At 64.1% G+C, this 57,083-nt stretch carries 50 protein-coding genes and 1 pseudogene (1 of these 51 running past the window's edge); 22 read left to right on the top strand and 29 right to left on the bottom strand.

Features of this window, described 5'->3' with window-relative positions; translation table 11 throughout:
* The first annotated feature begins 187 nt into the window (after positions 1-187).
* Positions 188-730 carry a cytochrome b gene (locus tag ACCD07_RS09490; protein WP_353403434.1) on the top strand — a complete coding sequence of 181 codons (543 nt, stop codon included), beginning with the start codon at positions 188-190 and terminating at the stop codon, positions 728-730.
* Positions 731-803: 73 nt separating this feature from the next.
* On the top strand, positions 804-1,601 hold the full coding sequence (locus ACCD07_RS09495) for a hypothetical protein (RefSeq protein WP_413447179.1): 798 nt from the start codon (positions 804-806) through the stop codon (positions 1,599-1,601).
* Between the two features lie 264 nt (positions 1,602-1,865).
* On the opposite strand, the gene ACCD07_RS09500 is transcribed toward ACCD07_RS09495, so the two are convergent.
* From ACCD07_RS09500 to ACCD07_RS09515, 4 genes are read right to left on the bottom strand one after another with little or no spacing between them, the layout of a single operon-like run.
* Positions 1,866-2,861, bottom strand: coding sequence for a YncE family protein (locus ACCD07_RS09500; RefSeq protein ID WP_413447180.1), 996 nt, complete (start codon positions 2,859-2,861; stop codon positions 1,866-1,868).
* Positions 2,862-2,887: 26 nt separating this feature from the next.
* Positions 2,888-5,494 (bottom strand): TonB-dependent receptor, encoded by a 2,607-nt coding sequence (locus tag ACCD07_RS09505; RefSeq protein ID WP_413447181.1) that lies wholly within the window; start codon positions 5,492-5,494, stop codon positions 2,888-2,890.
* A gap of 56 nt (positions 5,495-5,550) precedes the next feature.
* The gene (locus ACCD07_RS09510; protein ID WP_413447182.1) at positions 5,551-6,933 is read right to left on the bottom strand and encodes a sensor histidine kinase; all 1,383 of its coding nucleotides are present in this window, start codon (positions 6,931-6,933) and stop codon (positions 5,551-5,553) included.
* On the bottom strand, positions 6,930-7,583 hold the full coding sequence (locus ACCD07_RS09515) for a response regulator (protein ID WP_413447183.1): 654 nt from the start codon (positions 7,581-7,583) through the stop codon (positions 6,930-6,932). The genes ACCD07_RS09510 and ACCD07_RS09515 overlap by 4 nt, the downstream gene beginning before the upstream one ends.
* A 231-nt stretch (positions 7,584-7,814) precedes the next feature.
* Here ACCD07_RS09515 and ACCD07_RS09520 point away from each other — a divergent pair, with 231 nt between their 5' ends.
* From ACCD07_RS09520 to ACCD07_RS09530, 3 genes are read left to right on the top strand one after another with little or no spacing between them, the layout of a single operon-like run.
* Positions 7,815-9,176, top strand: a complete 1,362-nt coding sequence (locus tag ACCD07_RS09520; RefSeq protein WP_413447184.1) for a TolC family protein — start codon at positions 7,815-7,817, stop codon at positions 9,174-9,176.
* Entirely contained in the window at positions 9,173-10,246 is a 1,074-nt protein-coding gene (locus ACCD07_RS09525; protein ID WP_413447185.1) for an efflux RND transporter periplasmic adaptor subunit, read from the top strand. The genes ACCD07_RS09520 and ACCD07_RS09525 overlap by 4 nt, the downstream gene beginning before the upstream one ends.
* A complete protein-coding gene (locus ACCD07_RS09530; RefSeq protein WP_413447186.1) occupies positions 10,243-13,284 on the top strand; it encodes an efflux RND transporter permease subunit in 3,042 nt (1,013 codons plus the stop codon). Before ACCD07_RS09525 ends, ACCD07_RS09530 begins: the two co-directional genes overlap by 4 nt.
* 101 nt (positions 13,285-13,385) lie before the next feature.
* On the opposite strand, the gene ACCD07_RS09535 is transcribed toward ACCD07_RS09530, so the two are convergent.
* From ACCD07_RS09535 to ACCD07_RS09585, 11 genes are all read right to left on the bottom strand, one after another.
* Complete coding sequence (locus ACCD07_RS09535; RefSeq protein ID WP_413447187.1) at positions 13,386-14,120, bottom strand: hypothetical protein; 735 nt, start codon at positions 14,118-14,120, stop codon at positions 13,386-13,388.
* A 270-nt stretch (positions 14,121-14,390) separates the two neighbouring features.
* Complete coding sequence (locus tag ACCD07_RS09540) at positions 14,391-14,738, bottom strand: PepSY domain-containing protein (protein ID WP_413447188.1); 348 nt, start codon at positions 14,736-14,738, stop codon at positions 14,391-14,393.
* A 72-nt stretch (positions 14,739-14,810) separates the two neighbouring features.
* A complete protein-coding gene (locus tag ACCD07_RS09545) occupies positions 14,811-15,317 on the bottom strand; it encodes a hypothetical protein (RefSeq protein ID WP_413447189.1) in 507 nt (168 codons plus the stop codon).
* Between the two features lie 9 nt (positions 15,318-15,326).
* On the bottom strand, positions 15,327-16,181 hold the full coding sequence (locus ACCD07_RS09550; RefSeq protein WP_413447190.1) for a hypothetical protein: 855 nt from the start codon (positions 16,179-16,181) through the stop codon (positions 15,327-15,329).
* Between the two features lie 28 nt (positions 16,182-16,209).
* A complete protein-coding gene (locus tag ACCD07_RS09555) occupies positions 16,210-17,676 on the bottom strand; it encodes a substrate-binding domain-containing protein (protein WP_413447191.1) in 1,467 nt (488 codons plus the stop codon).
* Positions 17,677-17,736: 60 nt separating this feature from the next.
* Positions 17,737-18,264, bottom strand: a complete 528-nt coding sequence (locus tag ACCD07_RS09560) for a hypothetical protein (RefSeq protein ID WP_413447192.1) — start codon at positions 18,262-18,264, stop codon at positions 17,737-17,739.
* 81 nt (positions 18,265-18,345) lie between these two features.
* The gene (locus ACCD07_RS09565) at positions 18,346-19,224 is read right to left on the bottom strand and encodes an ABC transporter permease (protein WP_413447193.1); all 879 of its coding nucleotides are present in this window, start codon (positions 19,222-19,224) and stop codon (positions 18,346-18,348) included.
* Positions 19,225-19,234: 10 nt separating this feature from the next.
* Positions 19,235-20,050 carry an ABC transporter ATP-binding protein gene (locus tag ACCD07_RS09570; RefSeq protein ID WP_353403456.1) on the bottom strand — a complete coding sequence of 272 codons (816 nt, stop codon included), beginning with the start codon at positions 20,048-20,050 and terminating at the stop codon, positions 19,235-19,237.
* A 21-nt stretch (positions 20,051-20,071) separates the two neighbouring features.
* Complete coding sequence (locus tag ACCD07_RS09575; RefSeq protein WP_413447194.1) at positions 20,072-21,070, bottom strand: ABC transporter substrate-binding protein; 999 nt, start codon at positions 21,068-21,070, stop codon at positions 20,072-20,074.
* A gap of 85 nt (positions 21,071-21,155) precedes the next feature.
* On the bottom strand, positions 21,156-22,568 hold the full coding sequence (locus ACCD07_RS09580) for an ATP-binding protein (RefSeq protein WP_353403458.1): 1,413 nt from the start codon (positions 22,566-22,568) through the stop codon (positions 21,156-21,158).
* Positions 22,565-23,230: a response regulator transcription factor gene (locus ACCD07_RS09585; RefSeq protein ID WP_353403459.1), complete on the bottom strand. Its 666-nt coding sequence runs from the start codon at positions 23,228-23,230 to the stop codon at positions 22,565-22,567. Before ACCD07_RS09585 ends, ACCD07_RS09580 begins: the two co-directional genes overlap by 4 nt.
* A 187-nt stretch (positions 23,231-23,417) precedes the next feature.
* Here ACCD07_RS09585 and ACCD07_RS09590 point away from each other — a divergent pair, with 187 nt between their 5' ends.
* Together ACCD07_RS09590 and ACCD07_RS09595 are read left to right on the top strand one after the other, a co-directional pair.
* The gene (locus tag ACCD07_RS09590; protein WP_353403460.1) at positions 23,418-24,449 is read left to right on the top strand and encodes a YncE family protein; all 1,032 of its coding nucleotides are present in this window, start codon (positions 23,418-23,420) and stop codon (positions 24,447-24,449) included.
* Positions 24,450-24,551: 102 nt separating this feature from the next.
* A complete protein-coding gene (locus ACCD07_RS09595; RefSeq protein ID WP_413447195.1) occupies positions 24,552-25,319 on the top strand; it encodes a hypothetical protein in 768 nt (255 codons plus the stop codon).
* A gap of 27 nt (positions 25,320-25,346) precedes the next feature.
* Here ACCD07_RS09595 and ACCD07_RS09600 read toward each other — a convergent pair whose 3' ends face one another.
* From ACCD07_RS09600 to ACCD07_RS09615, 4 genes are read right to left on the bottom strand one after another with little or no spacing between them, the layout of a single operon-like run.
* Positions 25,347-26,435, bottom strand: a complete 1,089-nt coding sequence (locus ACCD07_RS09600; protein ID WP_413447196.1) for a PstS family phosphate ABC transporter substrate-binding protein — start codon at positions 26,433-26,435, stop codon at positions 25,347-25,349.
* On the bottom strand, positions 26,432-27,457 hold the full coding sequence (locus tag ACCD07_RS09605; RefSeq protein ID WP_413447197.1) for a PstS family phosphate ABC transporter substrate-binding protein: 1,026 nt from the start codon (positions 27,455-27,457) through the stop codon (positions 26,432-26,434). The genes ACCD07_RS09600 and ACCD07_RS09605 overlap by 4 nt, the downstream gene beginning before the upstream one ends.
* Positions 27,454-28,446 (bottom strand): PstS family phosphate ABC transporter substrate-binding protein, encoded by a 993-nt coding sequence (locus ACCD07_RS09610; RefSeq protein WP_413447198.1) that lies wholly within the window; start codon positions 28,444-28,446, stop codon positions 27,454-27,456. The genes ACCD07_RS09605 and ACCD07_RS09610 overlap by 4 nt, the downstream gene beginning before the upstream one ends.
* Positions 28,446-31,352 carry a TonB-dependent receptor plug domain-containing protein gene (locus ACCD07_RS09615; protein ID WP_353403465.1) on the bottom strand — a complete coding sequence of 969 codons (2,907 nt, stop codon included), beginning with the start codon at positions 31,350-31,352 and terminating at the stop codon, positions 28,446-28,448. Before ACCD07_RS09615 ends, ACCD07_RS09610 begins: the two co-directional genes overlap by 1 nt.
* Positions 31,353-31,580: 228 nt before the next feature.
* On the opposite strand from ACCD07_RS09615, the gene ACCD07_RS09620 reads away from it, so the two are divergent.
* Together ACCD07_RS09620 and ACCD07_RS09625 are read left to right on the top strand one after the other, a co-directional pair.
* Positions 31,581-32,348, top strand: coding sequence for a hypothetical protein (locus ACCD07_RS09620; RefSeq protein WP_413447199.1), 768 nt, complete (start codon positions 31,581-31,583; stop codon positions 32,346-32,348).
* 29 nt (positions 32,349-32,377) lie between these two features.
* Positions 32,378-32,782: a hypothetical protein gene (locus ACCD07_RS09625; protein WP_353403467.1), complete on the top strand. Its 405-nt coding sequence runs from the start codon at positions 32,378-32,380 to the stop codon at positions 32,780-32,782.
* 5 nt (positions 32,783-32,787) lie between these two features.
* Here ACCD07_RS09625 and ACCD07_RS09630 read toward each other — a convergent pair whose 3' ends face one another.
* From ACCD07_RS09630 to ACCD07_RS09640, 3 genes are read right to left on the bottom strand one after another with little or no spacing between them, the layout of a single operon-like run.
* Positions 32,788-34,143 (bottom strand): sensor histidine kinase, encoded by a 1,356-nt coding sequence (locus ACCD07_RS09630; protein WP_413447200.1) that lies wholly within the window; start codon positions 34,141-34,143, stop codon positions 32,788-32,790.
* On the bottom strand, positions 34,119-34,781 hold the full coding sequence (locus ACCD07_RS09635; protein WP_413447201.1) for a response regulator: 663 nt from the start codon (positions 34,779-34,781) through the stop codon (positions 34,119-34,121). The genes ACCD07_RS09630 and ACCD07_RS09635 overlap by 25 nt, the downstream gene beginning before the upstream one ends.
* A 3-nt stretch (positions 34,782-34,784) precedes the next feature.
* Positions 34,785-35,378: an undecaprenyl-diphosphatase gene (locus tag ACCD07_RS09640; RefSeq protein WP_353403470.1), complete on the bottom strand. Its 594-nt coding sequence runs from the start codon at positions 35,376-35,378 to the stop codon at positions 34,785-34,787.
* Between the two features lie 134 nt (positions 35,379-35,512).
* On the opposite strand from ACCD07_RS09640, the gene ACCD07_RS09645 reads away from it, so the two are divergent.
* The gene (locus tag ACCD07_RS09645; RefSeq protein ID WP_413447202.1) at positions 35,513-36,175 is read left to right on the top strand and encodes a response regulator; all 663 of its coding nucleotides are present in this window, start codon (positions 35,513-35,515) and stop codon (positions 36,173-36,175) included.
* Positions 36,172-37,473, top strand: a complete 1,302-nt coding sequence (locus tag ACCD07_RS09650; protein WP_413447203.1) for an ATP-binding protein — start codon at positions 36,172-36,174, stop codon at positions 37,471-37,473. Before ACCD07_RS09645 ends, ACCD07_RS09650 begins: the two co-directional genes overlap by 4 nt.
* Here ACCD07_RS09650 and ACCD07_RS09655 read toward each other — a convergent pair.
* Entirely contained in the window at positions 37,434-40,514 is a 3,081-nt protein-coding gene (locus ACCD07_RS09655; protein WP_413447204.1) for an efflux RND transporter permease subunit, read from the bottom strand. The two genes, ACCD07_RS09650 and ACCD07_RS09655, sit on opposite strands and share 40 nt — an antisense overlap.
* Positions 40,511-41,647 (bottom strand): efflux RND transporter periplasmic adaptor subunit, encoded by a 1,137-nt coding sequence (locus tag ACCD07_RS09660; RefSeq protein WP_353403474.1) that lies wholly within the window; start codon positions 41,645-41,647, stop codon positions 40,511-40,513. Before ACCD07_RS09660 ends, ACCD07_RS09655 begins: the two co-directional genes overlap by 4 nt.
* Positions 41,648-41,882: 235 nt before the next feature.
* On the opposite strand from ACCD07_RS09660, the gene ACCD07_RS09665 reads away from it, so the two are divergent.
* The 6 genes from ACCD07_RS09665 to ACCD07_RS09690 all read left to right on the top strand — a co-directional run bounded on the left by ACCD07_RS09665 (position 41,883) and on the right by ACCD07_RS09690 (position 48,879).
* Positions 41,883-44,105, top strand: a complete 2,223-nt coding sequence (locus ACCD07_RS09665; RefSeq protein WP_413447205.1) for a TonB-dependent receptor — start codon at positions 41,883-41,885, stop codon at positions 44,103-44,105.
* 9 nt (positions 44,106-44,114) lie between these two features.
* Positions 44,115-45,215 (top strand): metallophosphoesterase family protein, encoded by a 1,101-nt coding sequence (locus ACCD07_RS09670; RefSeq protein ID WP_413447206.1) that lies wholly within the window; start codon positions 44,115-44,117, stop codon positions 45,213-45,215.
* 81 nt (positions 45,216-45,296) lie between these two features.
* Positions 45,297-45,959, top strand: coding sequence for a response regulator (locus ACCD07_RS09675; RefSeq protein ID WP_413447207.1), 663 nt, complete (start codon positions 45,297-45,299; stop codon positions 45,957-45,959).
* Positions 45,956-47,266 (top strand): ATP-binding protein, encoded by a 1,311-nt coding sequence (locus tag ACCD07_RS09680; protein ID WP_413447208.1) that lies wholly within the window; start codon positions 45,956-45,958, stop codon positions 47,264-47,266. Before ACCD07_RS09675 ends, ACCD07_RS09680 begins: the two co-directional genes overlap by 4 nt.
* Positions 47,267-47,620: 354 nt before the next feature.
* On the top strand, positions 47,621-48,208 hold the full coding sequence (locus ACCD07_RS09685; protein ID WP_413447209.1) for an IS110 family transposase: 588 nt from the start codon (positions 47,621-47,623) through the stop codon (positions 48,206-48,208).
* Between the two features lie 440 nt (positions 48,209-48,648).
* Positions 48,649-48,879, top strand: coding sequence for a helix-turn-helix domain-containing protein (locus tag ACCD07_RS09690; protein WP_413447276.1), 231 nt, complete (start codon positions 48,649-48,651; stop codon positions 48,877-48,879).
* Positions 48,880-48,917: 38 nt separating this feature from the next.
* Here ACCD07_RS09690 and ACCD07_RS09695 read toward each other — a convergent pair.
* Positions 48,918-49,358 (bottom strand): annotated as a pseudogene (locus ACCD07_RS09695) (IS66 family transposase); the annotation flags it as partial.
* Positions 49,359-49,626: 268 nt separating this feature from the next.
* Between ACCD07_RS09695 and ACCD07_RS09700 the strand changes: the two are divergent.
* Positions 49,627-50,541, top strand: coding sequence for a YfdX family protein (locus tag ACCD07_RS09700; RefSeq protein WP_413447210.1), 915 nt, complete (start codon positions 49,627-49,629; stop codon positions 50,539-50,541).
* A 237-nt stretch (positions 50,542-50,778) separates the two neighbouring features.
* Here ACCD07_RS09700 and ACCD07_RS09705 read toward each other — a convergent pair whose 3' ends face one another.
* From ACCD07_RS09705 to ACCD07_RS09720, 4 genes are all read right to left on the bottom strand, one after another.
* Positions 50,779-51,225, bottom strand: a complete 447-nt coding sequence (locus ACCD07_RS09705) for a carboxypeptidase-like regulatory domain-containing protein (RefSeq protein ID WP_413447211.1) — start codon at positions 51,223-51,225, stop codon at positions 50,779-50,781.
* 314 nt (positions 51,226-51,539) lie between these two features.
* Positions 51,540-51,887 (bottom strand): IS66 family insertion sequence element accessory protein TnpB, encoded by a 348-nt coding sequence (gene tnpB / locus ACCD07_RS09710; RefSeq protein ID WP_413447212.1) that lies wholly within the window; start codon positions 51,885-51,887, stop codon positions 51,540-51,542.
* Positions 51,884-52,303 (bottom strand): IS66-like element accessory protein TnpA, encoded by a 420-nt coding sequence (gene tnpA, locus ACCD07_RS09715; RefSeq protein WP_413447213.1) that lies wholly within the window; start codon positions 52,301-52,303, stop codon positions 51,884-51,886. The genes tnpB and tnpA overlap by 4 nt, the downstream gene beginning before the upstream one ends.
* Before the next feature lie 627 nt (positions 52,304-52,930).
* Positions 52,931-53,944 carry an IS110 family transposase gene (locus ACCD07_RS09720; protein ID WP_413447214.1) on the bottom strand — a complete coding sequence of 338 codons (1,014 nt, stop codon included), beginning with the start codon at positions 53,942-53,944 and terminating at the stop codon, positions 52,931-52,933.
* Positions 53,945-54,220: 276 nt separating this feature from the next.
* Here ACCD07_RS09720 and ACCD07_RS09725 point away from each other — a divergent pair, with 276 nt between their 5' ends.
* The 4 genes in view from ACCD07_RS09725 to ACCD07_RS09740 are tightly spaced (at most 34 nt apart) and all read left to right on the top strand, a layout consistent with a single transcriptional unit that may run on beyond the window.
* Entirely contained in the window at positions 54,221-54,586 is a 366-nt protein-coding gene (locus tag ACCD07_RS09725; RefSeq protein ID WP_413447215.1) for a hypothetical protein, read from the top strand.
* A 34-nt stretch (positions 54,587-54,620) separates the two neighbouring features.
* On the top strand, positions 54,621-55,898 hold the full coding sequence (locus tag ACCD07_RS09730; RefSeq protein ID WP_413447216.1) for a TolC family protein: 1,278 nt from the start codon (positions 54,621-54,623) through the stop codon (positions 55,896-55,898).
* Positions 55,895-57,052 (top strand): efflux RND transporter periplasmic adaptor subunit, encoded by a 1,158-nt coding sequence (locus ACCD07_RS09735; protein ID WP_413447217.1) that lies wholly within the window; start codon positions 55,895-55,897, stop codon positions 57,050-57,052. Before ACCD07_RS09730 ends, ACCD07_RS09735 begins: the two co-directional genes overlap by 4 nt.
* Positions 57,042-57,083, top strand: partial view of an efflux RND transporter permease subunit gene (locus ACCD07_RS09740; RefSeq protein WP_413447218.1) — the 5' end (the start) only. Its footprint extends 3,048 nt past the window's final position; the window shows 42 of its 3,090 coding nt (coding positions 1-42); its start codon is at positions 57,042-57,044; its stop codon lies off the right edge, out of view. Before ACCD07_RS09735 ends, ACCD07_RS09740 begins: the two co-directional genes overlap by 11 nt.

The following is a 57,083-nucleotide window of genomic DNA, read 5'->3' on the forward strand; positions in this document are numbered from 1 at the left end:
GACCGAATATACGTGAGCAGTCGTACCTGAAAGTCAAAGACGGAATGTTTGCAAACGAGGAGGAGTCCATATACAGATGCCAGTATTTTCAAGTTTTTTTCAGGATTCATTCAGGTTCGCCGCGTATTCTTCGGATATGAAAATATTTGGCTGCCGACGCAATAGCAATAAGAGAGGGCTCCGATAAATGCCAACACGATATGACCCTAAGACCATCCGTCTGCATTGGCTGGTTGTCATTTTGCTTGCATTGGTGTGGGGATGCGCGCAGATTATCGATTTTTTTCCCAAAGGACCGCCGAAGATTACTGTGCGCAGTATTCACATGGGGGTGGGCTTATTGCTTGGTTTCGTGATGCTGTATCGGCTCTGGTGGCGCGCCAGACATGGCGAGCGCTTTTCTGCGACGGGGCTACTACCATTCATGTCCAGACTGGTTCATCTCAGTTTGTATGCACTGATCCTTGCAGAAGTGATCCTGGGCCTGGCGAATGTTTGGGGCCGCGGTGATGTCATCTTCAATTTGTACAAAATTCCTGCTTTCGATCCGGCTAACCGAGCGCTGAAAAACCAGATCGAATTCATTCACGCAACCGTGGCGGACGTCATTCTTGCCGTCGTCGGTCTGCACGCAGCAGCAGCGCTGGTTCATCACTTTATCCGGAAAGACGACGTGCTCAGGCGAATGCTTCCTGGCCGCATTGAGGACTCAAAAGTCATCGACGCATAAATTCCCGGCAACCCGGGACGCATACTCCTTTTTGGCTTGCTGCTACCACCACCACTACTTGGGGAAAAATAACATGAATACGTTGCGTCGCGCTTTCGCTTCCGCCTGCATCACACTCGGCATCGTGCTGCTTGGCCTATCTGGTTTTTCCTCTGCCGCGACGGTGGATCCAGCGGCCGCGCACGGCAAAAAAGTGCTCTATGTTTATAACCGGACCAAGCTGGAAAGAGTCAAGGCTACGGTGCCGCCACCGGCAGACCCCAAACGCATACCGGCATTGGAAGCTTGGCGCCGCAATGACAACAAGGTCATTGATTTTCTCAAGTCGTTAGGCTTCACGGTAACCGCTGCCGATGAAAGCACGCCGCTGGAAGCCGCTCAGAATCAGGATCTGATCATCATTTCCGAATCGGTCGATGCGCTTGATGTTGGTAGTAAATATCGCTATCTGGAGGTTCCGCTGATTACCTTTGAAAATGATCTGCTAGGTGAGCTTGGCATGACGGCGCTCAAAAATGGTCGTGACTATGGTACCGATGATAATCAACGTTTTCTCTGGTTAGTCAATGCGCCGCATCCGCTGGCGGCGGGCCTGACAGCTGGCATCCAAAATGTACTGAGCGATGAAAATCTGAAGATGAATTGGGGTAAGCCGGGTCTGGGCGCCATTACCATTGCATCCTTGCGCGGTGAGCCCGACAAGGCCGCAATCTTCGCGTACGAGAAGGGTGCGACGATGAACAGCGAGTTCCTGGCTCCGGCCCGGCGTATGAGCTTTTTCCTCTGGCAGGACACGTTTGAACAAATGCGCCCTGAAGGACTGGCCCTGTTTCGGGCCGCAGTACTTTGGACCGTGACGCGCCCCGACTGAGAACGAAAAATTTACGCGAAATTTCAACGACGCTCGACCCCTGACTCAAGGGTTCTGTCGCGTCTCAGTCGAGACACCTGAAGCTATTTTAAAATGACCACAGCGGGATGTTAACTTTTCTCATCGTGATTGACGGGGCGAGGAGATAGGGAAAGCAGATACAAGACGAGCTAGCGATTGGAGGCGAGAATCGCGCTAGTACGCGTTAGACGGGGCTACTGCCCGGGTGGTAGCGTATCAAGGATGATTGCCCGATCGCATGGGCTATTTGTCTGCGGGAGCGACCACCAGCACCTTCAATGTGCCGTCGATTGCCGCCGGCAAATAGGCGTACTTGGTCGAAGGATCGAATGCCATCGTCTTCGCGCCGGCAGCGGTCGGCACGTTGGCCAGTACGCGATAGCGATCAGGCGATAGCTGCTGGGCCACGGTCAGCGTGGCGCTGTCGCCGTTGGAGACATATATGCGGCCTGTCGCGGCGTCGTAGACGACGGCATCGGGATGGGCACCGATGGCAAAGTCGGCCACGTGTTTCCCGTCCCGCGCATCGACGACCATCGCCGTTTTGTTTTTGCAGATGGTAAACAACCGCGCATGGGCAATATCGAGCGCCAGTCCAGTCGGCTCTTCGCAGCCTGCCAGTGGCCAGTGCGCGACGACTTTGCCGGCCGCGATGTCGATCACCTCGATCGCATTTTTGTCCTCAATGTTGAGGTAAATGCGACCGGCGCCGTCGCTCACGGCAAATTCCGGTCGGCCGCCGACTTTGATGGTGGAGATGATCCGCATGTCAGGCACATCGAATACTGTTACGTTGGCGCTGCCGCCATTGAAGGTGTACAACTGATGGGCTTGCGGAACGTAAAGGATCGCGTCGGGATTTTTTCCGCTGACCTTGACTTGCTGCTTGACGGCCAGACTGTCGAGCGCAAAGACGGTGACGCTGTCCGAGCGTCCATTGCTGGTGAAGCCCAGGTTCCGTTCCGGTGCGAAGTCGACGCCGTGCACGCCTTCGGTGCCGGTGATGGCACCCGCCATTTTATGCGTAGCCAGCTCGACCACCTGGACCTGGTTGCCATGGGTGACGTACAGCCGGTGCTGGCTGGCGTCGATGCTGGCATAGTCCCATTTGCCGTCGCCGCTCAAGGCGATGCGGTCATGGACGGCATAATCCGGCGTGGCCGCCGTACTGCACGGCGTGAGGAAAGGAGCCAGCAGCAGGGCAAGCAGGGTGTGGGCAAAGCGCGTGGTGTGTTTCATGTCATGGTTCAAAATGGTGGGCAAGGTCAATAGGTGAGGTTGACGCCGGCCTGATAGGTGGCGCCGTAGTATTCCCGCTGGATGGTGCGATTCGTAGTGCCTTCGGCAAACTTGAGCGGCGTGTCGCTGAGGTTCTTGGCGTTAATATACAGCGACACGTGCTTGTTGAGTGCGTATGACCCGCCGAAATCGACCGAGGTACGGCGTTCGGCGTACACGTCGAGCGGCGCGCTGCTGCCGATTGCCCACAGGTTGCGCGACAAGGAGTACATTCCCAGACGCAGATTCCATGGGCCGGTTTCATAGAAGAGGGCTGCATTGACCGTGTTGCGTGAAGTCGATGGCAGGGTCGAGGTTTCGCCGGGACGGATTTCGAAACGCGAATCGACAAAAGTATAGTTGGCGCTGGCGCCAAGGCCGCCGAGCCAACCAGGCAAGGTGGTGAAGCGCTGCTCATAGTTCAGCTCCAGGCCGCGCGCGGTCGACTTCCCGACATTGGCAAACGAGTAGACGTGGGCGACGCCGACAAAACCGGCAAACAAGCCATTGTTGGGGAAGGTCTGGCTGGTCTGGCTGGCAGCGATGTAATGGCTGATCTCCTTGTCGAAGATGCCGATGGAGGCAATGCCGGCGTTGGGCAAATAACGTTCGAGCGACAGGTCGAACGAATTTGCCGTGGTCGGCTTCAGGTCGGGATTGCCGCGGGTGACGGTGTTGGCGCCCGGGTCGATATTGAGCGAAGCCGATACCTGGCTGAAGCCGGGCCTGGCGATGGTCGACGAGTAAGCCGCGCGCAATAACGTCGCCCCGCCAAGTTCATAGCGTGCCTGCACGCTGGGGAACCAGTTGACGTAGTTGCGGTCCCGGCTGTCCGGCTGGATCAGGGTATTCCCGTCGGCGTCGCTGCCCTTGGCATTGGCCGCGTAGTTGGCACGCGTCGTCTCCACCCGCAGGCCGGCGGTGATGCCCAGTGGGCCGGAACGCATCTGGTATTGGCCGTAGCCTGCGTAGACGTCTTCCTTGTCTTGCAAATACTGAAGCGCGGCGTTTTGGACGTCGGAGGCGGACACGAACTGCTTGCTGCCATACAGGCTTTGCAGCAGCCCGGGCATCAACTGCGGACCATTCTGATAGAGGCCGTCATAGAACACGATGCCGGGACCTCCCGCCGCCGCGGTCAGCGGCAATGGCGGAAGATTGGCGAACGAATAGGGCTGGCCGTTCACCACGCGCTTGCGCAGCCGGGCGCTGGCGCCTGCCTTGAAGCTCTCCTCGTCGTAGCCGCCTACGCGGGTATCCCATCTGAGATTGGCGGCCAGCGACCATTCGTGGTCCGATATGTCGGTTGTGCTGTTCTGGAACTTGACCAAGCCGTAATTGGCCGGATTCAGATAGTCCGCACCGTTCACGGTAAACGCCGGCACGTTGCCCGGTCCGCTATTGGCATAGCTGACGGTGGCCGTGGCAGAGGGCGTGTAGTTAAAATCGGAATTGTAGTCATGCAGCTTGTTGTAGGAACCGCGCGTATAGCCAAGGCGGTAGTCCAGCACCGCGTGTTCCAGTTGGTTTTTGCCGCCGGCCACGAAGATCTTGTTGTTGATGGTTTCTTGCTCGTCGCGTAAGGTCTTGTCGAAGCCATTGGCGCCCATGCCGTCGATGAAGCCGTTGGCGGCGGGCTGCGGGTTGCCGTCCGGCGTCACGGTCAGCCGCTGGCGCAGAACCGACTCGGTGTAGCCCGCGTCGAAGCCGCGGAGGTAATAGCTGTTGTGCGCATCCGGCTGGTAGCCCAGATCCAGGCCGACGCCATGGCGGCGACGGTGATACTGGTACCATCGCTGATCCCAGCCGGCGTAGGTCAAAGGGGAGTGGATACCATCGTCGAGAAACGCCGGTTCGACGTCGTCGATGCCGCGTTTGTCCTCATAGTAAGCCGCCGTGGCGACGATCGAGAAGGGATGGTCCGAATAGGCCGCTGCGCCGCCTTTGCCCGGTTCGCCGCCGCCGAAGCGGGTGCCGGCGGTGAGCGACAGATCGGCGATATTCGTGCCGCGCAGCGATTCGCGGCCGGTACCGATACGCGCTTCGAGGAAGGGTTTGCCGTTGCGCGGCGCGGTTTTCGGGGTGATTTCAATCGTGCCGCCCAGCGCTTCGGCATCCTGTTCAGGAAGATTGGATTTGGTAACCGTAATGGCGCCGACGAGGCCCGTGGGAATCGCGTCCAGCGCCACCGCACGACCGCCGCCGAACGGCGAGGCGTTGTTTGATGGCGGAAGCCGCAGGCCGCCGAAGGTCGTGCTGTTCAGATCGGCGTCCAGACCGCGGATATTGACGAAGCGTCCCTCGCCGGTGTCGGTCTCCAGCGAGATGCCGGGAATGCGCCGCATCGACTCGGCGATGTTCACATCCGGCAGCTTGCGCATCTCCGCCGCCGTCATCAAGTTGATCAGGTTGGGAGCCTGCTCCTGGGCTTGGCGGGCATTGGAGTTGGTCGCGCGCTGGGCATCCACCACTATCACCTGGATAGCGTCACCGGACGGTGCTGGATCGGCCGGGTCGGCCGCGTAGGCCGGCATCAGGAACAGTTGGCTGATGAGAGCGGGAAGGATGGCTTGCTGGAATGGTCTGGTTTGCATACGTGCTTTCGCTGAAAATGAAGTAGGTCCGTGGCTGGGGCGAGGAAGGGAAGGCGTCAGTGGGTGCGGCTTTGCTGATCTGATCGGGGCGAGCCGGAGCTTGCCGAAGGCGCGATGGGCAGGACAATGCGCACCGTCAAGCCGCTGCCATCGGGCAGGCTGGAACTCAGCGTGATCGTCCCCGCCATGCGCTGGACGATGTTGTGGACGATCGCCAGTCCCAGGCCGGAACCGGATTCGGTGACTGCCGCGCCGCGATAGAATGCCGACAGCACCTGCTCTCGTTCGTGCTCCAGCACGCCGGGTCCGTTGTCGCTGACGCTTATGTGCAGCGCCGCAGCGATGTATTCGATATGGATGTCCACCTGGCCCCCTGCCTGGGTGTAGCGGATGGCGTTGTCTATCAGGTTGCACAGCACGGCGTTCAAGTCCATGGCGTTGGACTGCACATTGCAAGCCATGTCCACGCTGGCGGTGAGAGCGATCTGCTTTTGGTCGGCCAGGGGCAGCAGGTCCTCCAGCACGTTCTGGCATACCGCGCCGATCGCGACGGTATCCCTGCTCAAGGGATCGCGGCCTTGCAGGCGGGCCAGCAGCAGCAACTGGGCGACCAGATGGCGGGCCCGCAAGATGCCGCGTTGCAGGGATTGCAACCTGGGCTGGGCCTGCTCGCTCAGATTCAGGCTGGCAAGTAGTTCCGCTTGTAGCGAAATGGCGGTCAGCGGTGTTCGCAATTCATGGGCCGCATCAGCGACAAAACGCCGCTGTTGTGCCATCGTCTGCTCGACGCGATGCAGCAAGCGGTTGATGGCGGCGGTGAATGGCAGGACTTCGCTGGGCACGTCGCGGTCGTCGAGCGCGGTCAATTGATCCTCGCCGCGCCGGTCCAGTTCGTGGGCCAGGCGCATGACCGGTGCAAGCATGTGCCGTATCAGAGCGATCGTTGCCAGCACCAGGACTGGAATCAGCACGGCGATGGGGACGATGGTGGTCTTGCCGGCGTTGTGCGCCACTTCATCGCGGACTGCGGTGCTCTGGCTGACCGCCACGCGATCGCCACCGGGCAGGGTGCGAATGAACAGGCGCAGCTGCCGGCCTTGCACCTCCAAGGTCTGCAAGCCGTCTGCAACGCCGACCGCCAGCGGGAGTGGAACCGCGCCGCCTTCCACTTCGCCCCAGACACCGTTGTGCAGCAGCTGGACTATGATGCGTGCGCCAACGTCCACCACGTGGTTGTCCAGGTCTTGCAGGCCGTAAGGCGTGGCCATGTGCCGCCGCTTCGCCAGCGCCGACATCTGGCGCAACTGGTCGTCCTGCAGCTCGTTGACTTCATGGAAGGCCGTGCGGTAGGACACGGTGCCGGCGATGCCGGCGGCGACCAGCATCACGCCGGTGAGGCACAACGCCAGTCTAGCTTGCAGTGACCGCAGGTGCCTCATTTGGCTACCGCCCAGCCCATGCCGCGCACGTTGCGGATGGTTGACTGGCCGAATTTACGGCGGATGGAGTAAATCAGGAATTCCAGCGCATTGCTCGACACTTCATCGTCGCCATGATACACCTCGCGCTCCAGCGCTTCGCGCGAGCGGATAGCTCCCGGCCTGGCGAGCAGGGCTTGCATCAGCGACGCTTCGCGCTGGGACAGCGGGGCCTCCAGTTCGCCCACGCACATGCACAGGGAGTCGAGGTTGAGCCGGATCGCGTCGGTGCCGATGTGGCGTTCGTTCTGCTTGCGGTAGCGGCGCTGCACGCTGCGCATGCGCGCCAGCAGTTCCGGCATGTCGAAAGGCTTCAGGATATAGTCGTCGGCGCCAAGGTCCAGTCCGCGCACCCGGTCGCCGAGCGCGTCGCGGGCGCTGACTATCATCACCGGCAACAACGGCGCATTCTTCTGCAACGCTTGCATGACGGTCAGGCCGTCGCAGCCCGGCAAGCCGAGATCGAGCAGCACCATATCGTAGTTGGCGAAGAGCGCCTCCAGCGCCTCCCTGCCGTCGCGGATCCAGTCCACCACGAAATGTGCCTGCCGCAGCGCCAACTGCATCGCCTCGCCCACCATGTCATCATCTTCCACCAGTAGTACGCGCACGCTGGACCATCCTTTGACTTGGCGAGCACCGGACGATCCGGCACCTTGAACAAGCGGCAAGTATGGCAAGCAAATATGTAGGCTTGATTACAGCAAACTTAGCTGAAAGACAGGTAGGGGCGAGAACATGGCATTGCATCGCCTGCCGCGGCGTTCGGTCGCGGCTTAACGTGCACTTAATTCTTCCGCAAGTAAGCTGCACTCATTGTTGGCTCTGCTTGGATCCCACCTATGTTACTGGCATTGAAAATTCCGCTGTTGCGGTGCGGCCCGCTGCTGGCTGGCGTATTGATGTCGGCTTGCTCCAGCTACCAGCCGCTGCCGTTACGGGAGGGCAAGCCGGCCGACCTGGTGGTGGATACGCGCAGCCTGCCGTTTCCGCCGATGGCGGCACACCGTTTTCATCCCGACGACGGCCTCGATATCGTCGAAGTGGCGATGCTGGCCGTGGTCAACAATCCTGATTTGAGGCTGGTGCGCGATGATGTGATGATCTCGCACGCGCAATCGTTCTCTGCCGGCTTGCTGCCCGACCCGCAGCTCTCCCTCAGCGGCGATCTGTCCAACAGCGGCGGGATCGGGGCGACCCGCGCGTTCAGCGCTGGTCTGAGCTATGACATCACCAGCCTGCTGACGCATGGCGCGCTCCACCGTGCGGCCGATCGTGATGCGGCCAAAACCGATCTCACGCTGCTGTGGCAGGAGTGGCAGGTGGCCTCGCAAGCACAACTGCTGTTCGTCAAGGTCGTGCAGGGCCGCAAGCAGATGGCCGTCTTGAACGATACCCGCCAGGTGTTCGCCGACCGTTATGCGCGCACTCGCCAGGCGCTCGATAGCGGCTTGCTCAACAGCGATGCGGTCACGCCGAATCTGGCGGCGCTGCAGGATGTCGACCGCCAATTGTTTGACCTGAAGAAATTGCAAAACCAAGCCGCCCATGAACTGAACGCCTTGCTCGGAATCGCGCCCGACACCGTGCTGGTACTGCAGCAAGGCAGCGAGGTCGGCATCGTGGATGCGACCTTGGTGCAGTCGGCGCTGGCCGATATTGCCCAGCGGCGTCCCGACCTGCGCGCGTTGCAAACTGCCTATCAGGCAGAAGACCAGCGTTATCGCGGCGCGCTACTCGCACAGTTCCCCGCGATAAACCTCGGTTTTACGCGCGCGCGCGACTCCAGTAACGTGTATTCGAGCGGTATCGGCATCAGCATGTCGCTGCCATTTCTGAACCGCAATCGTGGCAACATCGCGATCGAACAGGCCACCCGTCAAAAGGCTTACGACGAATACCAGGTGCGGGTGCAGGCTGCGCGCAACGATGTCCAGCGCATCCTGGATGAGCAGGCACTCAACCTCGCGCAGGCCGCCAGGCTGGACGCCGACTTGCAGGAACAGGTACATGTGCTGGCGCGCAGCGACAAGGCCCTGCGCGCCGGCGATGCCGATGTGCTGGCCTATGCTCTGGCGCGCTCGGCGCTGCTGGCCAAGCAGCTGGAGATAATTGGCCTTCAGCAAGCATTGCTGGAACAGCGGATCGGCTTACGCACCCTGCTCGGCATCGATATCACCAACCTTGAAAGTACTCAACCATGACCCGGAAGAATTTGATCGGTGCCGCGCTGTTGCTGGCCTTGGCCGCTGGCGGCGCCTGGTGGTACGCTCAGCCGGGCGGCGCGAACGCGGCGGCTGGCGGCGACGAGACCGGCGGTGGCAGTGTGCTGGTGCAGACAGTCAAAACCAGCATACAACCCATGCCTTTGACCATGAGCGCGTTCGGCGACATTGCTGCGGGCAAGGTCGAGTCGCAGAGCCAGCCCCAGGCCGGGCAGGTGGCACGGATGGCTGTTGCTCCCGGGCAAGCTGTGCGCCGCGGCGATCTGCTTGCCGTCCTGTCCAGCGATCCGAATGTACTGGTGGCGTATGAGCAGGCGGCCAGCGCATTGACATTCGCCCGGCGTGAGCTCGAACGCCAGCGGGAGCTGCTGGCTTTGCAGCTGTCCACGCAATCCCAGGTTGACGGCGCCGTCAAGGCGGAGGCAGATGCGAAAGCCATGTTGACGGCACAGGAGCACCTGAACGGCGCCCACGGCATGGTCAATCTGACATCGCAGTTCGACGGCGTTGTCGTCGCCGTCCCGGTGGCGCAGGGCGACCGCGTGGCGGCCGGCGCCACCATTGTGCAGGTCGGACGCACCGATACCATGAAAGTACTCCTTGCGGTCGAGCCTGCGCGCATCGCCGAACTGAAATCCGGCATGAAGATCACGCTTGTCCCGCTTCAGGACGGCGCGCCGGCGGTCGCTAGCACGATTGCCTCGATACAGAACATGGTCGATCCGAAGACACAGATGGCCGGCGCGATCGCCATGCTTCCCGCCGCGGCGCAAGCGCGGCTGCCGGTCGGCACCCACGTCCAGGCGCTGATCGAGCTGGGCACCCGTTCCGCCTGGTCGGTGCCGCGCCAAGCGGTGTTGGTTGACGATCAGGGCGCCTACCTGTTCCAGGTGGCGAAGGGCAGGGCCCGCCGCGTGGCCGTGCGCAAGCTGGTGGAGGCGGACCAGACGCTGGGTGTCGCAGGCGCGCTTGACGCGGCACTGCCGGTGGTGGTGCTGGGGAATTACGAACTGCAAGACGGCGATGTCGTGCGCGGGAGCACGCCATGAGCGTCGCGGCATGGGCCCAGTCACACCGCCGATCCATCTTGTTCCTGCTGCTGATGCTGGCCATGGCGGGGATGGTGGCGGCCTTCCACCTGCCGGTGTCACTGTTCCCGACCATCTCGTTCCCGCGCGCAGTGGTGTCGCTCGATGCGGGCGATCAACCGGCGGAGCAGATGGAAATGCTGGTGACGCGGCCGGTGGAGGAGGCGGTGCGGCGCGTACCGGGCGTGCGCAACCTGCGTTCGACCACCAGCCGCGGCTCGGCCGAAGTATCGATCAATTTCGATTGGGGCCGCGACATGGCCGGCGCCACGCTGGAAGTGAACGCCGCCATCGCCCAGATTCTCGGCCAACTGCCTGCGGGCACGCAGATGACGACGCGGCGCATGGATCCAACCGTGTTTCCGATCATCGCCTACAGTCTGGTGTCGAGCACGCTGTCGCCGGTGCAGTTGCGCGATCTGGCGGAATATCAGCTGCGGCCATTGCTGTCCAGCGTCAATGGCGTGTCCAGCGTGCAAACCATGGGCGGCGCGCTGGAGGAGTATCGGGTGACGGTCGATCCAGCCCGACTGCGCGCGCACGACCTGACGCTGGACGAGGTGGCGCGCACGCTGTCGGCGAGCAATGTGCTGTCGGCGGTTGGCCGGCTGGAGGACCACTACAAGCTGTATCTGGTCATGTCCGACGCCCGCCTGCAAAGCCTGGCCCAGATTCGCCAGACCGTGCTACGCAACGCCGCCGGCGCCATGGTGAGGCTGGCGGACGTCGGTACGGTGGAGCAGGCGGTGGTGCCGGAATGGACACGGGTGACCGCCGATGGCCGCGATGCCGTGTTGTTTTCGGTATACCAGCAACCGGGCAGCAACAGCGTACAGATCGCCGCCGACATCAAGGCCAGGCTGGCGGAGTACCAGCGCAATATCCCGGCAGGCGTGCGCATCGCCAGCTGGTATGACCAGAGCGAACTGGTGACGGAATCGGCGACCAGCGTGCGCGACGCGGTGCTGATCGGCATCGGCTTGTCCGCCCTGGTGCTGCTGCTGTTTCTGCGTAACGTCAAGGTGACGATGATTGCGGTGGTGGTGGTGCCGGCGGTGCTGGCCAGCACGGTGCTGCTGCTGTCGGTGCTGGGCATGAGTTTTAACATCATGACGCTGGGCGGCATGGCGGCGGCAGTGGGGCTGATCATCGACGATGCGATTGTCATGATCGAGCATATCGTGCGCCGGCTGCAGGGCGGGCAGGGGGAAATGCACGAACGCGTGGTGTCGGCGGCGATCGAATTTACCCGTCCGCTGGCCGGGTCCAGCGGCTCGACGCTGGTGATTTTTGCGCCGCTGGCTTTCCTCAGTGGCGTGACCGGCGCCTTTTTCAAGGCGCTGTCCCTGACCATGGCGGCGGCCCTGTTCATTTCTTTCCTGCTGACGTGGCTGGCCGTTCCGCTGTTGGCCGAGCGCTTCCTCAGGGCGCGCGACGCCGAGCCGCATGCGGAATCGCGCCTGCTGCGATGGATGCAGCGGCATTACCGCAGAACGTTGCAGGCACTGTTCCTTCGCCCGCTGCTGGTGCTGCCGGCGGTGGCGCTGCTGGTCATGGTCGGCTTCCTGGCATCCCGGGCGGTCGGTTCGGGCTTTATGCCGGCGATGGACGAGGGTGGCTTTGTACTGGATTACCGCAGTCAGCCCGGCACAGCGCTGTCTGAAACCGACCGCCTGCTGCGCCAGGTCGAGCAGATCGTGCGCAGCACACCCGACGTGGAAAGCTACTCGCGCCGCACGGGCACCGGCCTGGGCGGCGGCCTGAGCGAAGCGAACAGTGGCGATTTCTTCATCCGCCTCAAGGCGGCCAATCGGCGCCCGGTGGAAGCGGTGATGGACGATATCCGCAGCCGCGTCGAACGCGACGTGCCCGGCCTGACGATTGAAATGGCGCAGTTGATGGAAGACCTGATCGGCGACCTGACGGCGGTGCCGCAGCCGGTGGAGATCAAGATCTTCGCCGACACGACAGGGCAGCTGAATCTCGCGGCGCGGAAAGTCGCCGCGCGCATCGCGAAAATTGGTGGCGTGGTCGATGTCCGCAACGGCATCAATCCGGCCGGCGACGCGCTGCTCATTCATATCGACCCGACCAAGGCGGCACAGGAGGGCACCGATGTCGAGGCGATCAGCAAATCGGTCGATGCGATGTTGAACGGCGTGGTCGCGACGCGCGTCGCCACCGGCCCGAAAATGGTGGGCCTGCGCCTGTGGATACCCAAGACCTTGCGGAGCACGGATGCGGCGCTGCTGCAACTGCAAATTCGCGCACCGGACGGCCACCTGTTTCCCTTGCAAAGGGTGGCGACGATGCAGGCAGTCACCGGCCAGCCGCAGATCACCCGCGAAAACCTCAAGCGCATGGTTGCCGTGACCGCGCGCATCAGCGGGCGCGATCTGGGCTCGGTCATCGCCGACGTCAAGCAAACGATGGCTCTGCCGGATGCGTTGCCGGCCGGCGCGTATTTCACGCTGGGCGGACTCTACGAGCAGCAACAGATCGCGTTCCAGGGCTTGCTGGTGGTGTTCGCAGCGGCGGCCGCGCTGGTGTTTCTATTGCTGTTGTTTATGTACGAGAGCTTCCGCATCGCGCTGTCGATACTGGTGACGGCGCTGCTGGCGGTGTCGGCGGTGTTCGCAGGTCTGTGGGTCAGCAGAACTGAGCTGAATATTTCCGCCATGATGGGGATGACCATGATCATCGGCATGGCGACCGAGGTGGCGATCTTTTACTACTCTGAACAACAGGAACTGGTGCGCAGTATGCCGATGGAACAAGCGCTGGTTGAAGCCGGCATCAACCGCATGCGCCCGATTGCGATGACCACGCTGGCGGCGATCCTGACGCTGCTGCCGCTGGCCTTTGCCATCGGCAAGGGTTCGGAAATGCAGCAACCGCTGGCCATCGCCATCATCTCCGGTTTGGTGGTGCAGCTGCCGCTGGTACTATTGCTGATGCCGGTGCTGGCCCATGTGACGCGCAGCCGGAACAAGGCATAAACTTCGGTCCAGACCGTTCTTACGCCCCCAAGAGACCTGATGCGAGCTGAACGCCGAACTGAAACACCCGCCCCTCGGGAAGGGTGTCCCTATGTCGTTCGTCAAGCAGGTGTGACCCTCGCTGCCCGTCTCCCCGGGAATGCCAGCAAGATGAACAGGAAGGCGCACACGGTCATCGCGGTGCACAGCGGCAGGCCAAGATTCATGATCTTGTTCTCCGCCAGCCAGTCGCCAATGGCCGTGCCGGCAGTTCGCGCGGTCGCCACAGTCAACCAATAGAGCCCAATGCCGGGTGTCGCAACACCGTTTTTCCGCCACCACATTACCGAAGCAAGGATGAATCCCAAGCCAAGAGAGGCGATGCCCTGGCCGACAGCGTGCGAAACGACATCGCCCAGAACCGTGCCGAATACTCCAGCGATGAGCATGGCGACCCAATAGATGCCGCCGGTATCTGGCAGTATAGGTGCTTGAGCAGTTTGGGCATCTTCCCCAGCTTTTGCTTTCCACGCCAGGACGCCCAACGTCGCCGCCAAGCCAGCAATCAGAAGGACCATCGGTACATGGACGCGGAACGCCAGATAGTCTGCGATGTTCGTGGCGCCGGTACGAATAATGATAATGACGAGCCAATAATAGCTTTCATGGGCCGCATTATCGCTGCGTTCCGCGATAAAAGCGGCAGCAGCAATCGCGCAAAGTATCAGTAGCCCCTGGACGATGCCGAAGTGAGTGGTGTGGGCGTAAAGGTCGCCAAGATTTGTACCGCAAATGCTGGCCAGCGTTATGGCAGTCCAGTATCGCGGGTTCACGGTGGGCATATGGCTGGTTTTCATCTTTGGTATCCCCTTTAAATTGTAACGACTTGTCCTGAAATCAGCGTATCCCAGGCTTGCTTAATCAATCATTAAAAAACACCTCCGTGACAAATACCGTAATCCTTCCTCCCTTTTTGGGTGGTCGATTTCGCGCAGCAGCAGATGCTGGATGGCATTCTGGCGATTGTCGTGCTCCGAGCCACGTGCGCAGGCCGGCCGTTCATCCGTTGGTGCGGTGGATATAAGAGCGATTAGACGGACTTTTTCGCATGAAGCCCACCTCCGGTGTTATTCGTCGTCGTGCTCCTCATGCTCGCCGTGGTCTGCCTTGTCCTCCACCGAGGACAACACCTTGCCGCTGCCGGCGTCAATCTTGATGTCGAACACTTTGGCGCCGCTGACCACTTCGATCTCGTAGCGGGCGCCGGCCTTGCCTTGCTCGTATTCGCCGCGAGTGGCCCGTCCGTTCACCTGTTTTTCAGCGGTGCTCAGCGCCTGCAGCAGGGGCACCGGCGCCTTGGCCGCGGCCAGGGCGTCGTTTTCCGTTTCGTTGAGTTGTCGAGTCGCCGCGAAGGCGACGCCGCCGGCCGCCAGCAGGCCGGCGACGATGACGGACATGGTGCGATAGTTGGGCATGTTGCTCTCCAGAGTGAAGCGCGATATTGCGCGCTTCACAGTCTGGCCGCACAGACTTAGCCGCCCCTGAGTTCAGGCTGGCGCCGGCGCGCCGCCGAACAGCGCAGCCACCAGCGGATCGCGCCGCGCTTTGGCCCGCGACAGCCGCAACGCAAACTTGACGTCGTCGCCGAGGATGTGGAAGCTGCTGCCGCCGGAGCGCAGCGCCCGCGATGGGGCCTTGCGGACGGTTACCGTATCGCCCAGCCGCGCCGCTTCCAGCAGCTCCAGGAAGTAGCCGATCTGCGTGGGGTCCGAGGTCGCGCGGAAGCACAGGCAATCGTGCTGCGCCACCTGGGTGGACGGAAGCTGGCATGCAACTTCGGCCGCGCGCAATTCGTACAGGCAGCTGCGGGCGGTGGAGGGCGAGCAGCGCAGGAAGCTGGCGGCGGCGGCCACGTCGAGGTCGCGCCGGGACAATTCGGCCAGCAGCGCTTGCAGTTTGTCGAGACGGCGGCCGGTGGAAGGCCGCGCCGCCGATGGTGTTGTCGCCTCCAGTCCGGCCTCCAGGCCGATCTGATGGTCGCAGATGGTCTTCATGACGGCACCTCACTGTGCGGAAAGCAGTTGCGCCAGGCTTGGGATCTGCGCCCGCAGTTCGGCTTCGATCTGCCGCGCGCGCTGCACCAGCGCCGGCTCCTCGTCCGCGCCGTGGTGGTGGAAGCCGACGCTCATCGCGCCGATGCGGCTGCCCGCCGCGTCGTACATGGCCAGCTCGATGCCGAAGCGCGATTTGTTCGGGCCGTAGGCGCCGGTCAGCGGTTCGCCGGTTGTCACCACCTGCATGTCGTCGTGATCGGCCTTCTTGCCGATGCGGCCGATGCTGGAGGCGATGATCGGATAGTCGCTGCCGTTGGCGTTACGCACGTGCAGCGCAAGCACCAGCAGTTCGGGATGCGCCGCCATCAACTGGTCGACCAGCCGCTGCGCATAGGGACTGTTGGGCGCGTCCTGCACGTAGGGATAGGGATCGAGCAGGTTGGCCACGTTGATGACCTTGCGGCGCAGCTCGTCGCGCAGCGCCTCGGTTTGTTTCAGCAGCGCCGGGCGGGCCGCGTCGTCGGCGGCCGGCAGCGTCGCGCTCAGCGCTCCGATCGGCTCGCCCGCCACGTCCAGCAGCGGCACGATGGTGGCCACGGCGGCGCCGTCGGCGACCTGCGTCGGCTGGCCGGTGACCTGGACTGCCGCCGCGTTGTCCGGCGTGGTCTGGCCGGCGGGCAGCCTGCTGGAGGCGATCACCACGCTGGCCGAGGCTTTCGGCGGCGTGGCGTACAGCGACAGCGTCAGCACGTCGGGATGGCGGGCCAGCGTTTGAGCGACCAGCGTGTCGCCGTAGGTCTGGCCGGCCTGCACTGCGCCGGCGGACAAAGCCCCGGCCCATGCGATCAGGATTGCAGCTTTCATGGTGTCTCCGTTCTTTTATGTGGGTGATTCAATCCAGCTTGGCCAGTTCCCGCCTGACCTCGTCGGCGGTCAGCGGGAAGTAGCCGGAATAGCGCACCGGCTCCTGGGCATCGCGGCTCAACACGTAGCGCAGGAATTCCCTGATCTGCGGCGGCAGCGGTTGGCCGGGGCGGCGGTTCAGGCGGATGTACATGTAGCGCGTCAGCGGATAGGCGCCGCTGGCGGCGTTGGCGGCGTTCAGTTCGACGGGCGCCACACCGTCGGCGGGGGCGATGGCGAGTGTCTTCAGTCCCGGCGCGCCTTCTTCCAGGCCGCCGAAACCGATGGCGTCCGGATCGCGCAGCAAGGCCTGCGCCGTGTCGGCGATGCTGCCCGGCTGCGCGGCCGGATTCCAGCGGCCGCCGGCCAGCACCATTTCCTGCATCGACATCGAATTCGGCGCCACGGCCGGCGGCATGTAGATATGGATCGGACGGTCGGCCCAGGCGCCGGTAAGGCCCAGCTGCCCCCAGCGCGTGACAGATGCCGCACCGCCACCGTCGCCCAGCACAGCGCGCAGCTGGGCCATCGTCAGCGACGCCAGCGGATTCGATGGATGGACGAACACCGCCTGCGCCGTGGTGCGCTGCGGCGTGTTGAAGCCGCCGCGTGCCACCTTGATCTCCAGCGGCTTCCGGCCCGGCAGCACGCTGGCGTAGGCGGCCTGCTCTTCGGGCCACAGTTCGCGGCCCATCGGCGCGAGGTCGGTTTCGCCGGCCATCAGCGCGTGGAAGCCGTTCAGCGTGCCGGGATGTTCCCAGCGTTCGCCGCGCCGCACGCCCGGCTGCACGCGCTCGAAGTCGTTCATCCAGCGCTCCATCAGGCTTTTCATGCCGTCGCTGCCGTCGCTGCGGATGGCGCCGCGCACGGCGGTCTTGGCTTTGTAGACCGGCAGGGCGGGATCGAGGCTGGCGACGAAGCCGTCCAGTTTGGCGCGTTCCGCTTGCGTGTCATCGGCGTTCAGCGGCGCGTAACTGCCCTGACGAGCGGCGATGGCCTGGCCTTCGGCGCTCAAGGCAAAGGCGATAAATTCGGTGGTGGCAAGCGGCAATGGTGAACCGGGGCGCTTGTTGACGGCGATGTAGGCGGGGTGCTCCGGTGTGCCGGCCACGCGTATCATCAGCGGCGTCTTCATCATGTCGCCGGCGAACTGGTGGGCGTAGGGCGCGGTCTCGGACGGCAGAGGAAGGCGAGCCATCGGCGCCATGTCGGCGGTTTCGAACATCAGCGCGCCGGCGGCGGCTGCGACGGACTCGTGGCGCCAGCGGGGTCCCTTGTGCAGGCGGGGATGATGTTGTCGCAGACCGGCCAGCCAGGCGTCCATCAGCGGGGCCATGGCCGGATCGCCGATGCTGTTGATGGCGGCTGCCGGCGGTGCGGCAGTACAGGGCGCGAAACTACAGGCGAACAGCAGCGCGGCGCAGGCGCTGCGCGCCGTGAGACGGATAGCATTCATGGCTGAACCGTAAAGAAGCGTGATCGGCAGCCGCCGGCCGCGTGGCCGGCGGCCCTGGCGTTACTTGGCTTGCTGGAACAGCGCCGCGTAGCTCGGGATCTTCTTCTGCAGTTCGTCGCGCAGCTTCATCGAGGCCTTGAAGAAGTGCTCGTCGTTGTAGCCGGCGTCGGCCGGGTTTTTATAGGCCAGCACCAGCAGGCCGATGTTCTCGCCGGCCGCGTCGCGCAGCGGCAGCATCGGCACGTACTTGCGGATCGCATCCTTGGTTCGGTGCCAGCGCGGATCGAGGATGGTGATGCCGGTTTCGATAATCATCACATCGTCCGGATCGTCCGGATTGCCGATACGGTCGGGATAGGACCCGGCAAACATCGTGTACACCTTGGACATGCCCGGCGGCACGCCATGGAAGGTCACGCTGATCAGCTCGGGATGCGCGGCCATGATCTCGTCCGACAGCGTCTGCGCATAGATCTTGTAGCTCGGCGCGGTCCAGTTCTTGGCCGTCGTCTCGGCCACGGCCGGCAGGGTGGCGGCCATGGTGACGCCGACCAGGGTTGCGAGTGCGATTTTTTTCAAGGCTTTCATGATTTCCTTTATAGCCCGCGAGGGCTGTCTCCGTTGATGTTGTAAAACAAAGGCACTTCTGTAGCAAAAAATCAGTCCATGTCAGTCCGTCTCATGCAGCGCGGCGGGGCGCCATTTGGCCAGCCGGTTCTCCACCGCCGACATCAGGTAGTCCGCCGCCAGCGCCACCACCATGACGATGATGATCGCGGCGTACATGCCGGCCGCGTCGAACGAGCCCTTGGCGATGTTGATCAGCAGGCCGATGCCGTAGCGCGATCCGACGAATTCGCCGACGATGGCGCCGATGATGGCGAAGCCGAAGCTGACGTGCAGCGAGGCGAAGATCCAGCTCATGGCCGACGGCACGATCACCGAGCGCGTCATCTGCCACGAATTGGCGCCGAGGATCTGGGCGTTGGCGATCAGCGAGCGGTCCGCTTCACGCACGCCCTGGAAGGCGTTGGAAAAGACCACGAAGAACACCATCACGAACGACAGCGCCACCTTCGACGCCAGGCCCAGGCCGAAGATCATGATGAAGATCGGCGCTAGCACCACGCGCGGAATCGAGTTGATGACCTTGATGTAGACCGAGAACACGTCCGCCGCGAAGCGGTTGCGGCCCAGCGCCACGCCGATCAGGATGCCGCCGATGGAGCCGGTCAGGAAGCCCAGCAGCGACTCTTCCATCGTCACCCACAGGTGGTACCACAGCGAGACGCCGTCGACGCCCTCGGTGGTCCACTCGTACAGCCGTACCATGATGGCCAGCGGCGACGAGAAGAAGAACGGGTCCATCACGCCGATGCGCGACAGCAGCTCCCAGCCGCCCAGGAACGCCACCAGGATGGCCCAGCGCCAGAACGTCACCAGTTGGCGGCGCTTGCGGGCGGACTTGGCGGCGGCCGCTTCGATTTCCACGTCCGAGGTGCCGGCGCGGAACACCGGCGGCGCGGTTTGTATGTTTGAATTGATCATGTCGTCCTCGTCAGGCGGCTACTTCGGAACGGGCGGCGCCGAGCATGACTTCGTCGCGCAGGTCGTTCCAGATGGTTTGGGAGATGTCGATGAACTGCTTGTCGTAGCGGATCTCCGACACCACGCGCGGGCGCGGCAGGTCGATGCGGTACATCGACTTGACGGTGGCCGGGCCGGCCGTCAGCACGTAGACTTTGTCGGCCAGCGCGATGGCTTCCTCCAGGTCGTGGGTGACGAACAGCACCGAGGCCCTGGCCTCCGACCACAGGCGCAGCAACTCCTCGTGCATCATCACGCGGGTCTGCACGTCCAGCGCGGAGAACGGCTCGTCCATCAGCAGCACCTGCGGCTCGTTGATGAAGGTCTGCGCCAACGCCACGCGCTTGCGCATGCCGCCGGACAGCTGGTGCGGATACTTGGTCTCGTGGCCGCTGAGGTTGACCCGCGCCAGCCATTTGCGCGCCAGCGCGTAGGCTTCCTCCTTCTCCTTTCCGCGGAACAGGGGGCCGGCCACCACGTTGTCGATCACGCTGCGCCACGGGAACAGCGCGTCGGTCTGGAAGGCGAAGCCGATGCGTGGATCGACGCCGTTGACCTGCTGGCCGAACAGGCGCGCCTCGCCGCTGGACGGCTTGGCCAGGCCGGTGATCAGGTTCAGCGTGGTCGACTTTCCGCAGCCGGTGGGGCCGACGATGGCGACGAACTCGCCGCGCGCGATGGTCATGTTGAAATCGCGGATGGCGACCATCGACTTGCCGTCGGGCGTCAGGAAGCGGCGGCTGACGTTGATCAGCTCGACCGCCGGGGTGTCGTTAGAATTGGACATATCGTTCCTTCCGTGGTTGGCTTACTTGACCTTCTTGACGAACTCGGTCGTGTAAGTCTTGGACAGGTCGATCTTCTTGCCCTTCAGGTTTTTCGAATACCCCGACAGCACGGCCAGCACGGTTTCCGGGCCGCCTTGCGGCATCATGCCATCGATGGTGAACATCGCCTTGCCGCCTTCGAGTGCCTTGACGTAGCTGTCCTTGTCGCCGACGTAGAACGACTTCGGCATCTTCTCGGTGATCTCTACGGCGCTGTGGGTGTTGATGAAGCGCAGCGTCTTGATGAAGGCGTTGGCCAGCTTCTGCGTGATCTCCTTGTGGCTGTTGACATAGGAAGTGGTCATGTACAGCGAGGCCGCCGGGTAGGTGCCGCCCAGCGCGGCCTTGGTGCTTTCCATGGTGCGCAGGTCGACCAGTACGCGCGCCTCGCCGGTCTTGAGCAGGCGGGTGATGGTCGGCTCGGTGGTCATGCCGGCCTGGATCTTATCCTGCTGCATGGCGGCGATGAAGGTCGGGCCGGCGCCGACGGCCACCGAGGTGAACTGGCCCAGCTGCACGCCGGCCTTGACGGCCAGGTACTGGGTCAGGAAATTGGTCGACGAACCGAGGCCGGTCACGCCCAGGCTCTTGCCCTTGATGTCGGCCATCGACTTGATCTGTGGGTACCTGGTCGAGACCAGTTCGACTTCGCCCGGGGCCTGCGCCAGCTGCACCACCGATTCAATGAACTTGCCCTTGCTCTGCATGTCGACGCAATGGTCGTAGAAGCCGACCACGCCCTGCACGGCGCCGGTCAGCAGCTCGCCTTCGGCATCGACGCCGGCGCCTTCGTTCAACAACTCCACCTCCAGGCCTTCGGCCTTGAAGTAGCCCAGGCCCTCTGCCAGCTTGGCGGGCAGGTAGATTTGTTTTTCGTAGCCGCCCACCATCAGCGTGATCTTGTCGGCGGCATGGGCGCCGGATGCGCACAGGGCGGAGGCGAAGGCAAGGGCGGTCAGGCACAGTCGTTTGTGGTTCATTGAGGGTCTCCGGGTTGTTATATGGGTGTCGCTGGGAACAGAATGCCGCACCAAGCTAAACGCAACCTGAATCGCTTCTGATGTTTTATTCAGGCAAACCCAGCGAGCCGCCGGATTCGGCCGGCAGCTCGATCACCATCTGCAGGCCGCGGTCGAAACTGCCGGTCCGGGCGTAGATGCGGCCCTGATGCAGCCCGACGATGCTGCGGCAGATCGCCAGTCCCAGGCCGCTGCCGTTGTAGCGCCCGTTGTGCAGGCGCTCGAAGCGCTCGAACATGCGTTCCTTCTGGTCGTCGGGCAGGCCGGGGCCTTCGTCGATCATCGCCAGCCGCCAGACGCCGTCGGCCACCTGCGAGCTCAGCATGACGGCGCTGCCGCGAGGCGACAGCGCCAGCGCGTTGGACAACAGGTTGAGCAGCACCTGGCGGATGCGCTTGGCGTCGAAGGACACCAGCGCCACGCCTTCGTGGCTGGAGGCGTAGCGCACGCCGTGGTGCTCGGCCAGCACGCGCGCGTCCTGGCCGAAGTTGTTGAGAAAGGCGGCCGGGTCGGCCGGCTGCAGATCCAGCGTGATGGCCCGGGCCTCGGCGCGCGACAGGAACAGCAGTTCGTCGATGATCTGGTCCAGCCGCGCCAGTTCGTCCAGCTGCACGTGCACCGAATCCTCCTGCGCCGGCGTCAGGCCGCCGCTGACGAGGATTTTTTCGGCGTGCAGCCGCACCAGCGACAGCGGCGTCTTCAGCTCGTGCGAGGCCTCGGCGGCGAAGCGGCGGATCTGCTTGAACGACGATTCGAGCCGGTCGAACATCTGGTTCAGCATGCGCGCCAGGTCGGACACTTCATCCTGCACGTCGGTGACGGGGATGCGGGCGTCCAGGTTGTCGGAGCGGATACGGTTGGCGGTGTCGCTGATGCCGCGTATCGGCCGCAGCGCCATGCGGCTGAGCCACAGGCCGATGACCAGGCTGATCACGAGCATCGTGCCTAGCAGGCCCAGGCACACTTCGCCGTAGCCTTCCATCACCACGCGCACGCCGGTCAGCGGCGTGCCGATGTTGACGTCGAAATTGCCGATGATGAACTCGGTCACGCGCAGCTCGCCGATGGCGTCGACCGACACATTGAACGAATGCTGGCCCTTGATGTCCGGGATCTGGCGCCCTGCCAGGTTGCGCGAACGGAAAATGGTGCCGGTGTTGGCGCTGTGGACATCGATGTAGAACAGCGCGGCCGACGCCTCGGTCAAGGTGCGGATGCGTTCCTCGATGCGGTCCGGGTCCACCGTCTCGTGCTCGGGATGCAGGTGGGCCTTGATCTGCTCGAACTGGGCGACGTTGAGCTGGTCCAGGCCGTGGATCAGGTGCCGCTCCAGCATCTGGTAGCCGGCGGCGAACAGGCAGGTGAGGGTGATGGTGGCGGCCAGCGCGTACCAGATCGCCAGCCGCGTGCTGATCGAGCGCCACTGCGGCATCGGGCCGCGGCTGGCCGTGGTGTTCACAGCAGCTGGTAGCCGACGCCGCGCACGGTCTTGAACAGCGGCTGGTCCGGTACCGTGTCGAACTTGCCGCGCAGCTTGCTCATGTAGACGTCCAGCAGGTTGGTGTCGACGTCGTAATGGGCATCCCAGATTTTTTCGGAAATCAGGGTGCGCGGCAGGATGCGCCCGACGTTGTGCATGAAGATTTCCAGCAGCGCGAATTCGCGGCTGGTCAGGTCCACCGGCTTGCCGTTGACGTGGGCCGTGTGGCCCAGCAGGTCGAGGCGGATGCCGCGGTGTTCCAGCACGGTCTCCTTGGCGGTGGAGTGGCGCCGCAGCAGCGAGCGCACGCGCGCCAGCAGCTCTTCAAGGCTGAACGGCTTGGGCAGGTAGTCGTCGGCACCGATATCCAGGCCGGCGATGCGGTCCTGCACGGTGTCGCGCGCGCTGAGGATCAGCACCGGTTCGTTGAAGCCGCTCTTGCGCCATTCGCGCAACAGGTCGAGGCCGTCGCCGTCGGGCAGGCCGAGGTCGAGCACGATGACGTCGTAGCTGGTTTCGCACAGCGCGTCGCGCGCTTCGGCGCAGCTGCCGGCCAGCGACACGGTGTAGGCATGCTCGCTCATGCCCTGCTTGAGGAACAGGCCGAGGCGCTGCTGGTCTTCGACTATCAGGACTTTCATTGCGTCTCCCATTACGTCCTATTACGCGCTCGTACCGGCGCGTTACTTTGATCCTAGCGCCCAAACCTGAATGAAACCTGAATTTGCGGTTTCAGGTTTGCTTCACATGTCATTCAGGTTGGTTTCAGCTTGCGCGCCTACTCTTGCCCGGTAGCCATCATCAACCTAATAACCCAGGAGACATTATATGATCACAAGAACCGCCATAGCATGCGCTTGCCTGCTAATTCTCGGCAGCGGCGCAACGTTCGCGGGCGAGCCTGCCGCACTGCAGCAAGCGGGCAAAGTCGATTTGCCGGGCTATACGGGCGACTTCGACCATTTCGGCGTGGACATTGCCGGCAAGCGCCTGTTCCTGGCAGCCGAAGACCACGGCACGCTGGAGGTGTTCGACCTGACCAGCGGCAAGCACCTGAAGACGGTGGCCGGCGTTGAGCAGCCGCACGGCATCCTGTACCTGGAAGACAAGAGCCGGCTGGTGGTGACCGACAGCGGCGATGGCTACACCAAGATCTTCGATGCGCGCAGCTACAAGATGATCGGTTCGATCAAGCTGGTCAAGGGCGCCGACTCGATGATCTACGACCCGGCCGGTAAATCGATGTACATCGTCACCGGCGGCAAGAACGGCGGCCTGCCGACGTCTGAGCTGGTCCGTGTCGATCCGCGCAGCGGCAAGACGCTGGCGTCCCGTCCCTTCGATACCGACAAGGTCGAGGCGATGGCGGTCGAGCAAAAGGGCAAGTACTTGTACGTCAACGTCACCGGCAAGAACGAAGTGGCTGTGCTGGACAAGAACACGCTGGACGTGGTCAAGACCTGGCCTGTCAGCGGCGGGCAGGTTAACGCCGCGATGGCGTTCGACGAAGCCAACGCCCGCCTGTTCATCGTTACCCGCCAGCCCTACGTGATGCAGGTGCTGGACACTTCCAGTGGCAAGACCGTCGCCAGCTTCCCGGCGCCGGGCCGCACCAACGAGGCGATCTACGATGCGCGCAACCACCGCATCTACCTGGCCGGAGACAACTTCATCAACGTGGTGCAGCAGAAGGGCGCCGACGACTACGTGGCGCTGGATCCGGTGCCGACCGCCAAGGGCGCCAAGACGGCGATCTTCGTGCCGCAGCTGAACCGCCTTTACGCTGCCGTCTCCACCGGCGAGGACAAGGATGCGATGGCCACCGTGCTGCGCTTCGACGTTCCCGCCGCCAAGCCTTAACTTCCGTTTCAGAAAGTCTTCAGTTTCGGTTTAAGGGCTATGCGTATGCTGACTCTGTTGGCTGGAGCCAGCTGCAAACCATAACCGATAACAGGAGACTTCATGACTACCCACCGCACTTTTTCCATCCGATCTTGCCTGCTGCTATGCGGCGCCTTCTGCGCCGCCTGGTCCATGCCGGCACAGGCCATGCGCCCGTTCGAGGGCACCGATGCCGCCGTCGCCGAGCCGGGTGTGTTCGAGCTGGAGCTGGGGCCGCTGGGCTACGTGCGCGCCGGCTCGCAAAGCAGCCTGGTGGCCCCCGCCGTGGTGGGCAACTTCGGCTTCGGCGACGATTTCGAATTCGTCATCGAAGGGCGCACCAGCCGCCTTTTGGGCACGCCGGAAGAGGGCAGCTACCGCACCAGCATCGGCGACACGGCGATGTCGATCAAGCATGTGCTGCGCAAGGGCAGCATGCAGGAAGGCGGCAGCGGCGTCAGTATCGCGATGGAGTGCGGCGTGCTGTTGCCGGAATATCATGGCACGTCGGGTACCGGCGGCACCTGCGCGGCCATCGCCTCGCAGAAGTTCGAAGACGTCACCATCCACCTGAACACCGCCCTGACGCGCACCCGCGAGAAGACCAACACGCGCTTCCTCGGCGTGATCCTGGAGGGATCGGAGGAGCTGGCGGTGCGGCCCATCATGGAGGTGTTTGCAGAACGGGAAAACAACGGCGGCCATACCAATTCGGTGCTGGTGGGCGCGATCTGGAAGCACAGCGAGGACCTGGCCTTCGACGTCGGCCTGCGCCACGCGCGCGCCGACGGGATCAACATCAATGAAGTGCGGATGGGCTTGACGTGGAGCTATGCGATGCACAACTAAAAAAAGGCGGCCTGAGCCGCTTTTTTTTCAGTTCAGCTTGCGAAGCTGTTCTTGCACGGTTTGGACTGGCAGAGGCAGGTAGTTGCCGTTGGCGGCGACCGCCTGCTGGCCCTCGCGGCTGAGCACGTAGCGCAGGAATTCCTTCAGCTTCGGCTCGACCGGCGTGCCGGGCTTGCGGTTCAGGTAGATGTACAGGCTGCGCACCAGCGGATAGCTGCGGTCCTGGAAACTTTGGCGACTCGGTACGATGTACGGGCCGCCGTCGGCCGCCGCCAGCGCCACCGGCTTCAGCCCCGGCACCTGCTTGGCCTGCGGTACGATGGTCCAGGCGATGCCGTAGCGGTTGTTCGACAGTTCGTCGCGCAGCATGTGCTGCAGGCCGCCGGTCTGGCCCGGGTCGTCGTCGCCGATCATCTTGCTGCCGGTTTCAACATACTCGCGCATGTTCGGATTCCACTTGCCGCTGTTCTTCAGCACCTTGAGCTGGAAAAAACGCGTGGTGCCGGATGGCGCGTGGCCGTAGGTCTGGATCGTCTTGTCGGCCCACTCACCGGTCAGGCCCAGCTGGCCCCAGGTGCGGATGTTCTGCTCGGCACTGCGGGCGTCGGTCACGCTCCACTTGAAGCCGCGCAGGCCGCCGTTGCGTTCGGCGCCGAAGATGCCGTCCAGCTGCTTCATCGTCAGCTTGCCCAGCGGATTGTCCGGATGGACGTAGACCACGATGCCGGGCGACTTGCCGTCGACGTCGTAGGTGCCCGAGGCCACAGTGATGTCCAGCGCGTGGTAGCCGTAGACTTCGAAGAACGACAGCACCTCGGTGATGGCCGGCTCGCCGCCGTCGGGCGCCAGGTCGGTCACGCCGGTCACCAGCGCGGGGAAGGCCGCGTCGCTGGTGGGCAGCGTGTCCTGGAAGCTCACGTCGGGATGGTAGCGGCGGAAGCCTTCCTCCCACAGCTTGAGCACGCCGCCCAGGCCGAAGCCGTAATTGCGTATCGTGCCGTGGACGGCGGGGCCGGGCGTGTAGGCGGGCAGAGTATCGAGATGGTCGTCGGCGGCCGCCGGCAGGGCGGCCACCAGCATGGCCGCCAGCGCGGCCCAAGTCGGGATCGGTTTCATTCGATGTTGTGCAGTTCGGCGCGGATGGCGTCGTTGTTGAGGGGGAGGAAGGCGGCGTCGCGCACCACGGCGGCCATGCCGTCGCGGCTGAGGATGTAGCGCATGAACTCGCGCACCTTGGGATCGACCGGCCGGCCCGGCACGCGGTTGACGAAGGCGGTGCTGTAGCGCGTCAGCGGATAACTGCGGCGCCAGGCGTTGTCCTGCGTCGGCGGCACCGGTTCCGCGCCCAGTTCCTCGTCCCGCAGCGCGATGCTGCGCACGCCGGGATTTTCAAACAACACGTTGGCGTAGCCGATGCCGTCCGGATCCTGCGCCAGCCGCTGCAGGATGTAGGTGCCGGCGTTGATGACGTCGCCCGTCGCGGTGCGGCCGTTGCGGTAGTCCTTGAGCTCGGGGTTCCAGCGGTGGCTGTCCTTGAGCACGGTCTTGCGGAAGAAGCCGGCCATGCCGGTGTCGAAGTCGTAGCCGTACACGTGAACGGGACGTTTGGCCCAGGCCCCGGCCAGGCCCAGGTCGCCCCAGGTGCGCACCGCTCCCTTGGCGCCGCGCCGGCGTTCGGCGCCGTAGAGCGCGTCCAGCTGCTTGAGGCTGAGCCCGGCCAGCGGATTGTCCTTGTGCACATAGACCATCAGCGCGAAAGTCTTGTGCTGGGTGGCGTAGCTGCCCGACGTGATCTTGATGCCTGTGGCATCGTAGCCGAACCAGTCGCGGAAGGCGTCCAGCTCCGGCTGGTAGGGTTCGCGGCCGATGAAGACGATGTCGGCGATGCCGGCATACAGCCCGGCCATCGCCGCCTCGGTGCCCTTCATATTGGTGTCGAAGGTGACGCCCGGATGGATGGCGCGGAAGCCGTCCTGCCAGGCTTGCATCAGTTCCGGAATGTAGGGATTGCCCCAGACGCGGATGCGGCCGCTGACGCTTTGCCGCGGCTGGTAGGGCGCCAAATCGGCCAGGTAGTCGGTGGCCGCCGCGCACTGCATGGCCAGCGCGGCGGCGGCCGTCATGATCAATCGTTTCATTGCAGTTTGCTCCTTTCGGCCTGCGCGGCGGCCGGCTGCAGCGGGAAGTAGCCGCCGTCGCGCGCGATCGCAGCCTGGCCTTCGTCGCTCAGAATGTAGTCGAGATAGGCCTTGATGTGCGGCGCCAACGGCCGGTTGAACGTCATCGTGACGCCGCGCGCCAGCGGATAGCTGCGGTTGGCGACAGTCTCCCTGCTGGCCGCCACGTAGGGCGCGCCGTCGCCGGCCGACAGCGCCAGCGGCCTGGCCCTGGCATTGCGGTACACCATGGTCGAGATGGCGATGGCGCCGGGATCGGCCGCCAGGGCGTCGAGCACGCGCTGGCCGCCGTCGATGCCGCCGGCGTCGGCGAACTCGCGCAGGTCGCCGGCCCATTTCTGGCTGTCGCCCATGACGGCGTGCTCGATGAACTGGGCATCGTCTCCGGCGATGGGCGTGATGTAGACGTGGATCGGCCGCTGGGCCCATGCTCCCTTCAAGCCCAGATCGCCCCAGGTGCGAAGCTGGCGGCCGGCGCGGCGGCGGTCGGCACCGATCACGCCGTCCAGTTCTGCCAAGGTCAGCCTCGTCAGCGGATTGTCCTGGTGGACGTACACCACCAGCGCCGGATTGTGGTGCGCCACGTCGAGGCTGCCGGTGGCGATGGACACCGCCGACGGCTCGGCCTTGAACAGCGGCACATAGGCATCCAGTTCGATGGCGATCGGCGCCCGTTCCATCAGCGCCAGGTCGGCCGCGCCGGTGTACAGGCCGCCGATGCCGGTAGAGGTGCCGCGCAGCGTGGTCTCGAACCGAACGCCGGGATGGTTACGCTGGAAGCCCCGCTGCCAGGCCGCCACCAGCCCACCCGCGTAGGCGCGGTCGCGGCTGCCGTGGCCCCAGGTGCGGATCAGGCCGGCATTCGGGGCGGGATGGGCGTCGATCTGCGCCCAGGCGGCGCCGCACAGCAGCAGCGCGCCCAGGCCCGACAGGAGTCGGCGCCGCACCATCAGAACTGCACACTGCCGGTGACGTAGAACAGGCGGCCGATCGGCGAGTAGGTGGCGGCGTCGGCGTTGTTGTCGGTGAACGCCTGCGGCGACAGCGGCGGCATCACGTTGCCGATGTTGTTGACGCCGACGGCGATGGTCCAGCTCTTGCCGTACTTGCCCATCAGCTCGTGCCCCTTGTAGGCCACGCGCGCATCCCAGGAGCTGTACGACTTGACCCGGATGGGCTTGAGCGTGGTGCTGGTCTCGTACACCAGGCCGCCGGCGCCGATGTCGGTGACGGACGACGAGTAGTTGTTGCCCAGCGTGGCAGTCCAATTGCCCAGGCGCCAGTCCAGCGACGTGTAGAAGCGGTACTTCGGCAGCGTGCCCTGGACGCCGGTGCCGCCATTGGTGGCCGTGCCGGCGTATTCATAGTACTTCTGATACGGCAGCGCCTGGAACTGATAGGACTTGAAGATGGTGCCGATGGTGCCCAGCGTGAAGGTGCCGGCGTGTTCGGTTTCCTTTTCATATTCGCCGTTGACGCTGTACGACTCGACCTTCAGCCCGCCCAGGTTCATGAAGTGGTCGATGGCGTAGACGTTGAGCGCGTTGTTCGGATTGGCTTTCAAGTAAGCGCTCAGCTCGCCTGGCGTGGCGAACGGCGTGGCGCCGGGCAGACCGGGGAAATTGCCCTTGGCCAGGCTGCCGGCGAACGGCGAGGCCGCGCCCATCTGGTCCACGCTCTGCAGGATGTTGGTGAAGCCGATGCCGCCCGGGAAGCCGCGCTGCGACACGTTGTGATATTCGGCGCCCAGGGTCAAGCCCTCGATCTCGCGCGGCTGCCAGGCCACGCTGAGCGAACGGGTTTGCGAGCGGCTGGCGGTCAGGTCGGGATTATTGCCGTCCATGCCGTTCAGGCCGGGATTGGCCAGACCGAACACGGTCTGGATCACGCTGCCGCCGACGATGCGGGTGGCGGTCGGGCCGTACTTGGCGTACAGCGTCGGCGCGGTGAACGATTTCGAATACGAACCGCGCACTGTGAAGGCTGAGGTCAGCGGCTGCCAGCGGAAGCCGATCTTCGGCACCGACGCGCTGCCGGCGTCGCTGTAGCGCTCGTAGCGCCAGGCGCCGACTAGGTCCAGCGCGTGCAGGCCCGGCAGTTCATACTTGCCGCCGGTGACCGGCACCCGGACCTCGGCAAAGGCGGCGTTGACGGTGCGGGTGTGCTCGAAGTTGTCGGCATAGGTGCCGCCTATCCATTGCTGCGCGGTGGGACCGGTGTTGTTGCCGTTCGGATCGGTATAGGCGCTGAGCTTCTCGCGGCGGGTGCTGGCGCCGGCGGCGAAGCCCAGTTTGCCGCCCGGCAGTGTCGCCAGGTTGCCGTACAGCGAGGCGTCGAACGAGTCCAGCTTGCTGGTGCCGTTGATGACCTCGGTGCCGTACACATTGGCCAGCGCGGCTGGGTTGATGCCGCCGCTGCGGGCGAACGGATCAAGCGCCGGCTGCAGCACCAGCGCGCCGGCGGCGGTGTAGCCGCTGTGCACCTTGCTGTAGGCGCCGCCGGTCGCGGGGTTGCCGTTGGCGTCGTAGCCGCCGGCGATGGCCAGCGGCAGGTTGGTCTTGTAGATCAGGTTGGACTGGCGCTGCTCCAGCTTGTTCTGGCTGTGGACGTAGGCCGTTTCCCAGCCCCAGCCGTCGCCCAGCTTGCCCTTCAGGCCGATGGTGGCGCGCACCGCGTCGACGTCGTTGTTGAACTGGCGCGGCTGCGGCCAGTAGGAAAAATTGACGCCGCTAAAGGTGCCGTTGAGCGGATTGTACGGCGCACCCTTGGGCACCGTCAGCGTCGACGTCACCGGCAGGAATTGGGTGAAGCTCTGGTTGTTGGATACCAGCAGGTCGCTGAACAGCGACAGCGACTTGGGGATCAGCTCGCCGACCAGGTTGGCGCTGAGCGCCTTCTGCTCCTGCTTGAGCAGCAAGGTCTGGAATTGCGAGATGTCGTCGGTGGCGGCGATCCCGGCGGTGGTGGTCGGCAGGTAGGTGCCGTTGGCGAACAGGTCGGCGACACTGGTGGCGATGGCGCCGGCGCCGGTCGGATTCTTGCCGGCCGGGGTGTTCAGCCCCGGCGCCAGGATGCCCGGCGTGGCGCCGCCGAAGGTGCCCGGCACCGCCGACACGCGGCCGGTGATCGGCGTCGAGAAGCCGCGCTGGTTCTGGAACAGCGGCGTGTTGCTCGAGTCGCTGCCGGCCACGGTCAGGTTGAACTGGCCGAGGTTCTTGCCCAGCGTGAAGGCGCCGGATTTTTCGGAATAGTCGTCGGCCGACGCGTAGCGGCCGCTGACCTCGGCGCCCTCGTAGTTGGACTTGAGGATGATGTTGACCACGCCGCCGATGGCATCCGAGCCGTAGATGGCGGACGAACCGTCCGGCAGCACCTCGATGCGTTCGATGGCCGACGGCGGGATCTGGTTGACGTCGACGAAGGCCTTGCCGCCGATGCCGGCGATGCCGCTGATGGCGGCGCGGCGGCCGTTGATCAGGATCAGCGTGTCGAGGTTGCGCAGCTGCACCTGCGAGCCGCCGGCGGTGTTCTGGTTGGTGTTGTTGGCGTTGCTGCTGCCGGCGTTGCCGCGGCCCTGGAACGACGGCACCTGCTTGCGCAGGATGTCGAGCACGTTGGTGCTGACGCCGGCCTTGGACATCTGCTCGGCATCGACGCTGACCACGCTGACGGCCACCTTGTCCGGATCGACCGGCACGTGCGACCCGGTGACCACCACCTGTTGTATTTTTGGAACATCGTGCTCGGACTTCTGCTTGTCGTCGTCCTCGGCGCGGGCCTGCTGCAGCTGGCTCAGGCCCGACGACAGCAACAGGCTGGCGGCCAGCGCCTTCTTGATCTTGGTACGATTTTTCATTCTAGTCTCCTCATTATTATGTCTTCCGGTGCCAATTATTTTTTTGGCTTCCCCCGGTTTTGGTTTTCACTTGCTTCAGGACTAGAAGTTGCGCCACTTTTCTAAACGTAACCTGAATTGTTTCTGATCGAGGACCGATTGGCAACACTGCCGGCTAATGGGCTGCTAATTGTTGGCCGCTATCGTCTGCCCCATGCCAGCCGGCCCATCCTCCCGACAAGGTGTTGCATGAATCGACAAATTTCCGCACCCGGTGCGCTGATCAACAAGGTGCCGTCCGCAGTGCTGAGCTTTTGGGTCATCAAGATCCTGTCCACCACGGTCGGCGAGACCGGCGCCGACTACCTGGCCGTCAACGCCGGCCTGGGCACGGCCGTCACCGGTGGCATCACCGCCGCGCTGCTGGCCACCGCGCTGGCGGCGCAACTGTACAGCCGCCGCTTCGCGCCCTGGCTGTACTGGCTGTGCGTGGTGCTGCTCAGCGTGGCCGGCACCCAGATCACCGACGCGCTGACCGACGGCCTGGGCGTCAGCCTGTATCTGAGCACCGGCGTGTTCGCGGTCTCGCTGGCTTTGCTGTTCGCGGCCTGGCACCTGTGCGAGCACACGCTGTCGATCGCCACCATCAACACCGCCCGCCGCGAGCGTTTTTACTGGGCGGCGATCCTGCTGACCTTTGCGCTGGGTACGGCGGCCGGCGACCTGGCCACCGAGGAGCTGGGGCTGGGATTCAGGCTGGGGGCGATCACTTTCGGCGCGCTGATTGCCATCATCTATTCGGCACGGTGCAACGGCGCCAATCCGGTGCTGACCTTCTGGCTGGCCTACATCCTGACGCGGCCGCTGGGCGCCTCGCTGGGCGACCTGCTGTCGCAATCGACCGAGTACGGCGGCATCGGCTGGGGCGCGGTCAACACCAGCTTGGTGTTCCTGCTGGCGATCGCCGCGCTGGTGGCGATGGTGAGCCGGGCGCCGGCCGCCGTCCCGCCGAACTGACATCCATTTCTTAACCAAGAGGAGCACACATGCAAATCAAGAACATCAAGCGCTACATCGTCGTCGCCGGCGCGGCCGTCATCCTGGCTGCCGCCGCCATCGTGCCATCGAGCCCGCTGCTGCCTGCCGCGCTGGCGGCCAGCAGTGCCGGCTTGGGCGACCTGGGCAAGTTCCGCCTCATCGCGCAGGACACTGCCAAGCTGGTCGACGCCGGCGACCTGGCCGGCGGCAAACAACGCATCAAGGACCTGGAGACCTCGTGGGACCAGGCGGAGGCGGGCCTGAAACCGCGCGCCGCCGCCGACTGGCACGTGGTCGACAAGGCCATCGACAAGGCGCTCGACGCGCTGCGCGCCGGCCATCCGGATTCAGCTGCCTGCAAGCAGGCCATGGCCAACCTGCTGGCCGCCATCGACAAGGCACAGGCGAAATAGCCGCGTCAGCGGCCGAACAGGATGCTGGCGCGCAGTCCGGCCAGCGCCTGCCGGTCTGCATAATCGAGCGTCACGCGCGCGCCCAGGCGGCGCGCCACCGTGGCCACGATCGACAGCCCCAGCCCCGATCCCGTGTGCGCGTTGCCCAGCGTGCGGTAGAACGGATCGAAAACCCGCTCGCGCTCTTCCGGAGCGATGCCCGGGCCGGTGTCGCATACCTCGACGGCGATGCCGCCGTCGCCGGCCAGCACCGCCAGGTCTACGCGGCCGCCGTCGGGCGTGTGGCGGATCGCGTTGTCGACCAGGTTGCGCACCATCAGCAGCAGGTCCACTTCGCTGGCCAGCGGCGCTGCGTCGATGTCGCTGGTCACGCCGAGATCGATGTCGCGCGCCTGCGCCAGCGGCATCAGATCCTCCAGCACCAGGCGGAACACCTGCAGCAGCGATACGCGTACAGCAGCCGGCGGCGGTGCGGCCTGGGCGCGGGCCAACGACAGCAGCTGTTCCAGCAGGTCGCGTCCGCGGCGCAGGCCGGAACGCAGCGTAGCCACTTTGGCTTGCACGTCAGGCGGCAGGCCGCTGTCGGCCAACGCCTCGGCCTGCAGCGACAACGCCGTCATCGGCGAGCGCAGTTCGTGGGCGGCGTCGGCCACAAAGCGGCGCTGCGCCTGCATGGCTTGCGCCACGCGCTCCAGCAGCCGGTTGATGGCGGTGACGAAGGGCCGCATTTCGGACGGCAGGAAATCCGGCGCCAGCGGCTGCAGCTCATGTTCGCTGCGGCGGTCAATATCCTGGGCCAGCATAGCGATGGGCCGGAAGCCGCGCCGTACCAGCAGCAGCACTAGCAGCGGCAGCAGTGGCAGCAGCACCAGCAGCGGCAGCAGTGTGCGCAGCGCGCCTTCCAGTGCGATCTCGTCGCGCACGGCGGCGGGCTGCGCCACCGCCAGCCGCTCGCCGGTCGCCAGCCGCCGCAACAGGATACGGTAGGACGTGCCGGCGATGGTACGCCGGTGGATGCCGTCAGGCAGGGCGGCCAGCTGCTGCAGGGTATCGTCGGCTGTCGCCTGGTCCGGTGCCTGCAACGGCTGCGACGGCAGCAGCTGCACCACCACACGTGCCTCGTCGCCGCCGGCAAACGGAGTGTCGCCGTCCGGCCGCGCCGGCCCTGCGGCGAGGCGGTGCTGGTCGAACAGCGCGTGCACGTGGCGCAGCGCGTCGTCCTGCAGCTCGTTGGCCTCGTCGTAGGCGGCGCCGAACGACAGCGCGGCGGCCGGCACGGCTACCGCGAGTATGCCGCCGGTCAGCCACAGCGACAGCCGCAGCTGCAGCGAATCCTTCAGACGCCTTTGTCGACCATCCATCCCACCCCCCTGACGTTTTTGATGGCGCCCGTGCCGAATTTCTTGCGCAGCGCATGGATCAGGAATTCAACCGCGTTGCTTTCCACTTCCTCGCCCCAGCCGTAGATGCGTTCTTCCAGCTCGCTGCGCGACAGGATCGCGCCGGGGCGCAGCATCAACGCCCGCAGCAGGGCGAACTCGCGGTTCGACAGTTGCGCCGTGAGCCCGCCGCTGGACGCCTGGCGCGTGGCCGGGTCCAGCGTCAGCGCGCCGTTGCTGAGCATGGGCGCGGCGCTGCCGCCCTTGCGGCGCAGCACCGCGCGCATGCGCGCCAGCAGCTCGCTCATTTCGAAGGGCTTGGGCACGTAGTCGTCGGCGCCGTTGTCCAGACCTTCGATGCGCTCATCGAGGCCGTCGCGCGCGGTGATGATCAGCAGCGGCACCTCGTTGCCCGAGTCCCGCACGGCGCGCAGCACCGCCATGCCGTCCTTGCCCGGCAAGCCCAGGTCGAGCAGCACCAGGTCGTAGTGCTGGCAGGCCAGCGTATCGAGCGCGCTCTGGCCGTTGCGCACCCAGTCGGCCGCGTAGCACGCGGCCTTCAGCGCCGCCTGCGCGGCGGCGCCTATCATCGGATCGTCTTCGACCAGCAGCACGCGCATCGGCTACTCCCTCATCCAGCCGCGCCGGATCAGCGGCAGGAACAGGCTGCGGTACAGCCGTTCGACCGGCGGATAGGCCCGCGCCGGCAGCGTGCCCAGTTGCCGCGCCACCCAGGCGCCGGTGGCGCCGACGAGCAGCGCACCGGCCATATCGGCCGGGTAGTGGACACCGATGTAGATGCGCGCCCACGCCATCGGCAGCCCCAGCAGGGCAAGCCAGGCGCCGGCGCGCCGCGCCGCCGGGTGCAGGCACAGGCTCAGCGCCACGGACCAGATCAGCGTCAGATGGTCGCTGGGGAAGGAAGCGTCGGGCACGTGCGCGACCCAGGCGTGGGCGATGCCGTCCATGAATGGCCGGTTGTGGGGGAACAGCAGGCCGGCCAACTGCGCCAGTCCGAGCGCGACGGCGGCCGACAGGCAGGCTTCCAGCGCGGCCTTGCGCCAGTCCGCGCCGCCGCGCAGCCAACCGGCCACCAGCAGCAGAGGCACGGCCAGAATGGCCGACTCGGCCAGCGCGATGGCGGCGGACAGCAGCAGCGGCGATGGCGCCGGCGGCGCGGCCAGCAGCAGGAACAGATCGGTGTTCAGAGTAGTCATGGTAATCCCGAGGGTTGGTGGCATCGCGACTGTAGCGGTGCCGACTTAGCTGTCGCTGAGCCGGTGGCAGCTTGGGCCTGCCTGGCCGGACAAGGTAAGATGGCAGTGTTTTTACCTATTTGGAGGGTGGCCAGGTGCGCCTGTTGCTGGTGGAGGACGATCCGATGATCGGCGAGAGTATCGAGGACGGCTTGCGCGGCGAGAGCTACGCGGTCGACTGGGTGCGTGACGGCCAGGCGGCGGACCTGGCGCTGACGACGATCAGCTATGACCTGCTGCTGCTCGACCTGGGCCTGCCGCGCAAGCAAGGCATGGACGTGCTGCGCACGCTGCGCGCGCGCGGCGACGACCTGCCGGTGCTGATCATCACCGCGCGCGACGGCACGCCGGCCCGCGTGGAAGGTCTGGACGCCGGCGCCGACGACTACCTGGTCAAGCCCTTCGACCTGGACGAGCTGCTGGCGCGTATTCGCGCACTGCTGCGCCGCCGCGTGGCGCGTACCCGTTCCGTCATCGTGCACGGCGCGCTGACGCTGGATCTGGCCAGCCACGAGGCCATCTTCGAAGGGGCGCCGGTCAAGCTGTCTGCGCGCGAGTTTTCCGTGCTGCGAGCCTTGCTCGACAATCCCGGCAGTGTGGTCTCCAAGAGCCAGCTCGAAGAAAAGCTCTACGGCTGGAACTCCGAGGTCGAGAGCAATACGGTGGACGTGTACGTGCATCATCTGCGCAAGAAGTTCGGTTCGGACTTCATCAAGAACGTGCGCGGGGTCGGGTACAAGATCCCGGCGGCGCCATGAGGACCATACGCCGGCAACTGCTGGTGGGCCTGTTGTGCGCCATCGTGGCCTGCGTGGCCGGCGCCGGCGCGATGCTGTATCGCTCCCTGCTGAAGGAAACCAACGAGCTGGCGGACCTGCAGTTGCGCCAGTTGGCGGTGGCGCTGCCCAGCGAGTTCACGCCCAGCCTGGCGCATCCCGGCGCCAACGATCCGGAAGAGGCGTTCGTGCTGCAAAGCTGGGACAACGACGGCACGCTGCAGCACCTGATCTCGTCGCCGGGACTGGGCCGCCTGCCGCGCTATGCGGTCAGCGGCTATGCGGACGTGGCGCTGAACGGCATGCGCTGGCGCGTCTATGGCTTGGCGCGCCCGGGCCGCTACGTGCAGGTGGCGCAGCCGATGTCGGCGCGCGACGGGCTGGCCGGGCGCATGGCGCTGCGCGCCGGCATGCCGTTGCTGGCGTTTGCCGCCGTCTTCGCCGCGCTGATGCTGCTGGTGGTCAGCCGCGCGCTGCGGCCGCTGGACCGGCTGGCGCGCAGCGTCGGCGGCCAGTCGCCGACGTCGCTGCAACCGCTCGATCCCGGCCACATGCCGCCCGAGCTGCGGCCGGTGGTGCTGGCATTGAATTCCCTGATGGGCAAGTTCGGGCAGGCGATGGCGGCCCAGCGCAGCTTCGTCGCGGACGCCGCGCACGAACTGCGCTCGCCGCTGACGGCGCTCAAGCTGCAGCTGCAGCTGGTGGAACGCGCCGACAGCGACACGGCGCGTGCCCAGGCGCTGGAAAAGCTGCATGAACGGCTGGACCGGGGCAGCCACCTGGTGCAGCAGCTGCTGAGCCTTGCGCGGCACGAATCGGCGTTGAGCGCGGCGCAGCTGCAGCCGGTGGACCTGGGCGAGCTGCTGGTGTCCGCCGTGGCCGACCATTCGGCGTTGGCCGACAGCCGCGACATCGACCTGGGCGTCGAGGTATCGGCCAGCGTGGTGGTGCAGGCCGACCGCGACGGCCTGCGCGTGCTGCTTAACAACCTGGTCGACAACGCGCTGCGCTACACCCAGCGGGGCGGCCGCGTCGACCTGCAGTCGACGGTGGAGGACGGGCGCGCGCTGCTGCGTGTGCGCGACAACGGTCCCGGCGTGGCGCCGGGGCACCGCGAGCGCTTGTTCGACCGCTTCTTCCGGCCGGACGGCAACGAGGTGTGGGGCTGCGGGCTGGGACTGTCCATCGTGCGCAACATCGCCGACCATCATCGCGCCGAGGTCCGGCTGGAGCAGGCGGATCATGGCAGGGGACTGAGCGTGACGGTGCTGTTTCCCTGAACCATTACCGGCTGCGACAGCCGGTCGAACCACAGGAACAGCACCGGCGTGATGAACAGCGTGATCAGCTGCGAGAACAACAGGCCGCCGACGATGGCGATGCCCAGCGGCTGCCTGAGTTCGGCGCCGGCGCCAAGCCCCAGCGCGATCGGCAGCGCACCCATGATGGCGCACAGCGTCGTCATCATGATGGGGCGGAAGCGCAGCAGGCAGGCCTGGCGCACCGCCTCCACCGGTGTCATGCCGCCGCGCTGCGCCTCCAGCGCGAAGTCGATGATCATGATGGCGTTCTTCTTCACCACGCCCACCAGCAGCAGGATGCCGATCATGGCGATGAGGCTCAGCTCCAGCCCCGCCAGGCGCAGCGCCAGCAGCGCACCCACGGCCGCCGACGGCACGCCGAGCAGGATGGTGACCGGGTGGATCCAGCTTTCATACAGCATCCCCAGGATCACGTAGATGGCGGCAACGGCGATCGCGATCAGCCACAGCTGGCTGCTCTGCGACTGCTGGAACAGCGCCGCCGCGCCGGCGTAGGAACCGAAGATGGAGGAGGGCAGGCCGATGGCCCGCTGGGCCGCCGCGATGGCGGCCGTGGCGTCGGACATCGATTTGCCGGGCGCCAGGTCGAACGAGATCGTCACCGCCGGCAGCTGGCCTTGGTGGTTGACGGCCATCGTGCCGCGCCCGCGGTCGATGCGGGTGAAGGAGCGCAGCGGCACCAGCGCGCCGCCGGCGTTGCGCACCTTGATGGCGGCAAGGCTGCTTTCGTCGCGGCGGTACTCGTCGGCCAGTTCCATGATGACCTGGTAGCTGTCCTCCGGCGCGTAGATGGTCGAGACCTGGCGCGTGCCGAAGGCGGCGTACAGCGTGTTGCGCACGCTGGCCATGTCGACACCCAATGTCGCGGCCTGCTCGCGGTCCACCGACAGGCGGGCGTCGAGGCCGTTGTACTGAGCGTCGCTGTTCAAGCCGACCAGCACGTCGCCGCGCGCCAGCTGCGCGATCAGCTTGTCGGCCCACAGATTCAGGTCGCCGGGACTGACCGACTGCAGCGTGTACTGGTAGGTGCTCTTGGACGAACGGCCGCCGACCTTCAGGTTCTGCACCAGGCTGTAAAACACCTTGATATTCGGCAGGAAGGCGGTTTCCTTGCGCAACTGGGCCAGCACGTCGGCCATCGCCGGCCGCCGCGCCGCGTCCTTCAGCGTGATGTAGAACGACGTGGTGTCGTGGTCGACCTTGGCGGCGACGTCGCTGACGGCTGGATCGGCCATCACCACCCGCTGCAGCTGGTTCAGGATCTCCAGCCGGGCGGTGTAGGTCATGTCCTGCGGCGTTTCGACGTTGGCGTTGATCTGCCCCGTGTCCTCCTGCGGGAAGAAGCCCTTCGGCGCGCTGGTGTACAGCCACGCGGTGAGCGCGAACGTGCCCAGCGCCGCCAGCAGCACCGGCGTTCGGTGCGCGATGGCGCGCTCCAGCAGGCGGCCGTAGCCTTTCAGCAGGCCGTCGAAGCCGGCCTCGAAGGCGCGGCTCCAGGCCGGCGGTGCTCGGTGTAGCTGGGCGGTCTTGATGAACTTCGGCACCAGCACCGGGATCAGCGTCAGCGAGGCGGCCGCCGACACCAGGATGGACAGCGCCACGACGATGGCGAATTCGTGGAACAGCAGGCCGATGGTGCCGGGCATGAAGAAGATCGGGATAAACACCGCCACCAGCGACACCGAGATCGACACCACCGTGAACGCCACTTCGCCGGTGCCGCGTATCGCCGCCGCCAGCGGATCCATGCCTTCCTCGATGTGGCGCATGAAGTTTTCCAGGACGACGATGGCGTCGTCGACCACCAGGCCGACGGCGATGGTCAGTCCCATCAGCGAGATATTGTCCAGGCTCAGGTCCAACGCGTACATCAGACCGAAGGTGCCGAGCAGCGATACCGGCAGGCTGATGGCGGGGATCAGCGTGGCCGCCAGGTGGCGCAGGAACAGCAGGATCACCAGCACCACCAGCGCTATGGTCAGCAGCATCGTCAGGTTGACGTCGTGGATGGCGTTGCGGATCGAGACCGAGCGGTCGTTGAGCAGCTGGATGTGCACCGACGCCGGCAGCTGGCTTTGCAGGCGCGGCATCATGGCGCGGATGGCGTCGATGGTGGCCACCGTGTTGGCGCCCGGCTGCCGCTGCACGTACAGCTGGATCGCTCTCTTGCCGTTGATGGAGCTGGTGTTCTGCGTGTTCTCGATGCTATCGATGACGCTGGCGAAGTCGGACAGGCGGATGTTGCGGCCATTGCGGTTGGCCACCACCAGCGGCGCGAAGTCGGCGGCCTTCATCAGGCCCGGCGGCAGGTTCAGCGTCATCATCTGGCGCTGGCCGTCCAGCTGGCCCAGTGGCGCGTTGGAATTGGCGGCCTTCAGCGCCGTGCTGACGTCGTCCAGCGTCAGGTCCAGCGCGGCTAGGCGGTCGGGATCGACCTCGATGCGCACGGCGTAGCGCTTCTGGCCGGCCACCGTCACCTGCGCCACGCCGCTCAGGGTCGACAGCGCGGGGACGATCAGGTTGTCCGAATAGCCGTTCAGGTCGGCCAGCTTCATTGACGGCGAATCGAGGCCTATCATCAGGATGGGGGCATCGGCCGGATTGACCTTGCGGTATGACGGCGGTGTCGTCATCTCGGTCGGCAACGAGCGGGTGGCGCGGTACAGCGCCGCCTGCACGTCGCCGGCAGCGGCGTCTATATTGCGCGAGGGGTCGAATTCCAGCGTGATCTGGCTCTGGCCCTGGATGCTGCTGGAGGTGGTCGCCAGCAGGCCGGGGATGGCGGTGAACTGCTTTTCCAGTGGTGTCGCCACCGAGGTGGACAACGTTTCAGGGCTGCCGCCGGACAGGCGTGCCGTCACCTGGATGGTCGGCGTGTCATAGTTGGGCAGCGCGGCCAGCGGCAGCTGCAGCCAGCAGGCGACACCGCCGACGATGACAGTCAGCCACGCCAGCAGCGTGGCGATGGGGCGTTGCATGCAGAAGCGGGCGATGTTCATGGCGCAGCCTTGGCATCGGCCGGAGCGGAGGCCGCAGCGGTGTCGGCGATGCGGATGGCGTCACCGTTGCGCAGGTTGCTGCCGCCTTCCATCACCACCCGGCTGCCGCCGGGCAGTCCGGCAACGACGGCCTTGCCGTCCTGGATGCGCAGTAGCGTCACATCCTGCTGCCTGGCCTTGCCATCCTCCGTCGCGAGGAAGACGAAGCGGCCACCCGGCCCCTCAAGCACGGCCTGCGGCGGCAGCACGACGGCATTCTTGTCGGCGCCGGCCAGCACGGTGATGCGCGCATAGGCGCCGGGCCATAGCGTGCTGCGCTCGTTCGGCACGGTAGCCTTCAGGCTGATGGTGCCGCTGTCGCTGTTGACGGTGTTGTTGATGAAGCTGAGCGAGCCGGCGACCTGCTCGCCGTCGGCGCCTTCGAGCCGCACCCGTACCGGGCCTTGCGCGCGGGCGCGCAGGATGGCGGGCAGGTACTGCTCCGGCAAGTTGAATTCCACGCCGATGGGCGCGAACTGGGCCAACGTCACCAGCGGCGCGGCGGCGGTGGTCTGCGCCAGGCTGCCGGGATGGACCGTCACGGCGCCGGTGCGCGCGGAGATCGGGGCGGTGATGCGGGTGTGCGCCACCACCAGCCGCGCGCTGTCGATGTCAGCCCGCGCCGCTTTCATCTGGGCCTTGAGCGCATCGACCTTGCTGGCGGCGGTATCGACCGCGCTGGAAGTGATGAAGTGGGACTTGACCAGTTCCGACGAGCGGCCGTAGTCGCGGTTGGCGTCGGCCAGCTGCGCCTGGATCTGCGCCGCCTGCGCCTCGAAGCGCTGCAGCTGGGCGGTAGCGTCCCCGCTGTCGAGGGTGAACAGCAGCTGGCCGGCCTTGACCTCGTCGCCTTCCTTGAAGTGGACCGCCGTGATGGTGGCGGTTAGCTGTGGCCGGATGTCGACCTGGTTCAGCGCGACCAGGTGGCCTTGCGCGCTCAGTTCCAGCGGCAGATCCTGCTGCCGGGCGACGGTGACGGCGACCAGCGGTGGTTTCTTGGCTGCCGGTGGAGGCGGGGCGACGGCCCGCAGGCCGTAGGCTGCCAGGCCGGCGGCGGCGATGATGATGACGGTGATGAGGTGGATTTTTCGCATGCTTCGCATGCTACGTAACGGAGCATTAAGCGCCCATTAAAAGCATTCATGATGAAGTCTTAATTCAGCGTTAATGCTCGGGCTGCTATGATGCGCGCGCTGCATATTTTTGCCCTTCAAAGCAGGGCCTCACGCCTGCCGCGAAGCCGTGAAAGATTATCAAAATGATTCATGATGCTGTCATATTTGGTTTCTAGACTTGCCGATTTCTACACCCCGCAAACTGGAAAACAATATGAAGACTCCAAAACAGCAACTGGTCCTGTCGGCGATGTCGGCCCACGTCCTGGCGGCACTGGCCCTGATGTCCGGCGCCGCCCACGCGCAAACCGCCGCGCCGCCGGCGCTGGACGACGTGCCGCTGTCGAATACGGCGCTGGATTCGGAGGCGATCAAAAGCCGCGTGGTGATCACCGGTTCCAACGCCGTTAACCGCGCGCCGGTGCAGTCATCGCTGCAGGCGACGCAGCCGCAGTCGATCATCACCGCTACCTTCATCGAGCAGGCTGTCACACCGCTGGCCGACTTCAACGCCGTCGCGCGCATAGCGCCGAGCATCGGTTCCGGCTTGTCGGCCAACGGTCCGGGCCTGGGCGAGACCAAGGTCACGCTGCGCGGCTTCCAGGACGGCGAATACAACGTCACCTATGACGGCATCCCGTTCGGCGACACCAACAATCCCACCCACCACTCGACCTCCTACTTCCCGGCCCGTATCATCGGCGGCATGGTGATCGAGCGCGGCCCGGGCAATGCCAGCAATCTGGGCCAGGCCACTTTCGGCGGCTCGATCAACTTGTTCTCCAAGGAGCTGTCCGAGGAGATGCGCTTCTCGACATACGCAACCTACGGTTCGTGGAATACCAAGGTATGGGGCGCGGAGATTGACTCCGGCCGCCTGGAAAAATTCGGCGACGCGCGCATGATGTTCAACGCCTCGCGCCTGACCAGCGACGGCTACCAGACCTACAGCGGCGTCAAGGAAGACAACTACCAGTTCAAGCTTGCCGTGCCGCTGGCGAAGGACACCACGCTGACGCTGTTCTCGACCTATAACAAGATCCACAGCTTCGTGCCGGACAAGGCGGGCGTCACGCTGGCCCAGGTTGCGCTGTACGGCAAGAACTATTCGCTGAACAAGGACCCCGCCAGCCAGAACTACTACGGCTACAACTACAACGACAAGCGCACGGACTTCGAATACATCCGCCTGCAGTCGAACCTGGGCCAGGGCTGGGCGCTGGACAACACGCTGTACACCTACGCCTACGATAACAACACCTTCTCCGGCCAGGACGCCAGCGGTGGCACCGCCAACGGCACCAAGTCCGGCGCCGCCGGCAATAAGAACGTCCCCGGCTACAACAAGCTCAATTCCTACCGCGTCAACGGCGATATCTTCAAGCTGACCAAGCGCCTGGAAGCGGGCCTGCTGCGCGCCGGCGTGTGGCTGGAAAACTCGGACACCGAGCGCCACACGTACGATCTGGACTGGACGCTGAACGTGCCCAATCCGAAGGAGGCGACCGCGCCGAAGAACGTGTCGTATGAACAGAACTCGTCGTGGAAGCAGTACCAGCCGTTCGTCGAATTCGAATGGGCGGTGGCGCCGCAATGGACGGTGACGCCGGGCGTCAAATACGTCAACTTCAAGCGCTCGCTGGACGCCGTTGTCAACCAGGGCACGCGCATTCCGACCAAGGCCGACCAGACCTACGACACCACCTTGCCGTTCCTGACCGCGAACTACGCCATCAACGGCAACTGGTCCACCTACGCCCAGACCGCGCGCGGCTTCCTGGTGCCGGACCTGTCGATGTTCTACGTGAATAACCCGAACCTCAGAACGCCGAAGCCGCAGACCTCGACCAACTACCAACTGGGCGCCGTGCACCAGTCGTCCAACCTGACGCTGGACGGCGATATCTACTACATCGACTTCAACAACAAGATCGCTTCCACCGGCATCGGCAATGACCTGGTCTACTATAACCAGGGCGGCGTGGTCTACAAGGGCATCGAAGGTGCCGCCACCTACTATGTGGGCAGCGGCTTCTCACTGCACGCCAACGGTTCCATCAACCGCGCGGAATCCAAGAGCACCGGCCTGCAGATCGCCAAGGTGCCGAAGTCGACCGCCGCACTGGGCGTGCTGTACAAGGATCACGGCATGTTCGGTTCGCTGATCGCCAAGAACGTTGGCAGCCAGTACGCCAGCGACGGTGAACCGTCCGCCTACAAGGTCGCTTCCTACACCGTGACCGACTTCACGGCCGGCTACCGTATGAAGGTCAACGGCGGCTTCGTCAAGGCGGTCAAGCTGCAGCTCGGCGTGAACAACCTGTTCAACAAGCAGGATGCAACCGCCATTTCGCCGAACAGCAAGGGCGTGGCGTTCGACCAGTACACCTTCGTGCCGGAACGCAGCTACACGTTCTCGGCCAGCGCAGACTTCTAAGGAGGCGGCATGTCGACTACATTGCAACGGCTGGGCGCCTCCGCTGTACTGGCGCTGGTGCTGGCCAGCGCCGGCCAAGCACACGCCGCCAAGCCCGATCCGGTGGTGATGTCCTTTGCCACCGTCGGCGACTCGCGCGAGGACCCCGGGACGGCGGCCACCGCGCAGGACAAAGTCTACCTGCAGAACACCAGGGCGCTGTCGCGCATCCTGCGCGAGATCCAGGCGGCGAAGCCGAAGGCCCTGTTCTTCAACGGCGACATGATCATGGGCTACACCGCCGACCGGACCGCGATCGCGCGCGAGTACGCCTACTGGCGCGGTATGGTGACGGGCCTGATGGAAAACGGCACCTGCGTGGTGCCGGTCAGCGGCAATCACGAGATCCAGTTCAAGGGCAAGGACGCCGCCGGCAAGACCACCAAGACCGCCACCGTGGACAACGAGAACCTGTGGCGCGAGAGCATGGGCGACCTGATACTGGATACGGCGCGCTGGGAGGCCGTCACCGGCATCGAGGCCACGGCCTACGACGTGAACAACACGCCGCCGGTCGACGGCCCGGACGGCAACCGCACCAGCCTCGCGCAGCTGACGTATTCCTTCGACGCCGGCGGCAGCCACTTCGCTGTCATTTCCACCGACCCTGTGGGCAACGATGGCCACGGCCCGGCGCACTGGCTGGCCGAGGACTTCAGGCAAGCCAAGGCGCGCGGCGCCGAACGCTTCTTCGTTTTCGGCCACAAGCCGGCCTACACCTATCTGTACAGGGCGGGCGTGGAGCCGGACGGCATGGACATCTACCCGGACAACGCCAGCGCCTTCTGGGCCGTGGTCGAGGAATACGGGGCCGCCTATTTCAGCGGCCACCAGCACATCTTCAACGCGCAGCAGCCCACCCTGGCCAGCGGCGGCAAGGCCTGGCAGGTGATCGTCGGCTCGGGCGGGTCACCGTTCACGGCCAAGCCGGGCGCTAGCGCCAATCCGCAGGACCGCATGTATGCCTGGGCGCAGGTGACGGTGCATGCCAGCGGCAGGGTGCACATTGATATTTATGGCTTCGATGATCACTATGGCAAGACCCAACGCTTGAAGACGGTGGAATACTGAACGCGTTGATGTTCTCGTTAATGCCCGGTTAATGAAGCCGGGTCTACACTGCATCGCTGGAGAGGTTAAAGGAGTGCGGCGATGCGGCTGCTGTTGGTTGAAGACGATCCTATGATCGGCGAAAGCATGGAGGAAGCGCTGCGCGGCGAGAACTACGCGGTCGACTGGGTGCGCGACGGCGACAGCGCGGCGCTGGCCCTGCGGCAGGATGTCTACGACCTGATGCTGCTCGATCTCGGCCTGCCGAAGAAGCCCGGCATGCAGCTGCTGCGCCAGTATCGCGGGCAGGGCGGCGAGCGGCCGGTGCTGATCGTCACGGCGCGCGACGCCGCGGCGGAGCGGGTCGAGGGACTGGACAGCGGCGCCGACGACTATCTGGTTAAGCCCTTCGACGTCGACGAACTGATGGCGCGCATCCGCGCGCTGCTGCGCCGGCGTGGGCCGCAAACGCAGGCGCTGGTCAGCTACGGCGCGCTGTCGGTCGACATGGCGGCGCATTCGGCCACCCTGAACGATCTGCCGCTGCATCTGTCGGCGCGCGAATTCGCCGTGCTGCGGGCCTTGCTGGAGGTGCCGGGCAGCGTGGTGTCCAAGGCCCGACTGGAAGACCATATCTACGGCTGGGGTGAGGAAATCGAAAGCAATGCCATCGACGTCTACATCCATCATTTGCGCAAGAAGCTCGGCGCGGAATTCATCAAGAACGTGCGCGGCGTCGGCTACAAGCTGGCCATCGCCGCATGAAATCTATCCGCGCGCATTTGCTGATCGGCCTGTTGTTCGGGACCCTGGTCTGCACGCTGGCTGCCGCCATTCTGCTGTACTCGCTGGCGGATCACGAAGCGGATGAGCAATCGGACCAGCGGCTGCGCCAGCTGGCGTGGGCGCTGCCCCTGCATCTCGGCGCCAGCCTGCGGGTGCCGCCGGAGCCGGACGCCGACGACCGGTTCTTGGTGCAGCTGTGGGATGCGCAGGGGACACTGGTCTACACGTCCGAGGCCGGATCGGCGCTGCCGCGCACGGCGAAGCGTGGCTACAGCAGCGTGACCTATGCCGGCGCGCGCTGGCGCATCTACATGGAGCAGCGCGAGAATCACCAGGTCCAGGTGTCGCAGCCCATCGCCGTGCGCCAGCGCGTGGCCGCGCACATGGCGCTGCGGATCGCACCGCCCTTGCTGTTGCTGCTGCCGGTGATGGCGCTGCTGATCTGGATCGTGGTCGGACGCTCGATGCTGCCGCTGCAGCGACTGACGCAGGCGGTGCGCGGGCGCTCGCCCAGCGCGCTGCAGCCGCTGGAGGACGGCGGGTTGCCGCCGGAACTCAGGCCCATCGTCCTCGCGCTCAACAGCCTGCTGCAAAAGGTGGATCACGCCATGTCGGCGCAACGCACCTTCGTGGCGGACGCCGCCCACGAGCTGCGTTCGCCGCTGACCGCCTTGAAGTTGCAACTGCAGCTGGCCGAGCGGGCCGGCAGCGACGAGCTGCGCGAGACTTCCTTCCGCAAGCTGCATGAACGCCTGGACCGCTCCACCCATTTGGTACAACAGTTGTTGACGCTGGCCCGTCAGGAACAGCCGCGCGACCCGCCGCGCACCGATTGCGACTTGCTTGGACTGGCGCAGCAGGTGGTGGCCGACCACGCGATTTATGCCGAGAGCCGGCGCATCGATCTCGGCGTCGCAGCCGACGCGCTGGCGGTGCGCGCCACTGTGCAGCTGGAAGGCATGGCTGTCCTGTTGAGCAACTTGGTCGACAACGCGCTGCGCTATACGCAACCGGGAGGCCAGGTGGATGTTGCCACCGGCCTGGAGCAGGGCAGGCCCTGGCTGCGGGTAGTCGACAACGGCCCCGGCGTGCCGGCCGAGGAGCGCGAGCGCCTGTTCGACCGCTTCTACCGGCCGGACGGCAATGCCGTCTGGGGCTGCGGCTTGGGCATGTCGATCGTCAAGAGCGTTGCCGACGCCCATGGCGCGCTGGTGCGGCTGGACGCCAATCCGGCTGGCACGGGCCTGATGGTGACCGTGGTGTTATCTAACTTAGAGGGCAAGTAGTGCAAGACTTTCTGGCGCCACTGGCGGCATGGCCCGGTAATCTCGACGGGCACCTGTCGGTGGCGCTGCATGGCGGCTGAGTCTACCTGCTGCTGTTCATGGTGATCTTCATCAGAGTGGAGATCCTGCTCTTTCTTCCGGGCGACTCGCTGCTGTTCATCGTCGGCGCGCCGGTAGGTTGATTTTCGCTAATTTTTGTCCCGTCCTCAGCCTTAGTGTTGAGTTGCACTGAAAATTGACCCATCTTCCCCACGAATTTGCAACGGAATCTGATAATCATCTAGCCGTCCTCCCTTCGGCAAAGCCGGAGCATAAAGTCACGGTACGAATCCGAACTTTTTCGAGGAGGACGTCATGTTATTTTGTGGCCTTGATCTTCATTCCAACAACTGCTTCGTCGTTGTCTCCGACGATGCTGACAAGGTCGTGTATTCAAAACGGCTTCCCAACGACCTTGCAGCCATACGTGACGCGTTAAGTCCATATCAGCACGAGCTCTTCGGTGTGGTCGTGGAGTCCACTTACAATTGGTACTGGCTAGTTGATGGGTTGATGGCCGCTGGCTATTCGCTCCACCTGGCCAACACCACCGCAATCAAGCAGTACGACGGTCTCAAGCATCGTGGCGATGAATCCGACGCTCGCCATCTGGCACACATCCTTCGCCTGGGTTTGCTGCCAGAAGGGCACATCATGCCGCAACCGATTCGTGCTGTTCGAGATCTGGCCCGCAAGCGCATGCAGTTGGTCCAGCAACGCACGACCCAGCTCGTGGCTATACAGACTTGCTTAATGCAGCAAACTGGCGAGACTGTCGCTGCCAACGATATTAAGCGACTGACCTGTTCCCTTGTCGATGCCCTGGCGCTAGAGCCAGGCACTGCAGTTGGTATCAAGGCGAATCTTTTCGTACTCCAAGCCATAAACGTGGGTTGGATCTAAAGCCAGGAAACTGATTGGATACCGCGCCGTCTGCCACCTCTTTTTCGAGCACGAAATGAATCGCCTGGATTGCGAGCCATAAAGGTCTGGAACCGCCAAGCGGTAGCCATGAAACTGATCGACTCAATTGGACGCAAGACGGTACCGAGATGCTTCTGGGACAGCACACGCTGTCAGGGCAGTGGACGATTTAGCACCGCCGTTTGATCCATATGGGTGACTGGTGCGATTCAGGCAACCAACTAACGAAGCGCAGGATGCGATGTCAGATTCGTCCACAAAGCGATGGCCAAGTTGTTGAGAGATCGCCCGGCAGGCGAGGACTATGTCTGCGCCCTTGACTATGGACGGCTAATGGGTGACTATGGACGGCTAATGGGTGACCCACGTTAGTAGCACAATTCCACCTGTCTCATCGGCAGGAGTTCGGAGTGATCAACGTGGTTTTACTCGGCATCATTCGACGCTGGCACTTTCGTGACCAGATCCCAATTCGAGAAATCGCCAGGCGACTGGATATCTCTCGCAATACCGTCCGACGCTATCTGCGATCGGAAACCACTGAGCCCTCCTATGCGGAGCGGCGATCGAGGAGCGGATTAGACAAATACTCGGTGCAGTTATCGGGTAAGCGTCTGCTCAGTCACGTCTTGAGTGAGACGGTAATTTGATCGATGATGGCATCACCCCGCCGGGAAGCGGCGTCATCTCAAAGGGTTGCTGGCAGGTTGCAGTTCCAAGGCAAGAAATCATCAACCCGGTTCACGGGATGTTCGGCGATATGCGTCAGCACGTGACGCAATCAGGCTTCGGGGTCGACACCGTTCAGCTTGGCCGTGCCGATCAACGAATAGATCGCGGCGGCGCGTTTGCCACCACTGTCGGCGCCGGCGAAGAGGTAGTTGCGGCAGCCGATGGCGACACCACGCAAGGCGCGCTCGGCAGCCGAGTTATCGATCTCGATGGCGCCGTCGTCGCAGTAGCGCAGCAGTGCCGGCCAGAGTTTGAGCGCGTACAGGATCGCCGCCGCCGTGTCGGACTTGCGAGACAACGTATCGAGCGCGGTACACAACCAGCGCTCCAGGTCATCGAGCAGCGGGCGCGAGCGGGCTCGTCGAACTTCTCTTCGTTCGTCTGGAGGCTTGCGTCTGGAGGCTTGCCCCAACACCTGCGCCAATATGGCCGCATTGGGCTGCCCGTCGATCCGAATGCGAGCCGTTGCTAAGAACTGACGCACCTTGGTTCGGAGCTCGGCGCGCCGTTCGTAAGGATGGTCATGTAGGCAAGAACGCGGAACGGTAGTGCAGAATCACTGTCTTACCGTGTTGGCTGCACTGCCGAATGCTGACAAGCCATCAATGGAAGGCACGGCGTTGTGTACGGAATGCGATAGGGAAGCCCAATCAAATGGAGGCACTATGCAACAATCATTAAACCGCAATATTTCGTGTGCTGTTTTGTTTTCGATCGGGCTCATGCTTTCACCTTCCGGTGGCGCGATTGGCTCAGTGCCACCAAGGGCTGAGCCGCAAGGTCAAGCGAACCGGTCAGTCCAACCGGAAATCGACAAACGTACAGCCGAAATGTCGTTGGAGAAACAGGGACAACTGATCGCCGAGGCTCAATCGGCTGTGGCGGAAACGGAGCGGGCCTTGAGGGCATTGAATGAAAAGAAAAACAGCGAAGCGCTCGATGCGCTCGCGGTTGCGACCGGTAAGCTAGAGTTGATCTTGGCAAGAAATCCGAAGCTCGCTCTGGCGCCCGTGCGCACAGATGTGATCACCCATGACTTGTTTGCTAAGATTGACACGGTAAAGGCCGCCGTGAACGAAGCACGCGATTTGCTCGTCGACGGTGAAATTCAAAAGGCGCGCCAATTGATCGAGGGCCTCGGTAGCGAAATTGAATATCGGACGCTGAACATTCCGCTCGCGACCTATCCTGCCGCAATTAAAAGCATTACGCCGTTGATTGATGCGGGAAAAATCGACGAGGCGAAAGCGGCACTGCAAACCATGCTCAACACTTTAGTGATTACGACCGAAGTGGTACCGCTTCCCAAACTCCGCGCGGAGGAGCAGATCAAGGCAGCCCAGGCACTCGCCGACAAAAAAGGGCGCACCAAGGAAGAGGACGATAAACTTGCGCAGAGCATCCAAGGGGCCCGCGAGCAGATACGCATGGGGGAGACGCTCGGCTATGGTTCAAAGCAGGATTACAAACCGATGCATCAACAGATTGACGAGATCGAGAAGAGATCAGCGGGGGGCAAATCCGAGCTTGGCTGGGTCGACAAGATCAAACGACAGCTCGCTCAATGGACTGGCAGGTGACGATTTTTCCGCTGTATCGGATCGAGCAAATCGCGGCGCGCCAAGGCTTGTCGTTGGCGCGCTTCACGCTGCCCTAGTGGATCGGGTGCATCGGTGCGGCTTGCATCCGCTGGTCGACCGCTTGGCCGAACTGCGCAGGGAACGAAGTTGCCTGCATGTGCCCCTGCAGCCAGATCTGCTTCTTCCTTCCGTTCGCTATTGCTACATAACCTTCAGCGTCGATGGAAAGTGGGACCATCACGAAATGCCTTGATCGACGTTCGACGGCCACAGCAGCAATACCCGGTTCGGGTGTTGTGCACTGACGACGATACGCCTTTGCATAGTCTTGCCGGCCAGGCTGGCCTCGACCGTGTAGCTGCCTGGCTTCAGCTTGGCCAGCAGGAAGGGACCGTCGGAGGTCGTGTTGAGCACTTCACGCCCTTTGGCGTCGCGTACGCTAACAGCGACATCGGCGGCAAATTCCGAACGGTGTTTGTTTGCAACTGCAAACTCGAGCGTCAACGGCCAGCGCCGGCCTTCGGCTTGTAGCGCCGCAGCCTCGTCCTGGCCTATGCCCCCGCTCAGGTAGGCGACCTGACCCGTGTTTTGAACCGCCGGCAAGCTCACGCTGGCGGAGGCGCTGCCGGCCGCGGCCAAGCCGAGCGCGCCTGCGATGGCGGCGCGATGCATGACTGACTTCATGGCAAACTCCTTTCATTGAGAAAGTGAAGGGAGCGCCCGACAATTGCTACAGGCAATGCTGTGTTGACGTCTCCCTTCACGCCTGATTTAGACAAGTCGGTAGGGCACTCGGTTCCGGCTTCGGGCAAGCGACCTTGGACCGGCAGGCTCACTTCGTCGAGCGCCTTGAACTGGGCGGCTATCTCGCACGTGCCAGCGATCCTCCGCCCGGCAACAAGGTCATCTGGCGCGGCATGCGACGGCGTGTCGACATCCAAATCGGATATTGCCTGGAATGTGAAAATAGTGGGTAATCACAAGGAGCCTTGTAACGTTTACAAGGCCGACGTCGGCTTCCAGGTGCGTTCTGGCCGTCGCCAGTCTATGCCTTCGAGCAGCATTGAGAGCTGCGCCTGCGTCAGCGCCACCGAGCCGTTGGTCGCTTGCGGCCAGATGAAGCGCCCGCGCTCAGGCCGCTTGGCCAACAGACACAGGCCATCGCCGGTCCACCACAGTAACTTGATGAGGTCGCCGCGCTGCCCTCGGAACACAAACACGTGGCCGCTGAACGGATCTTCCTCCAACGCCGTCTGCACTTTTACAGCCAGGCCATTGAAGCCGGAGCGCATGTCGGTGATGCCAGCGGCGAGCCAGACACGGGTACCGGTGGGTAGGCCGATCATCGCAGCACCCGGTCCAACACCTGCGCCAATATGGCCACATTGGGCTGCCCGTCGATCCGAACGCGAACCTCGCCCAACTCAAGCACGATAATGCCGCCGGCATCGGAGTTGGAATTGCTCGGTACAGGCGCAGTTGGCGCCAGCATCACCGGCAACAGGCCATCGTCTCGCATCAGTGCAGGTACGCCAAGGCGTCCTTGTCGATACAGCCGGCGCCAGCTGAAGACCTGGTTGGCATTGACGCCGTGCTCACGCGCTATGCGCGCGACCGAGGCGCCAGGCTCCAGAGACAACGCCACCAGGGCGCGCTTGAACTCCAACGAATGCTGGCGATATTGGCCACGTTCATTCGTGGAATTGATCGGTTGAAAATTTGTGTCCATAATCGAAAGTTGTGGGCACAAATGCTGTGCCAAAATTCGATCATGGATGACGCTGCTCAGGCAGTCCAGACGGCGCTGGAAAGACGCTTACGTTATCGGGGTGGCTCAAGGCCGAGACGACTAAGCCGCGTAAGCAGCGACGCAATTTGAAGCAGATCCATGAGGACCTGAAAGAACTGGGCTATGAAGGGTCATACGACCGCGTGGCAGCGTATGCCAGGCAGTGGAAGGTGGGTCAAACGGACTGGGTCACCCATTAGCCGGCCACTGTCAACAGTTCGAATTTCTCCCTCGCGCTACTCTGCGATTTCTTTCGTTACTGGGCCATCGTATCGGCTCCGCAAGGCTTGAAGATCGTGCCCTATGCCTCATAGCTGGTTGCGTGAATCGCACCAGTCACCCATCTGGCTCAAGCAAAATCGATAGCCTGCTATTTCGCCCTAACGGCATGGCCATCCCAGAAGCATCTCGGTACCGTCGTGCGTCCAAATGGAAACAATTCTATGGCTGCCGCTATCTAACGGCTCCAAACCCTGGTGGCTCGCAATCCGGACGACTCACTTCCTTGAGAACTCAACATGATGGCAGACGGCACGGTGTCCAATCAATCCGCTGGCTCAGACTCCAACCCATTCGCTGGCTCGCCGGCCGTTGCCAAACCTAGGAAAAGCAGCGTTCGACTGAGAACTGCTCTCCCGTCTTCAACATATGGAAACAGGCACGTGCTAGTTTGTGTGCCACCGCCTTGATCGCAATGACGCCGTTGCGTTTTGCCTTCTTGCGCTGATAGAACATGCGCGCAGGCTCGCAAAAACGGATCGCAAAATTTGCGGCCTCTACATATGCCCATGCCAAAAAGCGATTTCCGTTTTTGGTATTGCCTTCGCCTTTTTTCTTGCCATAGGAAATGTGAGTGCTGTCAACGCGGCGACAATACGATGCGTAGTTTCCGGCCCCAGAAAACCTAGCAATGTCTCCTGTCTCAAGCAGAATCACCGTCGCTAAGATCGGGCCAATTCCCGATACCGTATTAAGCAGGCGGTAGCCAGGCGCGGAGCGACAGTAATTCGATAGCGATTTCTCGATTGAATCTATCTGCGTTTGCAGGGCCCGCATGATCGCCAAGTTGGCCTTCATGCCACTGGCCTCGACCGCACCGACTGGCATGCTGTCGATGTCCGATTCGGTCAACAGCTTGATTTCTCTGCAGGCGAGGTAACTACCTGTTTGCTGTGCTAGGCAGGTCTCAATCGAGAGAATATTCGCAGTCCTCATGTCGACCAGTTGCATAAGTTTGCGGGCCAGGTCTCTGACGGCGCGTGCAGACTTGGGCATGATATGGCCCTCGGGCAGGAGCCCTAACCGAAGTAGATGCGCCAGATGTCGGGCATCGGATTGGTCACCGCGGTGTTTGAGTCCATCGTATTGTTTGATTGCCGTTGTGTTGGCCAAGTGAAGCACGTGACCAGCTTCAATCAGCCCATCGACCAACCAGTACCAGTTATAAGTGGACTCCGCCACTACGCCTGATAGCTCATAGCGGTATGGCTCCAGCGCTGCACGGATCGTGACTAGATCATTGGCCAGCCGCCTGGAGTACAGAACCTTGTCGGCGTCGTCAGAGACGACGACAAGGCAGTTGTTGGAATGAAGATCAATGCCACAAAATAACATGACGTCCTCCTCGAAAAAGTTCGGATTCGTACCGTGACTTTATTCCTCGGCCTCGGCCGAAGGGAGGAAGGCTAGATGATTATCAATTCTGCGAGCAAACGAACAGGGTGAGGTTGCGGTATGCAGTCGCCTCCCGCCTGGCAGGTCCGAGCATGATGCGATCCCGGACGCCATACGCGGTTTAACCTTACCTATGTGTAATGAAGTGTTCATCTTGGCGTTAGCTTACGGACTTTAGAATGCGGAAACTCAAGCTACCCATTACACGAGGCACTTTTGAAATCGTTCAATGCATCATTGGTGCTGCTCTTGGGCAGCATCTTGGCAGGCTGCGCCGTGTATTCACACGCGCCGGTCGACTGGCAACGCGGCGCCAAGCGCGGCTGGGTGGTGGAATTTTATGACGCCAACACGCCGCCCGAACGCATCCCCGCCTGCCTCGCTGCCATGTCACCCGCCGATCTGGCCCAGCACCACTATGTCCGCCTACGCTACCACCACGTGCGCGTCATGCATACCGAAGTGGCTGAGCTGCCGCCCGGCGTGAGCGTGCAGATGGGCGAAATGGTCGAACTGTGGCCAGCCGACTGCGCCCAAGGTGCCTTATCGCATATTACCCGCGTTCTGCCTGCTGCACCTTGAGGCTGCGCTCGCCCCTTATTTTCTGGACGTTAATATGAGCCCATTTTTGTTATGGCGCGTGCGCGCCTGCGCCGCCGCGTGGTTGATGATGGCCGGCTCGGGCAGTCATGCCGAAGTGCTGACGTTGGCGCAGGCGATCGCCCGTTCCATGGAGCACAACAGCGATGCCCGATTGGCCGCGATGGCGGTAGACAGTGCGCGCGCCGCTGGCCTCAGCGCGGCCGCGGCGCCCAATCCCACGTTGACGCTGCAGAGCTTCAACATCAATCCTGGCGTGGGCATCGGCAGCGGCAAGCTGCGCGAAAAGACCATCGACAGCGCCGTGCGGATCGACCAGTTAATCGAACGCGGCGGCAAGCGCGAACTGCGTGTCGCCACTGCCGGCCACCTGGAGCGCGCCGCCCGCGACGACCTGCGCGAGGGTCAACGCCAGTTGCGCCTGCAGGTAAGCCTGGCGTATTACGACTGGCAGGCCGCGATCGCGCGCCTGGCCGTGCTGCGCGACAGCGCCGCGCTGTGCGACGCCACCGTGGAGGCCGCCCGGCGCCGCCTCAAGGCCGGCGACCTGGCCGCCGCCGATGTCGCGCGCGCTGCGGTCGATGCCTTGCGCGCCCGGAACGACGTGCAACAGGCCGAGACCGACGTGGCGGGCGCGCGCATCGCGCTGATGGCGCTGCTGGGGGAGCCCGAGCGCAACGACGTCGAGGCTGCGCCCGCCGGTGTGCTGGCCGCGCCGTCCGAACTGGTGGCGGACGACGCCGCCCTGGCGCGCCGCCCCGATGTCCTGGCTGCGCAAGACCGGCTGGATGCCGCGTACGCGGCCCGCAAGCTGGCCCTGGCCCAGCGCAGCACCGACGTCACGGTCGGCCTTCAGGTCGAGCACTATCCGGCCAGTGCCGCCAATCCCCAAGGCAGCGGCAACAGTTACGGTATTGCCCTGCAGATTCCGCTGCAATGGCGCTACACCTACCAGGGCGAGATTCGCACGGCCGAGGTGGCGATCGACATCGCCAGCGAAAACCTCGACAAGGTGCGCCGCCTCGCCCGCGCCGAACTGCTGCTGGGCAGCGAACAGGTGCAGGGGGCCTGGCAACGGCTGCGACGCAGTGAGGATGAACTGCTGCCGTCCGCGCACCAGTCCGCCATTGCCGGCGAATACGCCTTCAACCACGGAGCGCTGAGCATCATGGATGTCCTCGACGTGCGCCGCAGCGAACGCGCGGCCCAGCTCGAGACGCTTGCCGCCCGCAACGATTACGCCAAATCCCTGGCGGCCTGGCGCGCCGCCCTGACTGAAAGTTCCTTGCCATGATCCTACATCTGACCCTGCGTAAGCTGGTCATTGCGCTGCTGCTGGGCGGTACGCTGGCCGTTTCGCTGCATTTTGTCTACGCCTCGCAAGACCGGCCACCACCTGCCGCACCGGCGCCCGCGTCGCCCGAATTGGTGCGCTTCGAGGCCGGTGCGCCGCAGCTGTCGGCGCTGACGATCGGCACCGCGACCGTCGCGCCGCTGCCCGTGTCCGAGCCGCTCAATGGCCGCCTGGCTTACGATGAAGACCTGACCGCACGTATCAGCTCGCCAATCGCCGGCCGCGTCACCGCGCTGCGCCGCGAACTGGGTGACCCGGTGCGCAGCGGCGCCGTGCTGGCCGTGATCGATGCGCCCGAGCTGGGCACGGCCCAAGCCGACTGGGCCAAGGCGCGCGCCGACGAGCAGCGCAAGCGGTTAGCGCTGGAGCGCGCCCGCGACCTGTTCCAGGCCGGCGTCTTGCCGCGCAAGGACGACGAAGCGGCCGACGCCGACTTCCAGCAGGCCCGCGCCGAAACCCAGCGCGCCACCGCGCGCCTGAACAACCTGCGCGCCAGCGGCGGCGCCGGCGATGGCAGCTTCAGCCTGCGCAGCCCGGTGGCCGGCGTGATCGCCGAGCGCCAGATCAATCCCGGCCTGGAGGTGCGGCCGGACTTGGCCGCGCCGCTGTTCGTGGTCACCGACTTGCACCGCTTGTGGCTGCTGATCGACCTGCCAGAACGCAATGCGGCGGCCGTGCATGCGGGGCAGGCGGTCAGCCTGACGGTCGATGCCTATCCCGAGCGCCGCTTTGCCGGCGTGGTGCGGCGCGTCGGCCTGACGCTGGATCCGGCTACGCGCCGCATCCAGGTGCGCTGCGCGATCGACAACCCGGACCTGGCGCTCAAGCCCGAGATGTTCGCCCGCGCCACCTTCGAGAGTGACAGCCACGGCGCCACCGCGGTGCCTTTGCCGAACACCAGCCTGTTCATGGAAGGCATGTACGAATCGGTGTATGTCGAAACCAAGCCCAATACCTTCGCCAGGCGCCGCGTGCACGTGGCCTTGCGCGGCCATCAGGACAGCTACATCGACAGCGGCCTGCGTGCCGGCGATCGGGTGGTGACCGAAGGCGCCTTCCTGCTCAACGCGGAAGCTGGCGACCATGCTCGCTAAGCTGATCGATTTCGCGCTCAAGCAGCGCGTG

It is taken from the genome of Duganella sp. Dugasp56 (assembly GCF_047304105.1).
GTDB lineage: Bacteria > Pseudomonadota > Gammaproteobacteria > Burkholderiales > Burkholderiaceae_D > Rugamonas > Rugamonas hordei.

Coding starts and splice junctions, on each gene's coding strand:
- ACCD07_RS09570 (WP_353403456.1), bottom strand. CDS start 20,050: ATGTCCAATTCTAACGACACCCCGGCGGTCGAGCTGATCAACGTCAGC.
- ACCD07_RS09565 (WP_413447193.1), bottom strand. CDS start 19,224: ATGATCAATTCAAACATACAAACCGCGCCGCCGGTGTTCCGCGCCGGC.
- ACCD07_RS09545 (WP_413447189.1), bottom strand. CDS start 15,317: ATGAAGACCATCTGCGACCATCAGATCGGCCTGGAGGCCGGACTGGAG.
- ACCD07_RS09530 (WP_413447186.1), top strand. CDS start 10,243: ATGAGCGTCGCGGCATGGGCCCAGTCACACCGCCGATCCATCTTGTTC.
- ACCD07_RS09595 (WP_413447195.1), top strand. CDS start 24,552: ATGACTACCCACCGCACTTTTTCCATCCGATCTTGCCTGCTGCTATGC.
- ACCD07_RS09615 (WP_353403465.1), bottom strand. CDS start 31,352: ATGAAAAATCGTACCAAGATCAAGAAGGCGCTGGCCGCCAGCCTGTTG.
- ACCD07_RS09510 (WP_413447182.1), bottom strand. CDS start 6,933: ATGAGGCACCTGCGGTCACTGCAAGCTAGACTGGCGTTGTGCCTCACC.
- ACCD07_RS09490 (WP_353403434.1), top strand. CDS start 188: ATGCCAACACGATATGACCCTAAGACCATCCGTCTGCATTGGCTGGTT.
- ACCD07_RS09540 (WP_413447188.1), bottom strand. CDS start 14,738: ATGCCCAACTATCGCACCATGTCCGTCATCGTCGCCGGCCTGCTGGCG.
- ACCD07_RS09670 (WP_413447206.1), top strand. CDS start 44,115: ATGTCGACTACATTGCAACGGCTGGGCGCCTCCGCTGTACTGGCGCTG.
- ACCD07_RS09560 (WP_413447192.1), bottom strand. CDS start 18,264: ATGAAAGCCTTGAAAAAAATCGCACTCGCAACCCTGGTCGGCGTCACC.
- ACCD07_RS09720 (WP_413447214.1), bottom strand. CDS start 53,944: ATGTTATTTTGTGGCATTGATCTTCATTCCAACAACTGCCTTGTCGTC.
- ACCD07_RS09550 (WP_413447190.1), bottom strand. CDS start 16,181: ATGAAAGCTGCAATCCTGATCGCATGGGCCGGGGCTTTGTCCGCCGGC.
- ACCD07_RS09505 (WP_413447181.1), bottom strand. CDS start 5,494: ATGCAAACCAGACCATTCCAGCAAGCCATCCTTCCCGCTCTCATCAGC.
- ACCD07_RS09555 (WP_413447191.1), bottom strand. CDS start 17,676: ATGAATGCTATCCGTCTCACGGCGCGCAGCGCCTGCGCCGCGCTGCTG.
- ACCD07_RS09620 (WP_413447199.1), top strand. CDS start 31,581: ATGAATCGACAAATTTCCGCACCCGGTGCGCTGATCAACAAGGTGCCG.
- ACCD07_RS09675 (WP_413447207.1), top strand. CDS start 45,297: ATGCGGCTGCTGTTGGTTGAAGACGATCCTATGATCGGCGAAAGCATG.
- ACCD07_RS09525 (WP_413447185.1), top strand. CDS start 9,173: ATGACCCGGAAGAATTTGATCGGTGCCGCGCTGTTGCTGGCCTTGGCC.
- ACCD07_RS09630 (WP_413447200.1), bottom strand. CDS start 34,143: ATGGATGGTCGACAAAGGCGTCTGAAGGATTCGCTGCAGCTGCGGCTG.
- ACCD07_RS09655 (WP_413447204.1), bottom strand. CDS start 40,514: ATGAACATCGCCCGCTTCTGCATGCAACGCCCCATCGCCACGCTGCTG.
- ACCD07_RS09680 (WP_413447208.1), top strand. CDS start 45,956: ATGAAATCTATCCGCGCGCATTTGCTGATCGGCCTGTTGTTCGGGACC.
- ACCD07_RS09660 (WP_353403474.1), bottom strand. CDS start 41,647: ATGCGAAAAATCCACCTCATCACCGTCATCATCATCGCCGCCGCCGGC.
- ACCD07_RS09500 (WP_413447180.1), bottom strand. CDS start 2,861: ATGAAACACACCACGCGCTTTGCCCACACCCTGCTTGCCCTGCTGCTG.
- ACCD07_RS09575 (WP_413447194.1), bottom strand. CDS start 21,070: ATGAACCACAAACGACTGTGCCTGACCGCCCTTGCCTTCGCCTCCGCC.
- ACCD07_RS09600 (WP_413447196.1), bottom strand. CDS start 26,435: ATGAAACCGATCCCGACTTGGGCCGCGCTGGCGGCCATGCTGGTGGCC.
- ACCD07_RS09625 (WP_353403467.1), top strand. CDS start 32,378: ATGCAAATCAAGAACATCAAGCGCTACATCGTCGTCGCCGGCGCGGCC.
- ACCD07_RS09610 (WP_413447198.1), bottom strand. CDS start 28,446: ATGGTGCGGCGCCGACTCCTGTCGGGCCTGGGCGCGCTGCTGCTGTGC.
- ACCD07_RS09520 (WP_413447184.1), top strand. CDS start 7,815: ATGTTACTGGCATTGAAAATTCCGCTGTTGCGGTGCGGCCCGCTGCTG.
- ACCD07_RS09700 (WP_413447210.1), top strand. CDS start 49,627: ATGCAACAATCATTAAACCGCAATATTTCGTGTGCTGTTTTGTTTTCG.
- ACCD07_RS09650 (WP_413447203.1), top strand. CDS start 36,172: ATGAGGACCATACGCCGGCAACTGCTGGTGGGCCTGTTGTGCGCCATC.
- ACCD07_RS09705 (WP_413447211.1), bottom strand. CDS start 51,225: ATGAAGTCAGTCATGCATCGCGCCGCCATCGCAGGCGCGCTCGGCTTG.
- ACCD07_RS09665 (WP_413447205.1), top strand. CDS start 41,883: ATGAAGACTCCAAAACAGCAACTGGTCCTGTCGGCGATGTCGGCCCAC.
- ACCD07_RS09640 (WP_353403470.1), bottom strand. CDS start 35,378: ATGACTACTCTGAACACCGATCTGTTCCTGCTGCTGGCCGCGCCGCCG.
- ACCD07_RS09585 (WP_353403459.1), bottom strand. CDS start 23,230: ATGAAAGTCCTGATAGTCGAAGACCAGCAGCGCCTCGGCCTGTTCCTC.
- ACCD07_RS09535 (WP_413447187.1), bottom strand. CDS start 14,120: ATGAAAACCAGCCATATGCCCACCGTGAACCCGCGATACTGGACTGCC.
- ACCD07_RS09685 (WP_413447209.1), top strand. CDS start 47,621: ATGTTATTTTGTGGCCTTGATCTTCATTCCAACAACTGCTTCGTCGTT.
- ACCD07_RS09590 (WP_353403460.1), top strand. CDS start 23,418: ATGATCACAAGAACCGCCATAGCATGCGCTTGCCTGCTAATTCTCGGC.
- ACCD07_RS09735 (WP_413447217.1), top strand. CDS start 55,895: ATGATCCTACATCTGACCCTGCGTAAGCTGGTCATTGCGCTGCTGCTG.
- ACCD07_RS09495 (WP_413447179.1), top strand. CDS start 804: ATGAATACGTTGCGTCGCGCTTTCGCTTCCGCCTGCATCACACTCGGC.
- tnpB (WP_413447212.1), bottom strand. CDS start 51,887: ATGATCGGCCTACCCACCGGTACCCGTGTCTGGCTCGCCGCTGGCATC.
- ACCD07_RS09605 (WP_413447197.1), bottom strand. CDS start 27,457: ATGAAACGATTGATCATGACGGCCGCCGCCGCGCTGGCCATGCAGTGC.
- ACCD07_RS09635 (WP_413447201.1), bottom strand. CDS start 34,781: ATGCGCGTGCTGCTGGTCGAAGACGATCCGATGATAGGCGCCGCCGCG.
- ACCD07_RS09730 (WP_413447216.1), top strand. CDS start 54,621: ATGAGCCCATTTTTGTTATGGCGCGTGCGCGCCTGCGCCGCCGCGTGG.